Annotated in this window: 53 protein-coding genes; 29 read left to right on the top strand and 24 right to left on the bottom strand. The window is 72.3% G+C overall.

Annotated elements, in window-relative coordinates; genetic code table 11:
* Positions 1-44: 44 nt before the first annotated feature.
* Complete coding sequence (locus tag AB0B40_RS16435) at positions 45-251, bottom strand: hypothetical protein (RefSeq protein ID WP_345046953.1); 207 nt, start codon at positions 249-251, stop codon at positions 45-47.
* A 347-nt stretch (positions 252-598) separates the two neighbouring features.
* Here AB0B40_RS16435 and AB0B40_RS16430 point away from each other — a divergent pair, with 347 nt between their 5' ends.
* The 3 genes from AB0B40_RS16430 (at position 599) to AB0B40_RS16420 (ending at position 3272) form a co-directional block, all read left to right on the top strand.
* Positions 599-1855, top strand: coding sequence for a helix-turn-helix transcriptional regulator (locus AB0B40_RS16430; RefSeq protein WP_345046952.1), 1257 nt, complete (start codon positions 599-601; stop codon positions 1853-1855).
* Between the two features lie 16 nt (positions 1856-1871).
* The gene (locus AB0B40_RS16425) at positions 1872-2225 is read left to right on the top strand and encodes a hypothetical protein (RefSeq protein WP_345046950.1); all 354 of its coding nucleotides are present in this window, start codon (positions 1872-1874) and stop codon (positions 2223-2225) included.
* 489 nt (positions 2226-2714) lie between these two features.
* On the top strand, positions 2715-3272 hold the full coding sequence (locus AB0B40_RS16420) for an NADPH-dependent FMN reductase (RefSeq protein ID WP_345046948.1): 558 nt from the start codon (positions 2715-2717) through the stop codon (positions 3270-3272).
* Between the two features lie 89 nt (positions 3273-3361).
* Here AB0B40_RS16420 and AB0B40_RS16415 read toward each other — a convergent pair whose 3' ends face one another.
* Positions 3362-3907: a DoxX family membrane protein gene (locus AB0B40_RS16415; RefSeq protein ID WP_345046947.1), complete on the bottom strand. Its 546-nt coding sequence runs from the start codon at positions 3905-3907 to the stop codon at positions 3362-3364.
* A gap of 127 nt (positions 3908-4034) precedes the next feature.
* On the opposite strand from AB0B40_RS16415, the gene AB0B40_RS16410 reads away from it, so the two are divergent.
* Both AB0B40_RS16410 and AB0B40_RS16405 read left to right on the top strand, forming a co-directional pair.
* A complete protein-coding gene (locus AB0B40_RS16410; RefSeq protein ID WP_345046945.1) occupies positions 4035-4361 on the top strand; it encodes a nuclear transport factor 2 family protein in 327 nt (108 codons plus the stop codon).
* Positions 4362-4620: 259 nt separating this feature from the next.
* Positions 4621-5799, top strand: coding sequence for a serine hydrolase (locus AB0B40_RS16405; protein ID WP_345046944.1), 1179 nt, complete (start codon positions 4621-4623; stop codon positions 5797-5799).
* Positions 5800-6137: 338 nt separating this feature from the next.
* Here AB0B40_RS16405 and AB0B40_RS16400 read toward each other — a convergent pair whose 3' ends face one another.
* A complete protein-coding gene (locus tag AB0B40_RS16400; RefSeq protein ID WP_345046942.1) occupies positions 6138-6896 on the bottom strand; it encodes an SDR family oxidoreductase in 759 nt (252 codons plus the stop codon).
* A gap of 139 nt (positions 6897-7035) precedes the next feature.
* A complete protein-coding gene (locus tag AB0B40_RS16395) occupies positions 7036-8040 on the bottom strand; it encodes a Gfo/Idh/MocA family oxidoreductase (protein ID WP_345047018.1) in 1005 nt (334 codons plus the stop codon).
* A 129-nt stretch (positions 8041-8169) separates the two neighbouring features.
* Between AB0B40_RS16395 and AB0B40_RS16390 the strand changes: the two genes are divergently transcribed.
* From AB0B40_RS16390 to AB0B40_RS16370, 5 genes are all read left to right on the top strand, one after another.
* Entirely contained in the window at positions 8170-9429 is a 1260-nt protein-coding gene (locus AB0B40_RS16390; protein ID WP_345047017.1) for a multidrug effflux MFS transporter, read from the top strand.
* Positions 9369-10550, top strand: coding sequence for a serine hydrolase domain-containing protein (locus tag AB0B40_RS16385; protein ID WP_362264166.1), 1182 nt, complete (start codon positions 9369-9371; stop codon positions 10548-10550). The genes AB0B40_RS16390 and AB0B40_RS16385 overlap by 61 nt, the downstream gene beginning before the upstream one ends.
* Positions 10551-10813: 263 nt before the next feature.
* Complete coding sequence (locus tag AB0B40_RS16380; protein WP_345047016.1) at positions 10814-11731, top strand: small ribosomal subunit Rsm22 family protein; 918 nt, start codon at positions 10814-10816, stop codon at positions 11729-11731.
* A gap of 30 nt (positions 11732-11761) precedes the next feature.
* Positions 11762-12418, top strand: a complete 657-nt coding sequence (locus tag AB0B40_RS16375) for a TetR/AcrR family transcriptional regulator (protein WP_362264165.1) — start codon at positions 11762-11764, stop codon at positions 12416-12418.
* Positions 12419-12537: 119 nt separating this feature from the next.
* Complete coding sequence (locus tag AB0B40_RS16370; protein WP_345046937.1) at positions 12538-13275, top strand: bifunctional DNA primase/polymerase; 738 nt, start codon at positions 12538-12540, stop codon at positions 13273-13275.
* 16 nt (positions 13276-13291) lie between these two features.
* On the opposite strand, the gene AB0B40_RS16365 is transcribed toward AB0B40_RS16370, so the two are convergent.
* From AB0B40_RS16365 to efeO, 4 genes are read right to left on the bottom strand one after another with little or no spacing between them, the layout of a single operon-like run.
* On the bottom strand, positions 13292-14287 hold the full coding sequence (locus tag AB0B40_RS16365) for a hypothetical protein (RefSeq protein ID WP_362264164.1): 996 nt from the start codon (positions 14285-14287) through the stop codon (positions 13292-13294).
* The gene (efeU, locus tag AB0B40_RS16360) at positions 14247-15119 is read right to left on the bottom strand and encodes an iron uptake transporter permease EfeU (RefSeq protein WP_345046935.1); all 873 of its coding nucleotides are present in this window, start codon (positions 15117-15119) and stop codon (positions 14247-14249) included. Before efeU ends, AB0B40_RS16365 begins: the two co-directional genes overlap by 41 nt.
* Positions 15120-15122: 3 nt before the next feature.
* Positions 15123-16382 carry an iron uptake transporter deferrochelatase/peroxidase subunit gene (gene efeB / locus AB0B40_RS16355; RefSeq protein ID WP_345046933.1) on the bottom strand — a complete coding sequence of 420 codons (1260 nt, stop codon included), beginning with the start codon at positions 16380-16382 and terminating at the stop codon, positions 15123-15125.
* 16 nt (positions 16383-16398) lie between these two features.
* Entirely contained in the window at positions 16399-17535 is a 1137-nt protein-coding gene (efeO, locus tag AB0B40_RS16350) for an iron uptake system protein EfeO (protein ID WP_362264163.1), read from the bottom strand.
* 176 nt (positions 17536-17711) lie between these two features.
* On the opposite strand from efeO, the gene AB0B40_RS16345 reads away from it, so the two are divergent.
* Entirely contained in the window at positions 17712-18356 is a 645-nt protein-coding gene (locus tag AB0B40_RS16345) for a PhzF family phenazine biosynthesis protein (RefSeq protein ID WP_345046930.1), read from the top strand.
* 87 nt (positions 18357-18443) lie between these two features.
* Here AB0B40_RS16345 and AB0B40_RS16340 read toward each other — a convergent pair whose 3' ends face one another.
* Both AB0B40_RS16340 and map read right to left on the bottom strand, forming a co-directional pair.
* The gene (locus AB0B40_RS16340; protein ID WP_345046929.1) at positions 18444-19091 is read right to left on the bottom strand and encodes a biliverdin-producing heme oxygenase; all 648 of its coding nucleotides are present in this window, start codon (positions 19089-19091) and stop codon (positions 18444-18446) included.
* Positions 19092-19246: 155 nt separating this feature from the next.
* Positions 19247-20104, bottom strand: a complete 858-nt coding sequence (gene map / locus AB0B40_RS16335) for a type I methionyl aminopeptidase (protein WP_345046927.1) — start codon at positions 20102-20104, stop codon at positions 19247-19249.
* 58 nt (positions 20105-20162) lie between these two features.
* Here map and AB0B40_RS16330 point away from each other — a divergent pair, with 58 nt between their 5' ends.
* Positions 20163-20396, top strand: a complete 234-nt coding sequence (locus tag AB0B40_RS16330) for a hypothetical protein (RefSeq protein ID WP_345046926.1) — start codon at positions 20163-20165, stop codon at positions 20394-20396.
* Between the two features lie 84 nt (positions 20397-20480).
* Here AB0B40_RS16330 and AB0B40_RS16325 read toward each other — a convergent pair whose 3' ends face one another.
* Entirely contained in the window at positions 20481-21077 is a 597-nt protein-coding gene (locus AB0B40_RS16325; protein WP_345046925.1) for a hypothetical protein, read from the bottom strand.
* 107 nt (positions 21078-21184) lie between these two features.
* Here AB0B40_RS16325 and AB0B40_RS16320 point away from each other — a divergent pair, with 107 nt between their 5' ends.
* Genes AB0B40_RS16320 through AB0B40_RS16310 form a run of 3 tightly spaced genes read left to right on the top strand, consistent with a single transcriptional unit; the run spans position 21185 to position 23278 of the window.
* Positions 21185-22258 carry a sialidase family protein gene (locus AB0B40_RS16320; protein WP_362264162.1) on the top strand — a complete coding sequence of 358 codons (1074 nt, stop codon included), beginning with the start codon at positions 21185-21187 and terminating at the stop codon, positions 22256-22258.
* 37 nt (positions 22259-22295) lie between these two features.
* Positions 22296-23000, top strand: a complete 705-nt coding sequence (npdG, locus tag AB0B40_RS16315) for an NADPH-dependent F420 reductase (RefSeq protein ID WP_345046923.1) — start codon at positions 22296-22298, stop codon at positions 22998-23000.
* 14 nt (positions 23001-23014) lie between these two features.
* Positions 23015-23278 (top strand): hypothetical protein, encoded by a 264-nt coding sequence (locus tag AB0B40_RS16310; RefSeq protein ID WP_362264161.1) that lies wholly within the window; start codon positions 23015-23017, stop codon positions 23276-23278.
* On the opposite strand, the gene AB0B40_RS16305 is transcribed toward AB0B40_RS16310, so the two are convergent.
* Positions 23268-24068: a site-2 protease family protein gene (locus AB0B40_RS16305; protein ID WP_362264160.1), complete on the bottom strand. Its 801-nt coding sequence runs from the start codon at positions 24066-24068 to the stop codon at positions 23268-23270. The two genes, AB0B40_RS16310 and AB0B40_RS16305, sit on opposite strands and share 11 nt — an antisense overlap.
* A 117-nt stretch (positions 24069-24185) precedes the next feature.
* Here AB0B40_RS16305 and AB0B40_RS16300 point away from each other — a divergent pair, with 117 nt between their 5' ends.
* Complete coding sequence (locus tag AB0B40_RS16300) at positions 24186-24698, top strand: DUF6578 domain-containing protein (RefSeq protein WP_362264159.1); 513 nt, start codon at positions 24186-24188, stop codon at positions 24696-24698.
* A gap of 14 nt (positions 24699-24712) precedes the next feature.
* Positions 24713-27970, top strand: a complete 3258-nt coding sequence (locus AB0B40_RS16295) for a BTAD domain-containing putative transcriptional regulator (protein ID WP_362264158.1) — start codon at positions 24713-24715, stop codon at positions 27968-27970.
* Positions 27971-27981: 11 nt separating this feature from the next.
* Here AB0B40_RS16295 and AB0B40_RS16290 read toward each other — a convergent pair whose 3' ends face one another.
* The 3 genes from AB0B40_RS16290 to panB all read right to left on the bottom strand — a co-directional run bounded on the left by AB0B40_RS16290 (position 27982) and on the right by panB (position 30864).
* Positions 27982-28803 carry an ABC transporter permease gene (locus AB0B40_RS16290; RefSeq protein WP_345046916.1) on the bottom strand — a complete coding sequence of 274 codons (822 nt, stop codon included), beginning with the start codon at positions 28801-28803 and terminating at the stop codon, positions 27982-27984.
* A complete protein-coding gene (locus tag AB0B40_RS16285) occupies positions 28800-29825 on the bottom strand; it encodes an ATP-binding cassette domain-containing protein (RefSeq protein WP_345046914.1) in 1026 nt (341 codons plus the stop codon). The genes AB0B40_RS16290 and AB0B40_RS16285 overlap by 4 nt, the downstream gene beginning before the upstream one ends.
* 172 nt (positions 29826-29997) lie before the next feature.
* Positions 29998-30864: a 3-methyl-2-oxobutanoate hydroxymethyltransferase gene (gene panB, locus AB0B40_RS16280; RefSeq protein ID WP_345046913.1), complete on the bottom strand. Its 867-nt coding sequence runs from the start codon at positions 30862-30864 to the stop codon at positions 29998-30000.
* Between the two features lie 242 nt (positions 30865-31106).
* Here panB and AB0B40_RS16275 point away from each other — a divergent pair, with 242 nt between their 5' ends.
* The 5 genes from AB0B40_RS16275 (at position 31107) to AB0B40_RS16255 (ending at position 36472) form a co-directional block, all read left to right on the top strand.
* Complete coding sequence (locus AB0B40_RS16275; RefSeq protein WP_345046911.1) at positions 31107-32693, top strand: MFS transporter; 1587 nt, start codon at positions 31107-31109, stop codon at positions 32691-32693.
* Between the two features lie 77 nt (positions 32694-32770).
* Positions 32771-33406 (top strand): TetR/AcrR family transcriptional regulator, encoded by a 636-nt coding sequence (locus tag AB0B40_RS16270; protein WP_345046910.1) that lies wholly within the window; start codon positions 32771-32773, stop codon positions 33404-33406.
* Between the two features lie 182 nt (positions 33407-33588).
* Positions 33589-34635 (top strand): endonuclease/exonuclease/phosphatase family protein, encoded by a 1047-nt coding sequence (locus AB0B40_RS16265; RefSeq protein ID WP_345046908.1) that lies wholly within the window; start codon positions 33589-33591, stop codon positions 34633-34635.
* A 95-nt stretch (positions 34636-34730) separates the two neighbouring features.
* Positions 34731-35948 (top strand): MFS transporter, encoded by a 1218-nt coding sequence (locus AB0B40_RS16260; protein WP_362264157.1) that lies wholly within the window; start codon positions 34731-34733, stop codon positions 35946-35948.
* Between the two features lie 122 nt (positions 35949-36070).
* Positions 36071-36472, top strand: a complete 402-nt coding sequence (locus AB0B40_RS16255; RefSeq protein ID WP_345046906.1) for a hypothetical protein — start codon at positions 36071-36073, stop codon at positions 36470-36472.
* A gap of 60 nt (positions 36473-36532) precedes the next feature.
* Here AB0B40_RS16255 and AB0B40_RS16250 read toward each other — a convergent pair whose 3' ends face one another.
* From AB0B40_RS16250 to AB0B40_RS16230, 5 genes are all read right to left on the bottom strand, one after another.
* Positions 36533-36958 (bottom strand): hypothetical protein, encoded by a 426-nt coding sequence (locus tag AB0B40_RS16250; protein ID WP_362264156.1) that lies wholly within the window; start codon positions 36956-36958, stop codon positions 36533-36535.
* 179 nt (positions 36959-37137) lie between these two features.
* Complete coding sequence (locus AB0B40_RS16245) at positions 37138-38157, bottom strand: hypothetical protein (protein WP_362264155.1); 1020 nt, start codon at positions 38155-38157, stop codon at positions 37138-37140.
* A 307-nt stretch (positions 38158-38464) separates the two neighbouring features.
* Positions 38465-40408 carry a S53 family peptidase gene (locus tag AB0B40_RS16240; RefSeq protein ID WP_362264154.1) on the bottom strand — a complete coding sequence of 648 codons (1944 nt, stop codon included), beginning with the start codon at positions 40406-40408 and terminating at the stop codon, positions 38465-38467.
* A gap of 210 nt (positions 40409-40618) precedes the next feature.
* A complete protein-coding gene (locus AB0B40_RS16235) occupies positions 40619-41251 on the bottom strand; it encodes a DUF305 domain-containing protein (protein ID WP_345046900.1) in 633 nt (210 codons plus the stop codon).
* Positions 41248-41925: a DUF3105 domain-containing protein gene (locus AB0B40_RS16230; protein WP_345046899.1), complete on the bottom strand. Its 678-nt coding sequence runs from the start codon at positions 41923-41925 to the stop codon at positions 41248-41250. Before AB0B40_RS16230 ends, AB0B40_RS16235 begins: the two co-directional genes overlap by 4 nt.
* Positions 41926-42333: 408 nt before the next feature.
* On the opposite strand from AB0B40_RS16230, the gene AB0B40_RS16225 reads away from it, so the two are divergent.
* Both AB0B40_RS16225 and AB0B40_RS16220 read left to right on the top strand, forming a co-directional pair.
* Entirely contained in the window at positions 42334-43695 is a 1362-nt protein-coding gene (locus AB0B40_RS16225; protein ID WP_161287623.1) for a glutamine synthetase family protein, read from the top strand.
* A 205-nt stretch (positions 43696-43900) separates the two neighbouring features.
* Complete coding sequence (locus tag AB0B40_RS16220; RefSeq protein ID WP_362264153.1) at positions 43901-45277, top strand: MFS transporter; 1377 nt, start codon at positions 43901-43903, stop codon at positions 45275-45277.
* Positions 45278-45717: 440 nt separating this feature from the next.
* On the opposite strand, the gene AB0B40_RS16215 is transcribed toward AB0B40_RS16220, so the two are convergent.
* The 4 genes from AB0B40_RS16215 to AB0B40_RS16200 all read right to left on the bottom strand — a co-directional run bounded on the left by AB0B40_RS16215 (position 45718) and on the right by AB0B40_RS16200 (position 51379).
* A complete protein-coding gene (locus AB0B40_RS16215) occupies positions 45718-48078 on the bottom strand; it encodes an Orn/Lys/Arg decarboxylase N-terminal domain-containing protein (RefSeq protein WP_362264152.1) in 2361 nt (786 codons plus the stop codon).
* 142 nt (positions 48079-48220) lie between these two features.
* Positions 48221-49240 carry a TolB-like translocation protein gene (locus AB0B40_RS16210; protein WP_345046894.1) on the bottom strand — a complete coding sequence of 340 codons (1020 nt, stop codon included), beginning with the start codon at positions 49238-49240 and terminating at the stop codon, positions 48221-48223.
* Entirely contained in the window at positions 49237-50490 is a 1254-nt protein-coding gene (locus tag AB0B40_RS16205; protein ID WP_362264151.1) for an MFS transporter, read from the bottom strand. Before AB0B40_RS16205 ends, AB0B40_RS16210 begins: the two co-directional genes overlap by 4 nt.
* Before the next feature lies 1 nt (position 50491).
* On the bottom strand, positions 50492-51379 hold the full coding sequence (locus AB0B40_RS16200) for an alkaline phosphatase family protein (RefSeq protein WP_345046891.1): 888 nt from the start codon (positions 51377-51379) through the stop codon (positions 50492-50494).
* 128 nt (positions 51380-51507) lie between these two features.
* Between AB0B40_RS16200 and AB0B40_RS16195 the strand changes: the two genes are divergently transcribed.
* The 5 genes from AB0B40_RS16195 to AB0B40_RS16175 all read left to right on the top strand — a co-directional run bounded on the left by AB0B40_RS16195 (position 51508) and on the right by AB0B40_RS16175 (position 55699).
* Positions 51508-52338: a DUF72 domain-containing protein gene (locus AB0B40_RS16195; RefSeq protein WP_362264150.1), complete on the top strand. Its 831-nt coding sequence runs from the start codon at positions 51508-51510 to the stop codon at positions 52336-52338.
* Between the two features lie 123 nt (positions 52339-52461).
* Positions 52462-52884 (top strand): hypothetical protein, encoded by a 423-nt coding sequence (locus AB0B40_RS16190; protein WP_345046889.1) that lies wholly within the window; start codon positions 52462-52464, stop codon positions 52882-52884.
* A gap of 18 nt (positions 52885-52902) precedes the next feature.
* A complete protein-coding gene (locus tag AB0B40_RS16185; protein WP_362264149.1) occupies positions 52903-53724 on the top strand; it encodes an ATP-binding cassette domain-containing protein in 822 nt (273 codons plus the stop codon).
* Positions 53724-55025, top strand: coding sequence for a hypothetical protein (locus AB0B40_RS16180; RefSeq protein WP_362264148.1), 1302 nt, complete (start codon positions 53724-53726; stop codon positions 55023-55025). Before AB0B40_RS16185 ends, AB0B40_RS16180 begins: the two co-directional genes overlap by 1 nt.
* Before the next feature lie 32 nt (positions 55026-55057).
* Positions 55058-55699, top strand: coding sequence for a hypothetical protein (locus tag AB0B40_RS16175; RefSeq protein WP_362264147.1), 642 nt, complete (start codon positions 55058-55060; stop codon positions 55697-55699).
* Positions 55700-55753: the final 54 nt, after the last annotated feature.

Raw genomic sequence — 55753 nt, 5'->3', positions numbered from 1 at the left:
GCCGCCTGCGTCAGGGAGCGCGGCAGCGATCTGCAGGCATCGGCTCAGGGGCGAGCGGCCTGGATGTTGTCGGCCGCGGTCGTCCACTCGACTCCGGACGCGGGCCGGATGTGCGCGATGCGGACCGTGCCGTGGCTGTGGAGCTCGTGTGTGACGGCGACGAGCACACCCTCCCCGCGCGAGGCGATGTCACGGACATGCGTGTCCAGGAGCGGGTGGTGCTCGTAGCCGTCGGAACCGACCGGGTTCACTCCTCCGGCTCCTGCCGGACCTCGGTGCGGCGCATGAACCTCTCCCAGCCGCCGGCCGCTCGCACCCGCAGAGCCCGGCTCGGTGCACCCGGCCGGGGCTCCGGCGGCGTGTACGTACGGCCACTGGCGCCAGGGTTCCTGCGGGGCGGTCCGGAGGTTGTCACTCGGTCGCTCCTCTCCGTGGGAAGCCGCCCGGAGGGCCCTTCGGCCTCCGAGCGGTGTGTGACCAGTGAACGACGATCCGTTACCTTCTCCCGGAGCGGACCTCGCGCAATACCCGGGCGTTCTCCAGGCGTTGGCGCGTGGCGGGTATGAGTGCGTGAAAGGGTTCTCGTGAGGGGAGACCTATGACGTCGAGGCGCAAGCACTTTGCGGAACGGCGCGCGGCCCGGGGTTACTCTCAGGAGGAATTCGCAGAAGCGCTCTCGGTGGCCGCGTCCACCGTGGTCCGTTGGGAAAATGGTCGCGCCACCCCGCGTCCCCACCAACGGCCGGCGATCGCTGAGCTGTTGGGAGTGACCCTCTCCGAGCTGGAATCCCTTCTCTGCGACGAACAGCCGGCCGAGACAGCCGGGCTCTCCGCTGCTCCACCTCTTCTCCATGGTGATGATGACGACATGAAGCGCCGCGAAGTCCTGGGTCTGCTCGCCGTTACGGGTGCGCTGGTTGCTCTTCCCGATCCCGGTGAGGCGGCCGGAGGGCGGGCGGTATCGACGTTCTTGGAGACAGGGGACGCTCTACACCGCAGCCTCTGGCAGGTCTACGCTCTATCAGACTCCAAGCAGGTCGTCTTCCCTGCGGTGCGCGCGCAGCTCGATGTGATGGCGAAGGCGCTGACTGAGACCCGTACTGCTGTGGATCGGTCCCGATTGTGTCGGATGACGGCCGACGTCTACCAGCTCGTCGGTGAGTTGTTCTTCGATGCCAACCGGTACACCGACGCCGCGCAGTGCTACACACTGGCCGCCAACGCGGCCTACGCCGGTGGCGACCACGACCTGTGGGCCTGTGCCATGACCCGCCACGCGTACGTCGAGCTGTACGCGCGCCGCGCGCACGCTGCCCAGCCCCTGCTCGCGGCCGCTTTCCGCATCGCCCGGCGGGGCGACGACGCTCTCTCCACCCGTCACTGGGTCGCGGCCGTCCAGGCGCAGGCGTACGCGGCCGTGGGTGATCTCCACGCGTGCAACCGGGCTCTTGACGAAGCTGAGAAAGTGCACGCCCTCGACGGCGCTCACTCCCACAACGGCGGCTGGCTCCGCTTCGACGGCTCCCGCCTGGCAGAGGAGAGAGGGGCCTGCTATCTCCAACTGGGCCGCCCTGACCTCGCTGAGGAAGCGCTCACCGCAGCCCTTGCCCAGCCTCTGTCCCTGCGTCGCCGCGCTGCTGTTCTGAGCGACCTCGCCGTGCTCGGGGTGCACAGGCGGGACATCGACCAGGTCGTGCACTACGCGGAGCAAGCACTCGGACTGGCCGACCGGTCGAATTCGGGGTTCATCGGCAAGAAGCTGGACGGGCTTCGGGGGCGTCTTGCCTCGCTCATGTCCGATGACCGAGTCTCGACTCTCGATCACCGAATCGCGGCGCTTCCGCGCATCGCATGATGAGAGGGACACGCGCATGAACGACGGCCGGATCTTCCGCGAGGCGTGGATCGACGGTGTGAACAAGCACTATCCCGGCGAGCCCAAGCCTGGCTACGTCACGCCGTGGGACGAGACGCCCGCGTGGGAGCGCGAAGCCGCCACCGCCGTGTACGGGCAGGTGCGCGACTTCATCGAGGTCAGCGGCGGGCATGCGGCGAGGCTCACCCGCGACCAGAAGGGCCGATTCGTCGCGATCTGCTGGACCGCCCAGATGTTCATGCACTTCGAAGACCCGAAGCCCGGGTATGTCGCCGACTGGTCCGACCTGCCGGTCTGGCAGCGGGCGACCGACGCGGACATCTTCGAACGCATCGAAAGGACCGTCTGATCTCAGGAGCGACGACGTCCCCGTCCGGGTCGATCTGGGCGGGGATGTCTTGTTACGTACCCATCAAAGTAGCCACGGAAGTACCATTCCTGCACGTTTGTGCAGGTCATAGCGTCGCGTTGGGCAGGACGGACCGCCGCCTGTATCTGCCGGCCCCCTGCTGATGAGTTCGCCCTCCGTCGGCAGACGCCGTCGCGCCGGTCCGTCAGCCGGCGCCACCCCACAGGAAGGGCCAACCGCAAGTCGCTGCGCGGGCTCGGGTTCCACCTGTTCTGCTGGGCCAGTGACGGAATGGGCCCGGTCCATCGCCTCACGACGTCGACCGGGCGGCGGCGCCGTTCACGCGGACGTCGCTGCCGACCGGGTTCCCGTCGCCCGCCAGCGCCTGCGCGGGCTGAGATCCGCACTTGTCGCCCTCTTCGACCGACTCAGCGTCCAGGACTGCCGTGGGCCGACCCGGTCTCCCCTCCAAGACATAGGCTCATCGGCATGAAATTCCTTGGTCTGTGCGGAAGTCTGCGGTCCGGGTCGCTGAACGCGGCCGTGTTGCGTACGGCGGCGGAGCTGACCCTGCCCCCGCGCGAACTGGACCTCGACCCGGGCCTGGGCCGGCTGCCCTACTTCAACGCCGACGTCGAGGAGACCGCGCTGCCCGAGGTCGTGGCGGAGCTGCGGGCGACGGTCGGTGCGGCGGACGGCCTGCTGATCGTGACCCCCGAGTACGCCCACGGCACCTCGGGCGTGCTGAAGAACGCCCTGGAGTGGCTGGTCGGCGGCGGCGAGATCGGCGGCAAGCCGGTGGCCCTCGCGAGCGCGTCCCCCACGGTGACCGGTGGCGACCGGGCCCGCGCCTGGCTGGCCGAGACGCTCGCCGTGATGGGGGCCCAGGTCATCCCCCAGGACCTGCGCATCCCGCAAGCGCTGGTGAAGATCGCCGACGGCCGGGTCACCGACGAGCCGACCCGGGCAGCCCTGGCCGCACTCCTGGACGACCTCGCCCAGGCCGCCGACAGGGCCCGCGAGGCCGACGGCACCTTCGCGTCCTGATCGTCGCCGGGGGACGGGGGACGGGTCCGGGGGCGGGTAGGTGAGGGGCCGGCCCCTGTTCCGCTCCCGGGTCCGCCTCGACCCGGCGCTCACTCCTCGAACAGTGCCTCCTGCTCGCCGGCCGCCATCCGCCGTACCCGCCGGTTGCGCGTCCCCACCACCACGGCCGTCGCCGCCACCGTCACGCCGAGTGCGGCCGGGACCATCCAGCCGCGGTCGAGAACATGTCCCATGGCGTGGTCGAGGGAGAGCCGGCCGGGGCCGGTGACGGCGAGGCCGGCCGCCGCCAGGCCCAGGCTCGCCGGGTGCTCGTAGCCGCCCTCCTGGGCGAAGAAGCCGTTGGGCGCGTGCACCGCCGCCGCACCCGCCATCGCACCGGCCGCCGCCGCGCCCGCCGCCGGGGTCGCGAGCCCCAGGGCCAGCAGCGTGCCGCCGCCCGCCTCCGCCAGACCCGCCGCCATGGCGTTCGCCCTGCCGGGCGCGTAGCCGACGGACTCCATGAACTGGCCGGTGCCCGCCAGCCCGTGGCCGCCGAACCAGCCGAACAGCTTCTGCGCGCCGTGGGCCGCCAGTATTCCGCCGGTGCTCAGCCGGAGCAGCAGCAGGCCCAGATCGCGTCGGTCGTAACAGCTCACGGTGACTCCCGGCAGGCAGGTGGACAGGCCCCTCCCGTGGCTCCACCCTCGCACCGACGGCGCCGCCCGGCCCGTCCTGGCTGCCGTTCGGGTGGCGGGGCGGGGGAGAGGGTGTGAGCCTGGCGCCATGACGATTCAGCCGGCCAAACTCAGCGATCCGGTCGTCCGGGCCTTCGTCACCGCCGTCAACTCCCACGACCGGGCGGGCTTCATGGAACTGCTCGCGCCGGGTGCGACCATGGCCGACGACGGTTCCGACCGTGACCTCCCCGAGTGGACCGACCGGGAGATCTTCTCCTCCCGCGGGCACATGGACGTCGACAGCGAGTCCGACGGCGGCCGTACCCTGCTGGCCCGCTTCCGCAACGACACCTGGGGCGAGATGCGTACCAGGTGGTCCTTCACCGTCGAGGACGACGGGAGGATCTCGCGCTTCGAGACCGGGCAGGCGTGATCCCGGCAGGCGTGATTCCGGCAGGCGGGAAACGGCAGGTGTGAAAGGGCCGCTCATCCCGGTGCGGGCGGCCGATGGCGCTGGTGGCCTCGGAGACAGGCGCCTGACTGCCTTCCGGAGAGGGCTTCCGGCGCTCGACGGGCTGGGCACGGGCTGAGCACGGCCGGGGAATCATCGGATTTTCATGAGGCGGCAAATTCCCGGCCGTTCCGTGCCTCCGGTCGCGAAACCCCTGCTCGGCGCGGTGTACGGTCCCCGGGTGCGTGAATGTTCCCGGCTCAGCCGGCGTGCCGCCCTCGGGCTGGCGGCCGCCGCGCTTCCCCTGTCCACGGCCACCGAGGCCGCTGCGACGACGGTCATCGGCGGCGAGCGTCTGGCCCGCGGCGGTGTCCAGGTGCGTGGTGCCTCCGGACTGCCCGACAAGCTGACCGCCCGCTCATGGCTGGTCGCCGACTGCGCGAGCGGGGAGGTGCTCGCCTCCTTCGCCGCGCACCGGCGGCTCCCGCCCGCGTCCACGCTGAAGATGCTGTTCGCGGACACAGTCCTGAAGAAGTTCGACCGCGCCGAACGGTACCGGGTCACCGACGCCGACCTCGCCGACGTCCCGGCCGGCTCCAGCCTCGTCGGCATCAAGCCCGGTATCACCTACACCGTCGAGCAGTTGTGGCAGGGCGTGTTCCTGCGCTCCGGCAACGACGCCGTGCACGTGCTGTCCCGGATGAACGGCGGCATCGCGAAGACGGTCGCCGAGATGCAGGCCGAGGCCGAGGACCTGAGGGCCCTGGACACCCAGGTGGTCAGCCCCGACGGCTTCGATCACAAGGGGCAGATCTCCTCGGCGTACGACCTCACGCTCTTCGCCCGCCACGGCCTGAAGGACGCCGACTTCCGCGGTTACTGCGGCATGAGGACCGCCGACTTCCCGGCGGGCGGCGCGAAGACCTTCCAGATCCAGAACACCGACCGGCTGCTGACCGGGGCGTGGGGCCTGAAGACGTACGACGGCCTCATCGGGGTGAAGAACGGCTACACCAGCCACGCCGGCAACACCTTCACCGGCGCGGCCACCCGCGGCGGGCGCACCCTCCTGGTCACCGTGATGCACCCCGACGCCGGCGGCAACGCCGTCTACGAGCAGACCGCCGCGCTGCTCGACTGGGGCTTCACCCACGGGCGTTCGGCCCAGGCGGTGGGCACACTGGTCGAACCGCTCAGCGAGGGCGGGGCGGGCGCGGGCACGGTGCCCGTGCGGAAGGGCGTGCGGGCGGCGGCCGGCTCGCCCGGCTCCGCGGCCGGGGACGGATCGGCATGGCACCTGGCGGAGGGCACGGCCGGGGCGGTCGCCCTGCTGGGCGCCGGAGTCTGGGCCCTGCGGCGGCGCAAGGCGCGGACCCCGGCCGGCGGCGAGGGAGACGGCGGGGGTGGCGGCCGGGGCTGAGCGGACCGGGTGGCGGGGGTGGCGGCCGGAGTTGAGCGGCCCGGGTGGCGGGGGTGGCGGCCGGGGCTGAGCGGACCGGGTGGCGGCCGGAGTTGAGTGGACCGGGCGGTGTGTGCGGCGGCCGTTCCACCCACCGGCGTGCGGCCCGCGGTCGTCGCCGCGGGGTCCGCCCCCGACCCCGGTCCGGTGGAACGGCCGCCGCCTCCCCCTCGGAGTGGCAGCGGGACTTCCGTGGTCCAACTGTGAAGCTCTGGTGGAGGAGAGTTGAGCATATGTGCCCGACCGGCCGCAATGCCACGGATGTTGGAGTTCCGCTTGTGTTCGCGGAGGGGTGCGGCTCAGCCCCGCCCGATGTAGGGCATCGTCGTCGCCAGTACCGTCGCGAACTGCACGTTCGCCTCCAGCGGCAGCTCGGCCATGTGCCGTACCGTGCGCGCCACGTCGGCCACGTCCATCACCGGTTCCGGGGTTACCTCCCCGTTCGCCTGGAGCGCGCCGGTCTGCATGCGCGTCGTCATGTCGGTCGCCGCGTTGCCGATGTCGAGCTGGCCCACCGCGATGCGGTACGGCCGCCCGTCCAGGGACAGGGACTTGGTCAGACCGGTCAGCGCGTGCTTGGTCGCGGTGTAGGCGACCGAGTGCGGGCGGGGCGCGTGGGCCGAGATGGAGCCGTTGTTGATGATCCGCCCGCCCTGCGGGTCCTGCTCCTTCATCCTCCGGTAGGCCGCCTGGGCGCACAGGAACGCCCCGTTGAGGTTGGTGTCCACCACGTGCCGCCAGGCGTCGTAGGACAGCTCCTCCACGGGCACCCCGCCCGGACCGAACGTCCCCGCGTTGTTGAACAGGAGGTCCACCCGGCCGAACCGTTCCACGGTCGCCGCGAACAGCGCGTCCACGTCCTCGGGCCGGGACACGTCGGTGCGCACGGCGAGCGAGGCGGCCTGCGGGGCCAGGGCCGCCGTCTCCGTCAGCGTCTCGGTGCGCCGGCCCGCCAGCGCCACCGACCAGCCGTGGCGCAGCAGCTCCACGGCGACGGCCCGCCCGATGCCGGAGCCGGCGCCGGTGACCACCGCGATCTTCGATTGCCTGTCAGTCATGGTTCCGCAGCCTAGGCGCGCAGTCCGTCATGCGGAATCGGATGTCCGCCATACGGTTATCCGGCGCGGGTGACCCTCTTGGCCCCCTGGGTCCCCTTGGCCCCCTGGGTCCCCTTGGCCCCCTGGCCTCCTGGGTCCCCTAGGCCTGCTCGTCCCCCGGATAGCGCACCCCGACCCGCTCCCGCACCGCGTCCAGCGTGCGCAGCACCGCGAGCGTGCCCTCCAGCGGCACCAGCGGCGACTCCTTCTCGCCCGCCCGCACCGCCCGCATCACCTCCCGAGCCTCGTGCCGGAGGCTGGTCCGCGGCCCGTCGGCCGGGTCGGCGGTGAACTCCTGCGGATCGCGGCCGTCCCGGTGCAGCACGAACCGCTCGGGGTGGAAGAAGCCGGCCGGGACGTCGATCCGGCCGCGCGAGCCGGTGACCGACGCGGTGACCGCCGTACCGCCGACGATCGAACAGTGCACCGAGGCCAGCGCGCCGCTCTCCCACGACAGCACGGCACCGGTCTGCAGGTCCACGCCCTCCGGCGACAGCACCGCGCTCGCCGCGACCCCGTCCGGCTCGCCCAGCAGCAGCTGCGCGAACGACACCGGGTACACGCCCAGGTCCAGCAGCGCCCCGCCGCCCAGCGCCGGGTCCCGCAGCCGGTGCGACGGCGGAAAAGGACCGGCGAGGCCGAAGTCGGCCTGCACCGTGCGCACCTCACCGATCGCCCCGTCGTCCACCAGCGCCTTCAGCCGGCGGACGAGCGGATTGCAGTACATCCACATCGCCTCCATCAGGAAGCGGCCGTGCTCCCGGGCCAGCGCGACCAGCTCCTCCGCCTGACGCAGGTTCAGCGTGAACGGCTTCTCGCACAGCACGCTCCGCCCCGCCTCCAGGCACAGCCCGGCCGCCGCCCGGTGCGCGACGTGCGGAGTGGCGACGTACACGACGTCGACGTCCTCGTCCGCGGCCAGCGACTCCCAGTCGCCGTAGGCCCGCTCCACCCCGAACCGGTCCGCGAACGCCTCCGCCGACTCCCGCCGGCGCGAGGCCACCGCCACGATCTCCGCGTCCGGCAGATCCACCAGGTCCGCCGCGAACGCCGCCGCGATCCCGCCCGTCGCCAGGATCCCCCACCGCACGCTCTGCTCCGCCATCGCCGCCCCGCCCTCGCTCATGTGTGCCTCGGCAGTGTGTACGAGCTGAGAGCATAGGTGCCTGTTCAGAACGAGAGGGAGGGACACATGCCCGAGCACGCGGCGGCGCCGACACCGGAGACGGACCACATGTCCACCGCCCGGCACCCGGCCGCCACCCGCCGTACCGGCCTGCTCGTCACCGTCGTCCTCGGCGGCCTCACCGCCACACCCCCGCTCGCCATGGACATGTACCTCCCGTCCCTGCCGGAGGTCACCCGCACCCTGCACGCCCCCGCCGCCACCGTCCAGCTCACCCTCACCTCCTGCCTGGCCGGCATGGCGCTCGGGCAGCTCGTCGTGGGCCCGATGAGCGACCGCTGGGGCCGCCGCCGCCCGCTCCTGGCCGGCCTCGCCGTCTACCTCCTCGCCACCGCCCTGTGCGCCTTCGCGCCCGACATCGGGACGCTGGTCGCCTTCCGGCTGGTCCAGGGCCTCGCGGGGGCGGCCGGCATCGTCATCGCCCGGGCCGTCGTACGCGACCTGTACGACGGCATGGCCATGGCCCGCTTCTTCTCCACCCTCATGCTGATCTCCGGAGTCGCCCCCATCGTGGCCCCGCTGATCGGCGGACAGATCCTGCGGGTGACCGACTGGCGGGGCGTGTTCGTGGTCCTCACGGTCGTCGGAGCCCTGCTCGCCGCCGTCGTCTGGCGGCGGCTGCCCGAGACACTGGCGCCCGCCGACCGGCACGGCGGCGGAGTCGGCCAGGCTCTGCGCGCGATGCGCGGCCTCCTCACCGACCTGCCCTTCACCGGCTACACACTCGCCGGCGGCTTCGCCTTCGCCGCGCTCTTCGCCTACATATCCGCCTCCCCGTTCGTGATCCAGGAGATCTACGGCGCCTCCCCGCAGACCTTCAGCCTGCTGTTCGGCGTCAACTCCGTGGGCCTGATGATCGCGGGCCAGGTCAACGGCAAGGTCCTCGTCGGCCGGGTCAGCCTGGACAAGGTCCTCGCGACCGGCCTGGCGGTGATCGTGCTCGCGTCGGCCGCCCTGCTGCTGATGACCTCCGGGGCCCTCGGCGAGGTCGGCCTCGTCCCGGTCGCCGCCGCCCTGTTCGTCCTGATGTCCGCGATGGGCATCACCCTGCCCAACGCCCAGTCCCTCGCCCTGCTGCGCACCCGGCACGCCGCCGGCTCCGCCTCCGCGCTGCTCGGCACCTCCTCCTTCCTCGTCGGCGCGGTCGCCTCCCCGCTCGTCGGGATCGCCGGAGAGCACACCGCCGTCCCCATGGCCGTCGTCCAACTGGCGGGAGCACTGGTCGCGGCGGCCTGCTTCGTGGGAATGTGCCGTCCCTGGACGGCACGGGAGAGATCCCGTGCCGGGTCGGAGGGAGACGAGAGCTGAGCGCACCGAGACTGCGCGCCGGCACCCCGGAACGGGCCGGGCTCGACGCCGTCGAGCTCGGACACCTGGTCGCCGAGGCGCGCGCCCTGACCGCCGGTGACCGCCCCTGGGCGGCCGGCGCCGTCGTGCTGGCCGGCCGCGGACCCGTGATCGCCGTGGCCGAGGCCGCGGGCTGGGCGGTGCGCTACGCCTCCTACGACCCCGAGACCGGCACCGGCGTCGAGCTGCCGCCCGCCGCCCGGGTCCCGGCCACCGTCGCCACCCCCTTCGACCTGGCCTCCCTCACCAAGCTGTTCACGTCCGTCGCCGCCGTGCAGCAGATCGAGCGCGGCACCCTCGGCATCGACGCCCGCGTCGGCGACTACCTGCCCGACTTCCACGCGGCCGCCGTGTACGGCGTCACGGTACGGCAGCTGCTCACCCACACCTCCGGGCTGCGCCCCGAACTGCCCCTGTACGACTGCCCCGACGACGCCGGCCGGCTGGCCCTGCTGCGCGCCGAGGCACCGGTGACCGAGCCGGGCCGGTACGTGTACTCGGACCTGAACCTGCTCCTGCTCCAGTTCGTGCTGGAACGCAGCACCGGCCGCTCCCTCGACGTCCTCGTCCAGGACGGCATCACCCGGCCGCTCGGCATGACCGCCACCGCTTTCGGGCCCTGCCCGGGCGCGGCGGCCACCGAGGACCAGCGGCGGCCGTGGGCCAGGGCCGACCGGGGCATGCTGCGGGGCGTGGTGCACGACGAGAACGCCTGGGCGCTCGGGGGGGTCGCCGGCCACGCGGGCCTGTTCTCCACCGCGCCCGACCTCGCCGTCTTCTGCCGCGCCCTGCTCTGCGGCGGCTCCTACGGCCCCGCGCGCATCCTCGGCCCGGACTTCGTGGAGCTGCTGTTCACCCCGCCCGGGCTGGGCTTCGCCCTGGACCAGCCGTGGTTCATGGGCGAGCTGGCGGGCGGCGGCGCGGCGGGCCACACCGGCTTCACCGGCACCTCCCTGGTACTGGACCCGGCGACGGACACCTTCCTGGTCCTGCTGGCCAACACGGTCCACCCAAGACGCCGACCGCCGGACAGCGGGCCCCGAGCGCGGCTGGCGACAAGGCTGGCCCGAGCGGTGATCTGACCCCGCCCCCGGCCAGCCCACCTCCCGGCAGCTCACCTCCCGGCAGCCCACCTCCCGGCAGCCCACCTCCCGGGCAGCCCGCCACCGGGCAGCCCGCCACCGGGCAGCCCGCCCCCCGGCAGGCCGCCCCCCGGCAGCCCGCCCCCCGGCAGGCCGCCCCCCGGGCGGGTCTTCGTCGGTGTGCGGCGCCGTAGAATCGCCGGGTGAACGACCCCCTCCGCACCGCACTGGCCGAACTGCTCGACGGTCTGCCGCCCACGGAGATGACCGCCGCCGTGGACCGGCTCATCGCCAACTACCGCGGAGCCACCCCCACCCACGCGCCGATCCTCCGCGACCGCGCCGACGTCGCCGCGTACGCCGCCTACCGCATGCCCGCCACCTTCGAGGCGGTCCGCCGTGCGCTGGAGGCGTTCGCCGAGGCCGTCCCCGGCTGGACGCCCGGCAGCCATGTCGACGTCGGCGGCGGCACCGGCGCCGCCACCTGGGCCGTCTCGGCCACCTGGCCCGGCGGGCGCGAGGTGACGGTGCTGGACTGGGCCGAGCCCGCCCTCGCCCTCGGCCGGGAGATCGCCGCCGCCAACCCGGACCTGCGAGGCGCCCGCTGGCAGCGCGCCCGGATCGGGGCGGACCTCGCCCTGGACGCCACCGACCTGGTCACGGTGTCCTACGTCCTCAACGAACTCTCCCCGGCCGACCGGTCCGCCCTCGTCGACGCCGCGGCCGGCGCCGCGCGGGCCGTCGTGATCGTCGAGGCCGGCACCCCGGCCGGCTACGACCGCGTCATCGAGGCCCGCGACCGGCTGATCCGGGCCGGATTCCGGATCGCCGCCCCCTGCCCGCACAGCGCCGGCTGCCCCATCGTGCCCGGCACGGACTGGTGCCACTTCTCCGCCCGGGTCGGCCGCTCCTCCCTGCACCGCCAGGTCAAGGGCGGCTCCCTGGCCTACGAGGACGAGAAGTTCTCCTACGTCGCCGCCACCCGGCTGCCCGCCGAGCCGGCCCCCGCCCGGGTGGTCCGGCGCCCGCAGATCCGCAAGGGCCAGGTGCTGCTCGACCTGTGCGAGGCCGAGGAGCGACTGCGCCGCACGACGGTCACCAAACGCCACGGCGACCTGTACAAGGCGGCCCGGGACGCCGACTGGGGCGACGCCTGGCCGCCGCCCGACTCCGTGTCGTAACCGCTCCCGCCGCTTGTTACTTTCGACCCCATGGTCGACAAGCCCGCCCCCGACGCCACCCGCCGCAGCGAGAAGTCCCGCCGGGCGATCTACGACGCGGCCCTCGCCCTGGTCGGCGAGGTCGGCTACCCCAGGACCACCGTCGAGGGCATCGCCGCCCGCGCGGGGGTCGGCAAGCAGACCATCTACCGGTGGTGGTCGTCCAAGGCGGACGTACTGCTGGAGGCGTTCCTGGACCTCGGCGAGCAGGTGGCCCGGACGGCGGGGCAGGAGCCGTACGCCATCCCGGACACCGGAGACCTGGCCGCCGACCTCAAGGCGGTGCTGCGGGCCACGGTGGACGAGCTGCTCGACCCGCGCTTCGAGGTGCCGTCACGGGCGCTGGCCGCGGAGGGACTGGTCAACGAGCAGGTCGGCCGTGAGTTCGTGAGCAAGCTCCTGGAACCGCAGCTCCAGCTGTACGTCGCACGGCTGCGCGCCGCGCAGGGCACCGGGGAGGTGCGCGGGGACGTGGACCCCCGGATCGCCCTGGAGCTGTTCGTCTCGCCGCTCGCGCAGCGGTGGCTGCAACGGACCGGGCCGATCTCGTACGACTACACGGACACCCTCGTCGAGTACGCGCTGCACGGAATCGCCCCACGCCGCCCCGCCGCGCGCCCCGCGGCCGGCCCCGCCCGGCGGGTGTGAGGAGCGTCTCGTCCGGTTCCGCCCGAACCGTCCCGCGGCCCCCCGGAGCACGCGAGGATGGGACGATGAGGCATGCTGTCCGGACAGCAGCGAGGCGACCACCCGGACCGAGGGGATAGATGAGCGCGACGTTCGGCGGCCGGAGCGGCCGGCAGGGCAAACTCTCCCAGTGGCTGCGCGGACGCCGCCCGAAGGAGGCCGGCGCCGGCGAGGGCGACCGTGAGGCCCTGCTGCTCGCCGCCGCCGGCGCGGGCCTGCCGCTCGCCCCGGCCGCGCACCCCGCGCCGGGCTACCGCTGCTCGTGCGACCGCGTCGGCTGCCCCACCCCGGCCCGGCACCCGGTGTCGTTCGCCTGGCAGACGCAGTCCACCACCGACCGCGCCCAGATCGAGCGCTGGGCCCGGCACCAGCCCGAGGCCAACTTCATCACCGCCACCGGCATGGTGCACGACGTCCTCGACGTGCCCCTCCAGGCCGGCCGCGAGGCCCTGGACCGGCTGCTCGGCTCCGGCGTCGAGGTCGGACCGGTCGCCGAGAGCGACGACGGCCGCATGCTGTTCTTCACCCTCACCCGGGGCACCCCCGAGGACGAGGACGAGTGGTGGCCCTGCGAGCTGGACTGCCACCCGGAGACGATGGACGAGCACCCCGGCCTGCGCTGGCACTGCCGGGGCTCCTACGTCCTCGTACCGCCCGCCCGGCTCCCCGGCGACGACCAGCGGGTGCGCTGGGTGCGGGGCTCCGAGCACCCGCTGCCCGACCCGCTGACCCTGCTGGAGGCGCTCACCGACGCCTGCGCCCGGTACGCGGGCACCGACGCCGGGCACCAGGGCGCGACCTGGCCCCCGCGGCACTGAGGCCCGGCCCGGGCGGTCACCCGCCCTGGGCGGCCGTGAGTCCCTGGAGCCGGGCCAGCACCTGCACCGGACCGCGGCCCGCCGGCGGGTCCAGGGCCGCCTGGTCGGCGATCGACTCCAGCATCAGCGACTGCTTCACCTCACCCTTGGTCAGGGCCAGCACGTCCTTGTCCGGAACCGGTACCGAGGTGCCCGCCGCGGCGGTCTGCTTCTGGTAGTGGTGCGTGGTGAAGAACACCAGCGCCCCGCCGTCCTTGGTGCGCAGCGCGAGCGGGGCGTAGTCGCCGTGGCCGAGCGGCTCGTCGATGAACTGCCGCACCAGGCCGGGCCGTTCGGCCGCCTTCCTGCGCTCCGCGCGCAAGCCGCTGGTGTTGGGGCTGTCCGCGAAGTCCTTCCCGCCGCTCTTCAGGTAGGCCGTGTACCGCCGGCTCAACTCATCGGGCCGGACGGCCAGCTGTGCGGAATCGGCCGGCACGGCCTCGGCCCAGCCGTCCTTGTCCGTCGTGAACTCCGGCACGGTCCCGGGCGCCATGAGCGTCAGATGGGCCACCTGCCACCGCTCGCCGAGGTCGCCGCGGGTGAACACCAGCACCCAGCGGAAGTCGCCGCCCTTGTTGCCCTTGGCGTCGGCGACGAACCAGCGCGGCCAGCCGGCCTTCTTCGGGATCGTGAGGTGTACGTCCGTCAGCGTCAGCGGGGTGTGGTGCGTGTTCCCGGATGGGCTGTTGACGTGCCCGGCCGTCAGCCGGGCGGAGTCGATGTCGGCGAGGGCGCCGGTGACGTAGGGCGCGTCCACGGAGCTGTCGTAGGTCTTGTCGGCCTTGTTGTACGCGTCCGTGAACGCGGTGAGCGCCGTGGCGGCCTCGGCACGGGTGGCGGCGGGCAGCACCGCGCGCTCCCCGTGCACCACCACGCATCCGCTCGCCGTCAGCGACAAAGCGGTCAGTGAGGCCGCTATGAGTGCGTTCCGGTCACGCCTGCGAGGCAGTCGACGGCCGCGTTCCCTGGTCATCGGGCTCCTTCACCTTCCCCTTCCCGGAGGCGAACCCTACCGGGGAGAGGAACAGCGCGAGCACCGGGACCAGGTACAGCGCCCACACCGTGATCTGCAGGACCGTCGGGTCCGGCTGGAAGTTGAAGACGCCCTTCAGCAGGGTGCCGTACCAGCTGGTCGGCGGGATCGTGCCGCTGATGTCGAAGGCCAGGTCGGTCAGGCCGGGGATCCAGTCGGCCTCCTGCAGGTCGTGGACGCCGTACGCGAGCACGCCCGCAGCGACCACGACCAGCATGCCGCCGGTCCAGGTGAAGAACTTGGCCAGGTTGATCTTCAACGCGCCCCGGTAGAACAGCCAGCCGAGGAGGACGGCCGTGGCGAGACCGAGGGCCACCCCGACCAGGGGGCGCGGGGTGCCGTCGGAGGCGGCGTGCACCGACGCCCAGACGAACAGCGCGGTCTCCAGGCCCTCGCGGCCCACGGCGAGGAACGCGGTGGCGACCAGCGCGCCCGTGCCCAGGGCGAGGGCCGCGTCCAGCTTGCCGTGCAGCTCCGCCTTCAGGTGCCGGGCGGTGCGCCGCATCCAGAACACCATCCAGGTCACCAGGCCCACGGCGAGGATGGACAGGGAGCCGCCGAGCGCCTCCTGCGCCTCGAACGTCATCTCCTGGGAGCCGAACTCCAGGGCGCAGCCGAAGCCCATGGCGATGGCGACGGCGATGCCGATACCGGTCCAGATCGGCCGCAGGGCGTCCCGGCGGCCGGTCTTGACCAGGTAGGCGATCAGGATGCAGACGACGAGCGACGCCTCGAGCCCCTCGCGCAGGCCGATCAGGTAGTTGGAGAACACGGGCTACGCCTCCTTCGAGAACAGCGTGCGGCCCCACCAGTCGCCGGAGTCCCGGACGCCAGGGGGTACCGCGAAGACCGCCGAACCCACGTGCTGGATGTACTCGTTGAGCGCGTCCTGCGCCGACAGCCTGCGCTGGAGCGGGATGAAGCCCTTGCGCACGTCCCGCTGGTAGGCGAGGAAGAACAGGCCCGCGTCGAGCCGGCCGAGGCCGTCGGTGCCGTCCGTGAAGGAGTAGCCGCGGCGCAGGATGGTGACCCCGCCGTTGGAGTCGGGGTGGGCGAGCCGCACGTGCGCGTCCGGCTTCATCGCCTTCAGGAACGGCTCGTCGCGCTCCCGGGCCTTGCCGACCGGGGCGCCCTCGCGCTTGTCCCGGCCGAACACGTCCTCCTGCTCCTGCAGCGAGGCGCGGTCCCAGGTCTCGATGTTCATCCGGATGCGCCGGGCGACCAGGTACGACCCCCCGGTCATCCAGGACGTCCGCTCGTCGCCGTCCCCCTCGCCGACCCACACGAACTTCTTCAGCCGGTCGGTCTCGGTGCCCGCGATGTTGCGGGTGCCGTCCTTGAAGCCCATGAGGTTGCGCGGGGTCTGCTCGTCCGGGGTGGTCGACGAGGTCTTGCCGAAGCCCAGCTGCGACCAGCGGATGGCGACCTTGCCGAAGCCGATCCGGGCCAGGTTGCGGATGGCGTGCACGGCCACCTGCGGGTCGTCGGCGCACGCCTGGACGCACAGGTCGCCGCCGGTGCGGGACCGGTCCAGGTTGTCGCCGGGGAACTGCGGCAGGTCGGCGAGGGCCGCCGGGCGCCGGTCGTGCAGGCCGAACCTCTCGAAGAACGAGGGCCCGAACCCGATGGTGAGGGTCAGCCGCGAGGGCTTGAGGCCCAGGGCCTCGCCGGTGTCGTCCGGGGGCGCCTCGGCGAGTCCGCCGTAGGCGCCGTCACCGACCGCCTGCCCGGCGGTCATCCGCCGGGCCGCCGCCGTCCAGTCCTTCAGCAGCTGCACGAACTCGGCCCGGTCGTCGGTCTTCACGTCGAACGCGGCGAAGTGCAGCCGGTCCTGCACGGGCGTGGCGATGCCCGCCTGGTGCGCGCCGTGGAACTCGACGGCACCGCCCGTCTCGGCGGCGGCCGGGTTCATGTCGTCGCCCGCCTTGGCCATCGCCACCGCGCCACCGGCCGCGGCGGCGCCGAGCGCGAGCCCGGCCCCGCCCCAGCCGATCAGCGCCCGGCGGGACGGAGCGGTCCCCTGGGTCTCGGTCATCGCCCTTCCCTCCGTGTTACTTCGCGACCGCGGCGGCCAGCTTGGACAGCGGCTCGGCGAGGGCGTTCACCGCGTCCGACAGCTCCTTGCGCTGTTCCTTGCCGACCTTGTCGTAGGAGACGAAGTCGTACGACGTCTTGTCCTTGCGGTACGTGTCCAGCAGCGTTTCCAGCGCCGCGAACTGCTTGTCCAGTTCCCTGGCCAGCGCCGGGTCGTTCTTCGCGGCGACCGGCTTCAGCAGCTCGTAGGCCTTCTGGGCGCCCTCGACGTTGCCCTTGAAGTCGACCAGGTCGGTGTGCGCGTACCGGTCCTCCTCACCGGTGACCTTGCCGGTGGCGACCTCGTCGAGCAGCTCCTTGGCGCCGTTGGCCATGGAGGTCGGGGTGATCGAGGCCGTGCCGACCCGCTTCTGCCAGTCCTTCAGGTCGGTGACGAGCTGACCGGCGAGGCTCTTCTCCTCGGCGCCGATCCTCTTGTCCTGCCAGAGGGCCTTCTCCAGCCGGTGCCAGCCGGTCCACTTCTGGCCCTTCTCCAGGCCGTCGGCGCGGGTGTCGGTCTTGGGGTCGATGTCACCGAAGGACTCGGCGACCGGCTCGGTGCGCTCCCAGCCGAGGCGGGAGGGGGCGTACGCCTTCTTGGCGGCGTCGAGGTCACCGTCCTTGATCGCCTTGGCGAACGCCTCGGCGAGCGGCACGGTGGCGTCGGCCTGGTCCTGGGCGTACTGGCGGTAGTCCGCGACCGCCTGGTCCAGCTTCGGGTTCCGCTGGGCGGCGGTGCCCGAGCCGCTCACGGTGAGCTTCTGCCGCACGCCGTGGCCCTTCATACCGGGGCGGCAGGCGATCTCGTACGAACCGGCCTTCACCTCGGCGGTGAGCGTGTACTTGGTGCCCGGGCCGATGTTCTCCTTCTCGGAGACGATCCGGTCGTCCGGGAAGAGGATCTCGACCTCGGTGGCTTGCGAGCCCGTGTTCTCGATCTTGAGCGTGACGTGCCCGGCCGGCACGGACTCGGCCGAGGTCTCGCACTTCGAGTCGGCGGCCGTGACGTGGATGGCATTGCCGTCCTCGGCATCGCTCTTGGCGGTGCAGGCCGAAAGGGCGGTCAGAGCCGCCGCGGTCGCGGCGGCGGTGACGGTCAGTCGGACGGCTCGCATGCGGGCTCCAAGCGAATCTGGTGTGGTGAGGCTGCCCTAACTTACATGAGCCTTACCTCAGCCATACCCCTCGGGGTCGTGATTCAGCTCTCAGGGAGGGGCCCGCGCGCGGCTCGACCGCGATGCCCGGAACGCCGGGCAGGCGCGCACGAGGGCGGCGGTGTTTCAATGCCCCGGTGACTGACTACGACGTACTCCGCGTCTTCTGCGGACCGGACGGCGGCTACGGCAACGAGCTGGGTGTCGTCCGCGACGGCTCGGTGCTGCCCGGGCGGAGCGACCGGCAGGAGCTGGCGGCCAAACTCGGCTTCAGCGAGACCGTCTTCGTGGACGACCCCGAGCGCGGCGTGATCGACATCTACACCCCCGCCCTGCGCCTGCCCTTCGCCGGCCACCCCTGCGTGGGCACGGCCTGGCTGCTCGACGTGCCCGAACTCGTCACCCCCGCCGGGGTCGTCGGAGCCCGGCTGGACGGCGAGTTCACCTGGATCGAGGCCCGCCCCGAGTGGGCGCCGCCGCGCACCCTGCGCCGGTACGCGAGCGCCGCCGAGGTGGACGCGCTGGACGTGCCGCCGCTCGGGGAGTGGCTGTACGCCTGGGCCTGGGAGGACGAGGCGGCCGGGCGCGTCCGTGCCCGCGCCTTCCCCGGCCGCGGCGACGGCATCGAGGAGGACGAGGCGACGGGCGCGGCGGCGCTGCTGCTCACCGACCGGCTGGGCCGGGCCCTGAACATCACCCAGGGCCGCGGCTCCCAGATCCTCACCGCCCCGCAGCCGCACGGCTGGGTGGAGGTCGGCGGCCGGGTCTTCCTCGACTCCTAGGGCGCCGCACCGCGCGCAAGCCCGAGTACGTCCAGTACGAGGACTTCAGCTACCGGCGCGAGTCACCGACCTGTGGGCCGAGTGCACCTAGGCGCTCAGCGGGAACTCCTCGCCCAGGGCCCGCAAGACGTCCGTGTTCAGTGCGAACGCCCGCCTGCACTCGCCGACGATGCGCTGCCGCTCCAGCTCGTCGGCGCCGATGCCGTCCAGCAGCTGCCGGTAACCCCGCTTGAACGCGGCGGGGTTGGCGATCCGCTCGAAGACGTAGAAGCGGACCCCGTCGCCCTTCCTGGCGAAGCCCCACGTCTTCTCCGCCCTGTCCCGGATGATCTGGCCGCCGGAGAGGTCGCCGAGGTAGCGGGTGTAGTGGTGGGCGACGTAACCGCCGGGCCAGTGTTCGGCGCACTCCCGCACCCGGTCCGCGTACGCCCGGGTCGCCGGCAGGGCGCTCAGGCCCGTCCGCCAGTCCGGGCCCCGCAGATGTGCCAGATCCCGCTCCAGCGCGGGTAGCCGGAACAGCTCCGGCCGGACGAAGGGGCCGGCCAGCGGATCCGCGGCCGGCCGTGCGGCCGTGCTCTCCAGGGCCTCGTAGACGAACCACAGCTGCTCGGTGTAGCGCGCGTAGGCCGTGACGCCGAGCCGGCCGCCGAGCAGGTCGCTCATGAACGTCGAGGTCTCCGCCTCCCTGTGCTGCTCGTGCGACGCGGTCCGGATGAGGGACGAGAAGGAGTCCATGCGGCCCCGTTCCGAGGTGAGGGTTGCCGAGTACACGCTCTTGCCGACCTCATGCCGGTAAGTTTCCCGACAGTCTGTCGGTAAAAGGCTACAAGAGAAAGCCCGCCCCCGGCAGGGGGACGGGCTTCGCAGCGGCGGCCGGGGAGCGGGCCGGCTCAGGGCAGGGTCAGGATCTCCGCGCCGGAGTCCGTCACGACCAGGGTGTGCTCGAACTGCGCGGTCCGCCTGCGGTCCTTCGTCACGACCGTCCAGCCGTCGTCCCACATGTCGTACTCGTGGCTGCCCAGCGTCAGCATCGGCTCGATCGTGAACGTCATGCCCGGCTGCATCACGGTCGTCGCGTGCGGGCTGTCGTAGTGCGGGACGATCAGCCCGGAGTGGAACGACGAGTTGATGCCGTGACCGGTGAAGTCACGGACGACGCCGTAGCCGAAGCGCTTGGCGTACGACTCGATGACCCGGCCGATGACGTTGATCTGCCGGCCGGGCTTCACGGCCTTGATCGCGCGGTCCAGGGACTCGCGGGTGCGCTCCACCAGCAGCCGCGACTCCTCGTCCACGTCACCCACCAGGTAGGTGGCGTTGTTGTCGCCGTGCACCCCGCCGATGTACGCCGTCACGTCCAGGTTGACGATGTCGCCGTCCCTGAGGACCGTCGAGTCCGGGATGCCGTGGCAGATGACCTCGTTGACCGAGGTGCACAGCGACTTGGGGAAGCCGCGGTAACCGAGCGTGGACGGGTAGGCACCGTGGTCGCACATGTAGTCGTGGGCGACCTTGTCGAGCTGGTCCGTGGTGACCCCGGGCGCGATGATCTTCGCGGCCTCCGCCATCGCCCGCGCGGCGATACGGCCGGCGGTCCGCATCGCCTCGATGGTCTCGGGGGTCTGCACCTCCGGCCCGGTGTACGGCGCCGGTGCAGGCTTGCCGACGTACTCGGGGCGGCGGATGTTTCCGGGAACCGAACGGATGGGGGACTGTTCCCCTGGTACGAGCAGCGACTGGCCAGACATGCCAGCGAGTCTAACCAGCGGACATGGGGGAACATGTCGGTGGCGAGAGGAGCTGGTCATGACCCTGTTCAAGAAGCGCACCGCCGGCAAGCCCGGCGAGTGGTACTACTGCCTGGAGCACAAGACGGTCGAGGAGGGTCCGGACTGCCCGGGCAAGGACCGCTTCGGTCCGTACGCCTCCCCGGAGGAGGCCCGGCACGCCATGGAGATCGCCGCCGAGCGCAACCTCCAGTGGGAGAACGACCCGCGCTGGCACGACGCGCAGGCGGACGAGGACACCGAAGAGAGCTGACCGGCACCCTTGCCGCCGGCCGGGTCGGACGGTCCGGCCGGGAGCGTCAGCAAGGGGACTCGGGGCCACCAGGGGGCCGCCGCGTCACCAAGGGGACCGCGGCGGTGCCATCAGTGCTTCGGCCAGCTGGGACAACCGGTCCCGGAAACCCCGCCGCGCCCTCGGAGGGCCCGCGTTCTCGCCCGCCGCCGCGCTCACCAGGTGCTGCACGGTGTCCAGGTCCAGCTCCGCCCCCTCCGGCACGACCAGCGTGTCGTGCGCCATGGCGGCCAGCTCGCCCCCGCCGGCGCCCAGGGCCAGCACCGTCACCCCGGCCCGCCGCGCCGAGTGGACCCGCTCCAGCAGCGGCGCGGGCTCCTCGGGCGCCACGACCAGCAGGGTCTCCCCGCGCCGCGCCGCCGCGATCCGGCCCGGCCCGACCGCCAGATGCGCGGGATCGGAGGGACGCGCGTGATGCCGTACCAGCGTCGGCGCCAGCTCGGGCGTACCCGACCAGGCCGCCTCGTCCACCAGGTGCGCCGCCAGGTGCCAGGGCTCGTACTCCGGCGTGCCCACCAGCAGCAGGCCGCCTCCGTGCGCCACCACCGAGCCGCGCAGCACCCCCGCGAACCGCCGGGTGGCCCCCAGCCACTCCGTCCCGGCGAGCACTTCCCTCAGCCACGCGACCCGTACGGCGTCCATGCGACCGCATCCTGCCGCAACCGGCCACTCGTGACCCGGAGTTCACCGCGAATTCGCCCGGAGTGGGGATGGTCACGGCCCAGCCCCAGGTCGTGAGGAGCCGCCCGATGACCGACGTGACCGTCCCCTTCCGCGCGGGCCACGAGGGATACGCCAGCTTCCGCATCCCCGCCGTCGTCGCCACCAGGTCCGGCACACTGCTCGCCTTCTGCGAGGGCCGGGTCGCCTCCGCGGCCGACAACGGACACATCGACGTCGTGCAGAAGCGGTCCACCGACGGCGGCCGTACCTGGGGCCCGCTCCAGGTCGCCGCGAGCAACGGGACGGACCTGGCGGGCAACCCCGCCCCCGTCGTCCTCGACACCGGCCGGATCCTGCTCGTGCACATGCGTGCCGCCGCCTCCGCCACCGAGGCCGCCATCCTGCGCGGCCAGGTCAAGGACGCCGACGGCCGGCGGGTGTGGGCGCAGCACAGCGACGACGACGGGGTCAGCTGGTCCGCGCCGAAGGAGATCACCGCCCAGGTGAAGAAGCCCGGCTGGCGCTGGTACGCCACCACACCCGGACACGCCCTCCAGCTCACCTCCGGCCGCGTCCTCGTCCCGGCCAACCACACCGTCCCGCCCACCGGCACCGACACCGGCGCCGAGGCCAGGTACAACAGCGGGCACTGCCTGCTCAGTGACGACCACGGCGAGACCTGGTACCTCGGCTACCTGGACGAGAACACCGACGGCTACGTCAACGTCAACGAGACCACCGCCGCCGAACTCCCCGACGGCCGCGTCTATCTGAACACCCGCAACGACTCGCCGTCCCCCGGCAACCGCGCCGACGCCCACTCCACCGACGGCGGGAAGACACTCGTGAAGCCCTTCCGGCCACAGGCCGGGCTGACCGCGCCGGTCTGCGAGGCCGCCGTGCTCCAGCTCCGCGACCCCGACGTGCTCCTCTTCTCCGCCCCGGCCGACCCCGCCGCCCGCGCCCTGATGACGATCCGCGCCTCCCGCGACGGCGGCACCACCTGGCGCACGGCGTTCACCGTCGACGGGCTGCCCGCCGCCTACTCCGACCTCGTCCGCGTCGACCCGCACACGGCCGGACTGCTCTACGAGACGGGCGACTTCGGCACCTACGAGACGATCACCTTCCGCCGGGTGCCCGTGCACCGGCTGATCTGAGCCGGGGCCCGGGCGGTCACGGACGTAGAGTCGGGCCATGACCTCTACCGACAGCGCACAGAAGGCCCCCGCCAAGGACCCCTGGGACCTGCCCGACGTCTCCGGGTACGTCGTCGGCGTGCTCGGCGGCACCGGACCGCAGGGCAAGGGCCTCGCCTACCGGCTCGCCCGGGCCGGCCAGAAGGTGATCATCGGCTCCCGGGCCGCCGAGCGGGCCCGGGCCGCCGCGGACGAACTCGGCCACGGCATCGAGGGCGCCGACAACGCCGAGACCGCGCGCCGCAGCGACATCGTGATCGTCGCCGTGCCGTGGGAGGGCCACGGCGACACGCTGAAGTCCCTGCGCGGGGAACTGGCCGGCAAGCTCGTCGTGGACTGCGTCAACCCGCTCGGCTTCGACAAGAAGGGCGCCTACGCCCTCAAGCCGGAGGAGGGCAGCGCCGCCGAGCAGGCCGCCGCCCTGCTGCCGGACTCCCGGGTCGCCGCCGCCTTCCACCACCTGTCGGCCGTCCTGCTCCAGGACCCGGAGATCGAGCAGATCGACACCGACGTGATGGTGCTCGGCGAGGAGCGTGCCGACGTGGAGACCGTGCAGGCGCTGGCCGGGCGCATCCCCGGTATGCGGGGCGTCTTCGCGGGCCGCCTGCGCAACGCCCACCAGGTCGAGTCGCTGGTCGCGAACCTGATCTCCGTCAACCGCCGGTACAAGGCACACGCCGGGCTCCGCGTCACCGACGTGTGAGCCGGGCCGGAGGCATGGGGGACACTGGTCGCCGTAGCAGTGTCCCCCGCAAGGAGCCGTACCCCATGTCCCTTCTGCCCCCGCCCAGCCCGGACCGGCGACTCGCCCTGTACGCCCTCGCCGTCTGCCTCCTCGCCGTCGCCGCGGCGGTCGTCTCCTTCGTCCAGGGCAGCTGGCTGGGCATCGTCTGGGTGCTGCTGGCGGGCCTGTCGTCCAACATGACCTGGTACTACATGAAGCGGGCCAAGGTCACCCGGAGCGGATCCGTCACGGGCTGACCGCGCAGTACTCGTTGGCGCCCTGCCAGAACCGGTACAGGTCCTGTCCGCAGTACTGCGAGAAGTAGTCCACGTTCAGCGCGCGCAGGATCGCGTCGATCACGTCGAAGAACGCGCCGTTGACCGCCGGCAGCCACAGCAGGGCGAACACGAAGAGCAGGCCGAACGGCGCGTACGGCTCCACCTGCCGCTTCACCTTGTACGACAGCCACGGCTCGATCACGCCGTAGCCGTCCAGGCCCGGCACCGGCAGGAAGTTCAGGATCGCCGCCGTCACCTGGAGCAGCGCCAGGAACGCCAGCGCGAACCGGAAGTCCGCGGGCACGCCGTCCAGGGCGTGCAGCCAGAACGGGGCCGTGCACACCGCAGCGAACAGCACGTTCGTCAGCGGGCCCGCCGCCGAGATCAGGCTGTGCCGCCAGCGGCCGCGGATCCGGTTCCGCTCGATGAACACCGCGCCGCCGGGCAGACCGATCCCGCCCATGATCACGAAGAGCACCGGCAGCACGATGCTCAGCAGCGCGTGCGTGTACTTCAGCGGGTTCAGCGTTAGATAGCCCTTCGCGCCGACCGTGATGTCCCCGCCGTGCAGGGCGGTGCGCGCGTGGGCGTACTCGTGCAGGCACAGGGAGACGATCCAGGCCGCCGTCACGAACAGGAACACCGCGATGCCCGGCTGCGCGGCGAACCCCGTCCAGGTGGCCCAGCCGGTCACCGCCGACACGGCGAGGATGCCGACGAACACAGGACTGACCTGGCGGTCGCCGTGACGGGTGGTGGCGGTGGTCATGGTCGGACTCCTGTACGGCCGGGATGGTCGAAGACTGCGACCGTACCGGCCGCCGACGCGAGGGGAAAACGTCTCGCGGTGGCCGTCCGGTTCCAGCAGGGTGGGGGAGTGGCACGGATGAGGGTGTTCTACGAGTACTGGCAGATGGAGTGCTGCGGCACGCCGTTCGCCGTCGGGGACGAGGTCGGCTGGCGGCTGGTGGCCGTCGACGCCCGGGCCCCGCAGGGCGAGTACTACGGCGCCGGGACGTGGGTGGAGAACCACGGCGGACCCGACCACGAGACCACCGGGCGGGTCCGCGGCATCCACCTGGTGCACCAGGAGTACCTGGCCCACCACGATCCGCGCGCCGTCGAGCCGCCTCCCGCGCGGCCCGGCGAGGTGGTCTTCATGGCCACCGGGCGCCGTTTGGAGGCGGTGCCCGGCGCGCATACCCTGGAGCCCGTCGACGGCTGCCCGAAGTGGTTCGACCCGTTCGAGGACGAGGAGCAGCCGCCGCGGCAGGTGCCCTTCCGGGTCCGCCGTGCCGTCGGCGTCCTCGTCACCCTGGACGTCCCGGACGATCCGGATGTCCCGGACGTCCCGGATGTTCCCGACGGCACACCGCGGCAGCCCCGCGACCCCCGCTGACCGCTCCGGAGACAATGACCCCCGTGCGATACCGGCTGCTCGGCACCACCCAGGCCATCCGCCCCGACGGCACGCCCGTCCCCGTCGGCGGGGCGCGGCTGCGTGCCCTGCTGACCGTTCTCGCCCTCCGGGCCGGCCGCACCGTGCCGGCGGGTGTGCTGGTGGACGAGGTGTGGGGCGCCGACCCGCCCGCCGACGCCACCGGCGCGCTCCAGGCACTCGTCGGCCGGCTCCGGCGGGTCCTCGGCGCCGCCGCCGTCGCCTCCGCCGACGGCGGCTACCGGCTCACCGCCGCACCCGACGACATCGACCTCACCCGTTTCGACCGGCTGACCGGCGACGGCCTCGCCGCCCTCGCCGACGGCGACCCGGCCAAGGCCGCCGCCGTCCTCGACGACGCCCTCGCCCTGTGGCACGGCCCCGCCCTCGCCGACCTGCCCGACCGCACCGCCGAGGCGGCCCGCTGGGGGACCCGCCGCCTCGACGCCCTGCGCGCCCGGCACACCGCCGCCCTCGCCCTCGGCCAGGCCGAGCAGGCGCTGCCCGAGCTGACCGCCCTGTGCGACGACCACCCGCTGGACGAACCCCTCCAGGCGCTGCGGCTGCGCGCCCTGCGCGACACCGGCCGCCCGGCCCAGGCGCTCGCCGCCTACGAGGACGTACGGCGCCTGCTCGCGGACCGGCTCGGCGCCGACCCCGGGCCCGAACTGCGCGCCCTGCACACCGAGCTGCTGCGGGAGGAACCGCCGGCCCCCCGGCCCGCGGCGGCCCCGGGCAACCTGCCCGCCCGGCTCACCTCCTTCGTCGGCCGGGAAGCCGACATCCGGGCCATCGGCGCCGACCTCACCGGCGCCCGGCTGGTCACCCTGCTCGGGCCCGGCGGAGCGGGGAAGACCCGCCTGTCGCAGGAGGCCGCCGAGGCGGTACGGCACACCGTCCGGGACGGGGTGTGGCTCGCCGAGCTGGCCCCCGTGGACGACCCGGACGCCGTACCGCAGGCCGTGCTCACCGCGATCGGCGCCCGCGAGACCGTGCTGCACGGCGCCGGAGTGGAGAGCATGCGCGCGGTCGCCGACCGGCACGGCGAGCCCCTCGAACGGCTCGTGGAACACTGTGCCCGGCGCCGGATGCTGATCATCCTGGACAACTGCGAGCACGTCATCGACGCCGCCGCCCGGCTCGCCGAGAGCCTGCTGGCCCGCTGCCCGGAGCTGACCGTCCTCGCCACCAGCCGCGAACCCCTCGGGGTGCCGGGGGAACTGGTGCGGCCGGTGGAGCCGCTGCCCGAGCCGGTCGCGCTGCGGCTGCTGGCCGAGCGGGGTGCGGCGGCCCGGCCCGGATTCCGCGTCGAGGACGATCCCGGGGCCTGTGCCGAGATCTGCCGGCGGCTCGACGGCCTGCCCCTCGCCATCGAGCTGGCGGCCGCCCGGCTGCGCATGCTCACCCCCCGGCAGATAGCCGACCGGCTGGACGACCGCTTCCGGCTGCTCACCTCCGGCAGCCGGACCGTGCTGCCCCGCCAGCAGACCCTCCGAGCCGTCGTGGACTGGTCCTGGGACCTGCTGGACGCCGACGAGCGGGACGTCCTCGCCCGGCTGTCGGTCTTCGCCGGCGGCTGCGACCTGGCCGCCGCCGAGGCCGTGTGCGGCCCGGCCGCGCTGGACGCGCTCGGCTCCCTGGTCGACAAGTCCCTCGTGGTGGCCGCCCCGTCGGCCGACGGGGCGATGCGCTACCGGCTGCTGGAGACCGTCGCCGAGTACGCCGCCGAACGGCTCGACGAGACCGGTGGCCGCGCCGGGGCCGAACGCACCCATCTGACGTACTACCGCGAACTCGCCCGCACCACCGACCCGTTGCTGCGCGGCTTCGAGCAGCGCGCCGCCATCGAACGCTTCCAGCTGGAGTACGAGAACCTGCGTACCGCACTGCGGCACGCCGTCGCCCTGGGCGACGAGCAGGAGGGGCTGTCCCTGGTGCTGTCCCTGGTCTGGTACTGGCAGATGCGCGATCTGCGCATCGAGTGCCGCGGCTGGTCCGAGGAGGTGATGGCGCTCGGCCCCGACCCGTTCACCGAACCGGTCCGCACGGCCCGGCCGGTCTGGCAGCGGTGCACCGACAGCCCGCCCCCGCTCACCGGCGAGCTCCTCGCCGAGGCCCGGCGCGGTCTCCACCTGGCTCATCTCGCCTGCATGGACACCCAGTTGCAGGCATGGCAGACCCCCGAGGCACAGGCCAAGCTGCGCGTCATCACCGAGGTCTACGAGCCCGGCCTGCCACAGGGCTGCCGCACCCCCGGCATGGCGTGGTTCTTCGCGGAGATGCTCACCAGGGGCGCGGAACGGCTGAACACGATCATCGACGCCGCCGTGCGGACCTGCCGGGACACCCCCGGCTTCGAGTGGGAACTGGCCGGTTGCCTGCAGATGCGCGCCAACCTGCTCGCCAACCGCTCCGACTCGGCGGAGGCGGCCTTGCGGGACGCCGACGAGGCCCTGCGGATCTACCGGCGCCTCGGCGACGAGTGGGGCACCGCCGAGGCGCTGTCCGCCCGGGGCGAGGCCCATGAACGCAAGGGCGCCCACCACAGCGCGGCCGCCGACTACCAGGCGGCCATCGACCACGCCGCGCGCCTCGGTGCCCGCGCCCAGATCGCCGTGCTCCGCGCCCGCCTCGGCGGCGCCTGCCTGGAGTCGGGCGAGACCGAGCGCGGCGAACGGCTGCTCCGCGAGGTCATCGCGAGCCAGGAGGGCACCCACAACGAGGGGATGCCGGCCGCCCGGCTCTTCCTCGCCGGCTGGCTGGGCCTGAGCGGCCGCGTCCCCGAGGCCCGCGAGCAACTCCAGCTGCTGCGCGACGACTTCAAGATCGCCCACTTCGTCGTCTTCGACGCCCTGATCCTGCGCCAGGAGGCCATACTGGACGCCGTCGAGGGCGAAGGCGAGAAGTCCCTGGAGCGGATCAAACGAGCCCTGGCGCTCGCCACCGACCCCCTCTCCCAGGCCATCACCCCGCACCTGCACTCCCTCTGCCTCGGTGTCGGGGCGATGGCCCTCACCGCCCTCGGCGACGGCGACCGCGCCGGTGACGCCGCCCGCTGCCTGTCCGCCGCCGTCGCCCTGCTGCCGGCCGGCCACACCCTGACCCGCATGGAGCGCCTGGGGCACGAGCTGACCGAGGCCCGGATCCGGCAGACGCTCGACGAGGCCGCGTACGAGGCCGCATACGCCGAGGGCGGTGGCCTCTCCCTCGCGGAGGCCACCGCCCTGCTCTGAACCGGAGCGGGTCAGCTCTTCGTACGGAACTTGTGGATCGCGACCGGCGCCATGACCGCGGTGAGCCCCACCGACCAGATCAGCGTCACCCACAGCGGGCGGCCGACCGCGCCGCCCTCCATCAGTCCGCGCGCGGCGTCGGCCAGCGTGGAGAGCGGGTTGTAGTCGGTGAACGCCTGCAGCCAGCCCGGCATCGACGCCGTCGGCGCGAAGATCGACGAGCCGAACTGCAGCGGCATCAGCACCAGGAAGCCCATCGCCTGCACGGACTGGGCGCTCTTCATGATGACGCCGAGGGTCAGGAACACCCACATCAGCGCCGAGCCGAACACCGCGGACAGCGCCACGGAGGCCACCAGACCGCTCCAGCTGTGCACGTCGTAGCCGACCAGCAGGGCGACCACCAGCAGCACCACGGTCGCGAACAGCATCCGCAGCAGCTCCACCGAGATCTTCGCGAAGAGCACGGAGCCGCGCCCGATGGGCAGCGAGCGGAAACGGTCCATCACACCGGAGTTGAAGTCCGTGTTGAACCCGGTGCCCACGCCCTGGGCCATGTTCATGCCCATCATGGCGAGCAGGCCGGGGATCACGTACTGGACGTAACGGTCCTGCCCGCCGCCCAGCGACTGCCCGATGGAGCCGCCGAAGACGTACACGAACAGCAGGGTGAAGATGACCGGGAACAGGATGGCGTCGAACATCGACTCCGGGTCCTGCCGGATCCACAGCAGGTTGCGGCGGATCAGCGCACCGGTGTGCCGCAGATGGGCCCGGAGCGGGATCGGCGCGTCGGTCTTCGCGGCGGCCGGGGAGAGGGTGGCGGAACTCATACGGCGACCTCCTGGCGGTCGTCGGCGGGCACGGCGTCCTGCGGGGCACTGGCACGGTGACCGGTGAGCGACAGGAACACCTCGTCCAGGCTGGGCAGTTCGGTGGTGATGGAGGAGATGGTGATACCGCGCGCGGTGACCGCGCCGACCACGGCGGTCAGCTGTTCGTCGCTCAGGATCGGCACCAGCAGGGCCCCGGCCTCGGTGTCCACGGTGGTGGTCGCGAGCCCGGTGATGCCCAGCTCGTCCAGCATCCCGGCGAGCGGGCGCAGCTCCAGCGGGTCGACCGGCCGCACCCGCAGCGTGCGCCCGCCGACGCGGGCCTTCAGCTCCTCGATGCCGCCGCGCGCGATGACCTTGCCCCGGTCCACCACGGTCAGTTCGGAGGCGAGCTGTTCGGCCTCCTCCATGTACTGGGTGGTGAGCAGCACGGTGACGCCCTCGCCGACCATCGCCTTCACCTCGTCCCACACCTCGTTGCGGGTGCGGGGGTCGAGGCCGGTGGTCGGCTCGTCCAGGTACAGCACGGCCGGCCGGCCGATCATGGAAGCGGCCAGGTCCAGCCGGCGTCGCATACCGCCGGAGTAGGTGCTCGCCGGTCGCCGGGCGGCCTCCGTCAGCGAGAACCGCTCCAGCAGCTCGTCGGCGCGGGCCCGGGCGTCCTTGCGGGACAGGTCCAGCAGCCGGCCGATCAGGTACAGGTTCTCCCAGCCCGGGAGCTTCTCGTCCACCGAGGCGTACTGGCCGGTGAGGCCGATGACCCGGCGCAGCTGCCGGGGCTGGCGCACGACGTCGTAGCCGGCGACGGTGGCCCGGCCCGCGTCGGGGGTGATCAGGGTGGACAGGATGCGTACGAGGGTGGTCTTGCCGGCGCCGTTCGGCCCGAGCACACCCATTACGGTGCCCTCGCGCACGTCCAGGTCGACGCCGTCCAGCGCCTTGGTCCCGCCGTAGTGCTTGACCAGCCCCCGTACGGTCACGGCGGAGCGTCCGCCGGCGGGGTTGTCGTCGATGCTTGTCATGGAGAAGACAGTGCCAGGCCCCACCGACAAACGGCCGACAGGTCGCCGACATCCGCCGACAGCCCCTGACGGCACCGCCGTCCGCACTGCCGTCCGCACCGCCGCCCGGAACGGGGGCAGCCCCGCTGACGGGGGACGATCAGCGGGGCTGCCGGGTGTTGCCGGGGGTGGCTCAGTGGACGGAGTGCTCCTCCAGCGGGAAGGTCCCGCCGACGACGTCCTGCGCGAACTCCTTCACCGCGGCGCCCATGACGGCACGCAGGTCGGCGTACTTCCTGACGAATTTCGGCACCCGGCCCGACGTCAGCCCGAGCATGTCGGTCCACACCAGGACCTGCGCGTCCGTCTCCGGTCCGGCGCCGATGCCGACGGTCGGGATGTGCAGCACCCGGGTCACCTCGGCCGCCAGCTCCGCCGGTACCAGCTCCAGCACCACCGCGAACGCGCCCGCGTCCTGCACGGCCTTGGCGTCCCGCAGCATCTGCTGCGCTGCCTCCTCGCCGCGGCCCTGCACGCGGTAGCCCATGGCGTTGACGGACTGCGGGGTCAGGCCGATGTGGGCCATGACCGGGATGCCGGACTCCACCAGCAGGCGGATCTGCTCGTGCGAGCGCTCGCCGCCCTCCAGCTTGACGGCGCCGACCCCGGCCTCCTTGACCAGCCGGGTCGCCGAGCGCAGCGCCTGCACCGGGCCCTCCTGGTAGGAGCCGAAGGGGAGGTCGCCGACGACGAGGGCGCGTTGCGTGCCCCGTACGACGGCGGCCGAGAGCATGGACATCTCGTCGAGGGTGACGGGCACGGTGGTCTCGTACCCGAGGTGACAGTTGCCCGCCGAGTCGCCGACCAGGATCACCGGGATCCCGGCCTCGTCGAAGACGGACGCGGTCATCGCGTCGTAGGCGGTGAGCATGGGCCACTTCTCGCCCCGCTCCTTGGCGAGGGCGATGTCGCGGACGGTGATGCGACGGGTGCCCTTCCCTCCGTACAGCGCCTTGCTGCCGTCGGAAGGCGTGTTCTGGGCAGCCGAAAGCTGCGTCATGGCAACGGCTCCTTCAGTCATCTCGAGGCGCCCTGACGGCGTCCCCGGATCGCCTCCATGGTGGCACCTCGTGCCGGGCAGGGCCAGAGGGCCCCCCGTGATCCCCGTCGGCGGCCCGTCACCGTCCCCGTGAGCCGTCCCCGTCCCGGCTCCGGGCCCCGTCCGGGCCGTCGTGTAAGGCCTTGGTAAAAAAATTAAGATACGATACGGGGCCGTATCGAAATGATCGTAGGCTCGGGTGCATGACAAGCCCCACCCCTGCCTCCCGAATACCCGAAGCGGTGCACCGGCGCCGTTGGGCGATCCTCGGCGTCCTGATGCTGAGCCTGCTCATCGTCGTGCTCGACAACTCGATCCTGAACGTCGCCATCAAGACCATCGCGACCCCGGCGCCGACCGGTCTGGGCGCCACCCAGGGGCAGATCGAGTGGGCGATCAACGCCTACACCCTGGTCTTCGCCGGCCTGCTGTTCACCGCCGGACTCGTCGGTGACCGGCTCGGCCGCAAGAAGGTGCTGCTCGCCGGTATCGCCGTGTTCGGCATCGGCTCGGCGCTCGCCGCCGAGTCCGGCTCGCCGGGCCAGCTGATCGCCTACCGCGGGCTGATGGCCCTCGGTGCCGCCTTCGTGATGCCCGCCACCCTCGCCGTCCTCATGAACGTCTTCGAACGCGAGGAGCAGCCCAAGGCCATCGGTATCTGGGCCGGCGGCGTCGGCCTCGCCATCGCCATCGGCCCGATCACCGGCGGCGCGCTCCTCGACCACTTCTGGTGGGGTTCCGTCTTCTTCGTCAACGTGCCGATCGTCATCGTCGCGCTCGCGCTGATGGCCTGGCTGGTGCCCGACTCCCGCGACCCGCGGCCCGGCCGCCTCGACCCCATCGGCGTGGTCCTGTCCGTCGTCGGCCTCGTCCTGCTGGTCTACGGCATCATCAAGGGCGGCGAGCTGGCCGACTTCACCGACGCCAAGGTGCTGGGGACGATCGTCGCCGGTCTCGTCGTCCTGGCCGGCTTCGTCGTCTTCGAAAAGCGCAGCGACCATCCGTCGCTCGACGTCAGCTACTTCAGGAACAAGGTCTTCTCGGCCGCCATGAGCGCCATCGCGCTGGTCTTCTTCGCGCTGATGGGCGTCACGTTCTTCGGCGTCTTCTACACCCAGAGCGTGCGCGGCTACTCGCCGCTGGAGTCCGGCGTGCTGATGCTGCCGCTCGCCGCCGCCCAGCTGATCTTCGCGCCGCGCGCCCGGCTGCTGGTCGACCGGTTCGGCAACAGGGCCACCACCACCGCCGGCCTGCTGCTGATCGCCGCCACGCTGGCCGTGTTCGCCACCTTCGAGGCCGACACGCCGATCTGGCTGCTGGAGGTCGTCTTCTTCCTCATGGGCACCGGAATGGCGCACATCATGACGCCGACCTCCGTCGTGATCATGCAGGCGCTGCCCCGCGAGAAGGCGGGCTCCGCCTCGGCGCTCAGCAACACCTTCCGCCAGGTCGGCGGCGCCCTCGGCATCGCCGTCCTCGGCTCGGTCCTCGCCGCCTCCTACCGCAACGGCATCGAGGGCAAGCTCGGCCTGCTGCCGCCCGGCCTGCGGGACACCGCCGGCGAGTCCATCGAGGCCACGCTGGGCGTCGCCGAGAAGCTCGGCCCGCGCGGCCAGGCCCTGGTCATCCCGGCCCACGACGCGTTCCTGCACGCCATGCACATCACCGCCCTGTGCGGTACGGGCGTCGCCCTGGTCGGTGCCCTGGTGACGGTCCTGTTCCTGCCGGGCCGGCCGCCGGCCGGGAAGCAGGGCGAGCGCGAACCGGAACTGGTGGCCGCGACGGACTGACATCCGCCGGCGGCTCCACGGGGGAAGGAGGCCGCTGCGGGACAATTCCCGCAGCACAGCGAGAGGACGGAAACGACGTGAGCCTTGCCGACAGCCGGCCACGCCCGGACGGACCCGTACGGGGCCGGCCGCGCAGCGAAGCCGTGGAACGCGCCATCGTGGAAGGCGTGATGAAGCTCCTGGAGGAGGGCGTGCCCCTCGCCGAGCTGTCCATCGAACGGGTCGCGCGCACGGCCGGTGTCGGCAAGGCCACCATCTACCGCCGCTGGAGCGGCAAGGAGGAACTGTTCGTCGACGTGGTGCGCGCGGCCGAACCCCCCGACCCCGAACTCCCCGGCACCTGCCTGCGCGACGACCTCGTCGTGCTGCTGGAGTCCCTGCGCCGGCGCGGACTCATGAGCCGTTCGTCGGCCATCCTGCACAACGTGTACGCCCAGATGAAGTCCGCCCCCAGGATCTGGGCGGCCTACCACGCGAGCGTCATAGCGCCCCGGCGCGCCGTCGGCCTCGAAGTGCTGCGCCGCGGGCAGGCCAACGGCGAGCTCCGGGCCGACGTCGACCTGGAGCTAGCCAACGACATGTTCGTCGGCCCCATGCTCGTCCGCTCCGTCATGCGCCCCGACGCCGACCTGCCCGAGGGCCTGGCGGAACAGATCGTCGACGCGGTCCTGGCGGGCCTACGACCCGTCAGTTCGACAGTCTCGCCGCACTAATGTGCGTGTTTCGTCACAGACCCCGTCCGCCCCGGGGGTGACCGGAACTTCCCGCCCCGGCCCGTTCGTCATCGTCTTCCGTACGGCCGTCATGGGACGGCGGGAACGGAGCCGATCATCCCCTAGGGTCGGAAGTGAACGGGGGGCGAACGGTGTGCACGGCAGGCAGTGAGGCAGACGGTATGGCGCAGCAGGCGATGACGGAGACGGCGGACGGCGGCTCGGGGCCCGAGCGACCGGGGTCCCGGCTCCGGCGTCTCGCGCACCGCGCGTTCTCCGGCTGGCGGGGCGATCCACGCGTCTGGCGCCGCGGCCTGGTCCTCGCCGTACTGGCCCTGCTGCTCGCCCTGGTGATGCTCCTCCACTCGCACATCCCGAACCGGGTGGGCAACCTCGGCAGTCTCACCGAGACGTTTCTGCCCTGGCTGGGCTTTGCCATCCCGGTACTGCTGGTGCTCGGTCTGGTCCGGAAGTCGGCGACCGCGCTCATCGCCGTGCTGCTCCCGGCGATCGTGTGGCTGAACCTCTTCGGCGGACTGCTGACCGACAAGTCGGGCAGTGGCGGCGACCTCATGGTGGCCACCCACAACGTCAACGCCGACAACCCGGACCCGGCCGCGACCGCCACGGACGTGGCCGGGTCCGGCGCCGACGTGCTGGCCCTGGAGGAGCTGCCCGCCTCCTCCGTCCCCGTCTACGAGAAGGCGCTCGGGACGACGTACAAGCACCACGCGGTGGTCGGCACGGTCGGCCTGTGGAGCAAGTACCCGATGGCCGACGTCCGCGCCGTCGACATCAAGCTGGGCTGGAAGCGGGCGATGCGCGCGACCGTGACGACCCCGCGGGGCCCGGTCGCGGTGTACGTCGCGCACATGCCCTCGGTGCGGGTGAAGATGGAGGCCGGGTTCACCGCCCGGCAGCGGGACAAGAGCGCCGACGCGCTCGGCGAGGCGATCGCCGACGAGCCGCTCGGGCGTGTCGTCCTGCTCGGCGACCTCAACGGCACGATGAACGACCGCTCTCTCAACGCCGTCACCTCGCAGCTGCGCTCCACGCAGGGCGCGGCGGGCAGCGGCTTCGGCTTCAGCTGGCCGGCGTCGTTCCCGATGGCGCGGATCGACCAGATCATGGTCAAGGGTGTCGAGCCGCAGAGTTCCTGGACGCTGCCGCGCACGGGCAGCGACCACCTCCCGGTGGCGGCCCGTGTGAAGCTGGACACGGGCTCGTAACCCGCTGGAATACCGCGCCTGAGAGCGTTTGTTCCGTAGGGGAACTTACTGCGACACTCGAACCCGTACGGCACTTCCACTCTGAAAGGTCCTTCATGCCCCTGGCCCTGCTCGCCCTCGCCGTGGGCGCCTTCGGCATCGGTACCACCGAGTTCGTGATGATGGGCCTGCTGCCCGACGTCGCGGACGACCTGCACATATCCATTCCCAGTGCCGGGCACCTGGTCTCGGCGTACGCGCTGGGCGTCGTCATCGGCGCCCCGCTGCTGGCCGCACTGACCGCGCGCATGTCCCGCCGCACGGTCCTGATGGCGCTCATGGCCCTGTTCGTGGTGGGCAACGCGCTCTCCGCGCTCGCCCCCGGGAACGGCTCCCTGCTGGCCGCCCGCTTCCTCAGCGGCCTGCCGCACGGCGCCTTCTTCGGTGTGGGGGCGGTCGTCGCCACGGCGATGGTCCCGCCGGAGCGCAAGGCCCGCTCGGTGTCCCTGATGTTCCTCGGCCTGACCGTCGCCAACATCGCCGGCGTACCCGCCGCCACCCTCATGGGCCAGCACTTCGGCTGGCGTGCCACGTTCCTCGCCGTGAGCGCGATCGGCCTGGCCGCGATCGCCTCGCTCGCCCTCCTCATCCCGCGGGACCGGCAGCACGCGGCGTCCTCGACGGGCCTGCGCGGGGAACTCGCCGCCCTGCGGTCCCTGCCGGTCTGGCTGGCCCTCGGCACGACGGTGGCGGGCTTCGGCGCGCTCTTCGCGGCCTACAGCTACGTGACGCCCATGCTCACCGACGCGGCGGGTTTCGCCGAGACGAACGTGACCCTGCTCCTCGCCCTCTTCGGCGTGGGCGCCACCGCGGGTAATCTGCTGGGCGGCCGTCTCGCGGACCACTCCCTGCGCGGCACCCTCTTCGGCGGCCTCGCCTCGCTGGCGGTGGTGCTGGTGCTGTTCCCGCTGCTGATGCGCGCGCAATGGAGCGCCTCGCTGGCGGTGGCCCTCCTCGGTATGGCGGCGTTCGTCACCGGCTCCCCGCTCCAGCTGATGGTGATGGAGAAGGCCGCGGCGGCCCCCTCCCTCGCCTCCTCGGCCAACCAGGCGGCCTTCAACCTGGCCAACGCCGGCGGCGCCTGGATCGGCGGCCTGACCCTCGCGGCGGGCTTCGGTACGACGTCCCCCGCTCTCGCGGGCGCGGTCCTGGCGGTCCTGGGCCTGGGCGTGGCGAGCGTGGCGTACGCGGTGGACCGCCGCCGGGAGACTCCGTCGGCGGGCCGCGTGATCACGTCCCATGTGCCGGAGGACTCGGGGGCGTTGCACCACTGACCCGCCCGGCGCCGGGCGCCGGAAGGCGAGGTGTACGGTGATCGGGCGGGGCCGGTACCGCGTGCCGGCTTCGCGCTCCCCACCGGTAGTTCGTGCACGTCTCACCATCCATGGGAGGCACGGTGCAAAACAGAACCGTCTCAGTCGAGGATCGGCGTGGTTCGGAATGGGGCTGGTTCCTCGCGTGGCTGGTGGTCGGGGGCTGTCTCGCCCTGGGACTGGCCGCCCTGCCGTCGGTCGGCGTGGTCCTGATCGTGCTGGCCGCGGTGGCCGCCGTGCTCCTGCTCCGTAAGGGACACCGGACCGCGGTCGTCGGGAGCCTCGCCGGACTGGCCCTGCCCCTCTTCTACCTCGCCTACCTGAACCGGGGCGGCCCCGGGACCGTCTGCCACTCGACGGTGGGCGGACAGTCCTGTACCGACGAGTACACGCCGGTGCCGTTCCTGGCCGGCGGCGCGCTGCTGTTCGCCGCCGGTTTCCTGGTCTTTCTCCTGCTCGACCGTCGGCACCGGGGCACGCACTGATCTGAGGGCGCCTTTCCGGTTTTCCGTCCGGCCGGGCCGGATAACCGGGAAAGGCGCCCCTCAGTGACTGGGCCGGGGACGGGGCGCGGCGCTGCCCGACGATGTCGCGGCGGAACCACGCCGCATGGCCTCGTCGAATTTCGGGAAACACACGAACCATTTCCCCGAACTTTTGCACACCGCCACATGGAAAGCGGGATCCGGGGAGTCGCGCCGATAGTTCGCGACGCATTTCTCGTTCTGCCGCGGCTTGACGGTGGCGCCCTTCGGAATCACACCCGAGCTGCACATTTTCCCGGTCAGCACCACGCTCCCGGAGCCGGCCTTGACGTCGACCGCGCCGACGGCGAGGTCCTGGGCCCGGACCGAGGAGTTGTTCATACCGGTGAACAGCACCTTCAGCACCCCGCGCTCACGCGGGAGGACGAAGGAGGAGGCGCGGGTGAACTGGCCGGAGAACAGCGCCGTCGAGTACTGCACGGCCACCGTGCCCGGATCCATGCCCTTGGTGTCGGCCGCGGCGCCGGGCGCCGCGCCGGTGCCGGCGGAGCCGGACGAGCATCCGGTGGCCGCCAGCACCAGGGCTGCCAGGAGAGGGGCGGCGCCCCACGCACCCGTCCGGCGAGGACGGGGCGCGTGGGACGGCGCGTGGAGCGGGCTCATTCTCAGGAGGTCCATCCGAAGCCGGTCGAGCGGCGGTGGTGCACCAGGTTGGAGCAGCCGCCGGCCTTGCTGTCGTGCCAGGTGCTGACCTCGTTGCCGTTGCGCTTGCCGTACACGTGCACGTTGTGCTTGAAGACGGCCGTGTCGGTGCTGAAGCCGCAGGCGGCCCAGCCGGACGGTCCGAGCAGCGCGATCACGATCTTCTCGAAGTCGGTGTTCTTGAAGGTCTCGGCGCCGCCGGTGCCCCAGCCGTCGCTCTGGGTGCTGAACGTGGGCTTCGGGGTGCCGGACGTCCACCAGCCGTCGTACTTGAACTTGTAGGCGTTGTTCCGGGCGCTCAGCGAGCCCCCGTGGCCGTACAGCGGCCAGCGCAGGTTGGTCGTGAGCGACGTGATGGTGACGTTCACCGGGTCGATCCACGCCGTCTTGGTGTGCGCGTTGCTGTAGGGCGTGCTGCTCGCCGCGTCCGCCGCGCCCGTGTCGCTGAACGGCCCCGAGGCCGGGGTGACGGTGGCGCCGGTGTCACCGGCCGTGGAGTCGGCCTGCGGTGTCTCGGGCGTGACGTTGGTGTCCGCGGGCGAGACCAGGCTTGCTTCCTGGCTCGCGGAGATGGTGCCGGTGAGGACGCGCTCCTGACAGGTGGTCGGGTTGTACCCGACCTCCTGCTCGTACGCCGTGCCGGACGCCGTGCTGGTGCTGGAGCCGTCGAACTGGCAGGTGCCGTCGGTCTGCACCGTGCCGTCGATGGTCTTCACGGTGCCCGTCACACCGAACGTGCCGGTCGCGGCGTCGTCGGCGTAGGTGATCCACCCGTCGCTGCCGATCTCCACACCCGGAACGCCCGTGCTGGTCGGGGTCGGAGTGGGCGACGGCGTGTCGCCACAGCCGGGGGTCACCGTGCCCGCGGCCAGCCCCGTGCAGCCGGCCGGCGCGGCGTGGGCCATGCCCACGGGACCGCCGATGGCGAGCAGAGAGGCGGACAGGACGAGCGTGACCACGGGGCGCGGTCTGAATCGGGACATGAGGTTCCTTCTCTGGTGATAAAGCATTCATTGCGGAACCGTGCATGATTCAGAGCGGACTTCAGCGCCCCGCTGTGCGGCGTCGACTCCCCCCTGAGTCGCCATAACCGTACGAGTGATCGAATGCGAAGATCAACTGCGGATTCCCTCATTCCTGCAAAGGTATCTTTCCCGTTTGCCGGTGATGTTTTTACCTTTCGGTATCGGCAGATGACGAGACCGTGAACGGAGAACAAAAAAGGAGAACAAAAAAAGAGGGCGTGGGGTATTGGGACCCCACGCCCTCTTCCGCTCAGCGGATCAGGTGTCAGTGCCGGCGGTACGACCGCACATACCTGTACCCGGGCGAGCCCAGGCCGGTCACGTCGTCATAGCCGCGCACGGCCGACAGGGAGCTGTCCTTGCCGAGGCTGCGGACGGAGTACAGCAGGCCGCCGGAGGCGTCGAGGCCGTTGGCGTAGTCCACCCGGGCCACCGCCAGGTCGGCGCCGGTCGGGTGGTCCGTGATGTCGTGGAAGACGCCGCGCTTGCCGTACTTCGAGTAGATCACCGGGTTGGCGAAGCCGAGGGACCGGCCACCGCGGGCCTCCTGGGCCAGCGCCTGGACCGCGGCGATCACCGGGGCGGCCAGCGACGTGCCGCCGATGCGGTACTCGCTGTACTGCTGGGAGCCGTCCGGGAAGGTCTGGGTCTGGCCGACCAGGAAGCCCGTGTTCGGGTCGGCGATGGCCGCGATGTCCGGGACGACGCGGTTGCCGGCGGCGTTGTTGGCGGTGGCCAGCGCCTTCGGCACGACGCCCTTCTGGTAGTACGGCTGCGGCACCGTCTTGCTCGTGCCACCGCCCGCACCCGAGGTGAACGCGCCGGGGAAGCCTTCCCAGCTCTTGCCGTCGGCCGACAGCGTGGCCTTCTCGGTGCCCCAGCCGGTCTCCCACTGGTACGCGTCACCCTTGCCGACGGCCAGCGAGGTACCGCCCACAGCGGTCGCCCACGCGGAGTTGGCCGGCGAGTCCACCTGCTTCGTACCGGAGTTGGCGAGTTCGTCGCCGTCGTCACCGGAGGAGAAGTAGAAGCCGATCCCCTCGACCGCCCCCAGCTGGAAGACCTGGTCGTAGGCGGCCGCGCGGTCCGGCGTCTGGCTGGCCTCGGTGTCGCCCCAGGAGTTGGAGACGATGTCGGCCAGGTGATGGTCGACGACCTTGTGGAGGGAGTCCAGAAGGTCGTCGTCGTAGCAGGACGCCGCGCCCACGTAGGTGACGTCGGCCTTCGGCGCCACCGCGTGCACGGCCTCGACGTCGAGGGTCTCCTCGCCGTACCACCCGGCGGCCCCGCACTCCTCGGTCCTGGTGTAGGTGTCCGGCAGCGCCTGGTGCAGCTGGCCGTTGCTCCAGGACGCGTCACCGTTCGTCTGCGCGTACTGGCTCGCGTCGGCGGCGATGGTCGGTGAGGCGTAGGCGTCCGTGATGGCGACGCGGACCCCCTGGCCGGTGTAGCGACCGGCGCCGTAGACGGAACGCAACTGCCGGCCGGTGTAGCCCTTGACCGCGTACGGCACCTTGTGGCCGTAGGCGTCCGGCAGCGTGCTCGCGACGTTGGAGCCGAAGTACGAGGAGAACGGCCCGGAGTTCTTGTACACCGCGTCGGGGGGCGGCAGTTCGTCGTCGTGACGCGCCTTGTGCGGGGCGTTGTCCAGGCCGGTGACGGTCAGGACGGCGCCCTTCAGGCCGGCCGGGACGGATACGGTCCGCGCGGGGGCGCGGTACGTCTTCGAGCCCTTGGCGAAGTTGTGCAGCTGGGTGCCGAACGCCTTCTCGGCGGCGGCCACGTCACCGGAGACGGCGACGTAGTGCGGGGTGACCGCGGTGACGGTCAGACCGGCCGACGTCAGCCAGGACTTGACGGCGGCCACCTGGGCCCGGGTGGCCCCGAAGCGGGCCTGCGCCTGTCCGGCGCTCAGGTACTTGCCGTACAGCGGCGACTCGGGGTCGGACACCGCCCTGGCGTAGGCGGCGAGCCCGGCCCGGTCCCGTCCGGCCAGATAGACGCGGGCGCTGACCCGGGTGCTGTCGGAGGTGGCGCCCTTGTCCGCCGTGGCCGTGGCCCAGAGCGGCTTGCTGCCCTTCAGTACGTCACGGGCGGGGCTGTCCGCAGCGTGTGCCGCGGGTATGCCCAGCGCCAGCGCGCCGGCGATCATGGGCAGTGTCGCTGCCATGCTCACACCGGCGCGCACGGTGGCGCGGTTGGATCTCATAGAACCCCCTGCGATGCGGTTCGCATGCATGTAGTGGCTGGTATGCCATGCGATCTGCGCGCAGGCCCGCGGCGGTTCGGCCGACGAATGGATCACACGACGGAGGCCACTCTGTCGATGAACCGTTCATGCCAGGGGAACGCGGAAGTCAAGAGAAGCTCAAGGAGCCGTCACTTGAGGGTGTTCGGGGCCTTTGTGCTGGTGGTGCCGTTACGAACCGGGTTGCGCTCCCCGCTCCTTGAGCATCCCGGCCATCAGCTCGATCTCCGACCGCTGCGAGTCCACCATCCCCTGCGCGAGCCGCTTCTCCACGTCGACGATGCACTTGGCGACGCACCCCTCGGCCATGTGGACACCGCCCTGGTGATGAGCCGTCATCAACCGCAGATAGAGGATCTCCGCCGGTTTGCCGCTCAGCGACCGGAGCCTGTTCAGCTGGGTGTCGGTCGCCATGCCCGGCATCAGCGCGCCGTCCTCGCCGGAGGCCATGTCACCCATGCCCATCCAGGTCATCGGCGGGTCGGCGGACACCTTCGGCAGGTCCCACAGGTCCAGCCAGCCCAGCATCATGCCGCGCTGGTTGGCCTGCGTCTGCGCGATGTCGTACGCGAGCCGCCGCACCTCCTCATTCTTCGTGCGGTCCCGCACGATGTACGACATCTCGACGGCCTGTTGGTGGTGGACGGACATGTCCCGCGCGAAGCCGGCGTCGGCCGACTCCGCGCTCGGCGCCTGCGTGTCCGGTCCGCCGGACTCCTCGGCGACCGCGTAGGTGATCGCGCCGGCGGCGACCAGCACCGCCGCCGCCGTACCGGCGACCCAGCCGACGTACCCCCGGCTCACTTCATGACCCCGCCGGTGCACGAGGCGCCCGGCTCGGGCGTCTGCCGGCCCTGCACGTAGGTGGCGAAGAACTTGTCCACCTCCGGGTCCTTCGCGCTCTTCACCGCCACCTGGTGGCCCCAGGCCGACAGGATCAGCGGGGCGTCCTGGTTCTCGTACGGGCTCATCAGCGAGTACGGCGTCTTCTTCACCTTCGCCGCGAGCGCGTCGACGTCGGCCTTCTGCGCCTTGCCGGTGTACGTCACCCAGACCGCGCCGTGCTCCAGCGAGTGCACGGCGTTCTCCTCCGGCACCGGCTCGGTGTAGACGTCGCCGTTGCAGTTGAGCCAGACCGGATTGTGGTTGCCGCCGACCGGCGGGTGCATCGGGTACGACACCTTGGTCGTCACGTGCGTCCGGGACAGCTTGCCCGACCAGGTCTTCACCCCGTCCTTGCCGGTGGTGAAACCGCCGGAGTCCCCGGAGCCCTTGCCGTCGCCGCTCGCGGTCGTGTCCTTCGTGTCCGACTGGGAGTTCACCAGGACCACGCCGCCGACGGCGAGACCGGCGACGGCCACCACGGCGGCGGCGATGACGAGGATCCGGTTACGGCGTTCCTTGGCGCGCTCGGCGCGCCGCATCTCCTCTATGCGCGCCTTGCGCGCCGCGGTGCTGCTGTTGTTGCCGGAACCCATGAGGTGTCCTTCTGGGGAAAGGGACGTGGACGTGGTAGGTGGGGCCAGCTGATCGTAGTGGGGGAGGGCGGCGCTTCCGTAGGCAGGCGCGGGAACCGGTGGGATTCCGCCCGGGGCGACCCCGGCCGGAACGACCGGCTCCGGCGCGCCACGACGGGAACGCACGTTCGAACGTCTGGGGCTGTGGACGCGATCGCGCCCGCCCATGACGGATGCCAGTGCGAGCAGGCAAGATGGGCGAGAGCGCGGTACATCTGCCGTACGAGAGGCGTTCAGCACCAGGACGCTCGGGCGATCAAGGTCCGCAACGCGCGTGAAATGGTGTTGTGGTGGGATGCTCAGGTGCCCGACCGCCTCCCGTGGTGCGGGGGACAGGCGGCCTGACCAGCAAGGATGGGGAAGCGGAAGATGGACAAGCAGCAGGAGTTCGTGCTCCGGACCTTGGAGGAGCGTGACATCCGGTTCGTACGCCTGTGGTTCACGGACGTGCTGGGCTTCCTGAAGTCCGTCGCCGTGGCCCCCGCCGAACTGGAGCAGGCCTTCGACGAGGGCATCGGCTTCGACGGTTCGGCCATCGAGGGTTTCGCCCGGGTCTACGAGTCCGACATGATCGCGAAGCCGGACCCGTCCACCTTCCAGGTCCTGCCGTGGCGCGCGGAGACCCCCGGCACCGCCCGCATGTTCTGCGACATCCTCATGCCGGACGGCTCCCCCTCCTTCGCCGACCCGCGCTATGTCCTCAAGCGTGCCCTCGCCCGCACCTCCGACCTGGGCTTCACCTTCTACACCCACCCGGAGATCGAGTTCTTCCTGCTGAAGGACCGCCCGCTGGACGGCACCCGCCCCACCCCCGCCGACAACTCGGGCTACTTCGACCACACCCCCACCAACGTCGGCATGGACTTCCGCCGCCAGGCGATCACCATGCTGGAGTCGATGGGCATCTCGGTGGAGTTCTCCCACCACGAGGGCGCCCCCGGCCAGCAGGAGATCGACCTGCGGTACGCCGACGCGCTCTCCACGGCCGACAACATCATGACCTTCCGCCTGGTCATGAAGCAGGTGGCGCTGGAGCAGGGCGTCCAGGCGACGTTCATGCCGAAGCCCTTCTCCGAGCACCCCGGCTCCGGCATGCACACCCACCTGTCCCTCTTCGAGGGCGACCGCAACGCCTTCTACGAGTCCGGCGCCGAGTACCAGCTCTCCAAGGTCGGCCGCTCCTTCATCGCCGGCCTGCTCAAGCACGCCGCCGAGATCTCCGCGGTCACCAACCAGTGGGTGAACTCCTACAAGCGCATCTGGGGCGGCTCCGAGCGCACGGCGGGCGCGGGCGGTGAGGCCCCCTCGTACATCTGCTGGGGTCACAACAACCGCAGCGCCCTGGTCCGCGTCCCGATGTACAAGCCCGGCAAGACGGGCTCCGCGCGCGTGGAGGTCCGCTCCCTGGACTCCGGCGCCAACCCGTACCTCGCCTACGCCCTGCTGCTGGCGGCCGGCCTCAAGGGCATCGAGGAGGGTTACGAACTCCCGCCGGGCGCCGAGGACGACGTCTGGGCCCTCTCCGACGCCGAGCGCCGCGCGATGGGCATCGAGCCCCTCCCGCAGAACCTCGGCGAGGCCCTGTCCCTCATGGAACGCAGCGACCTGGTCGCCGAAACCCTCGGCGAGCACGTCTTCGACTTCTTCCTGCGCAACAAGCGCGCCGAATGGCACGAGTACCGCTCGGAGGTCACGGCGTTCGAACTGCGGAAGAACCTGCCGGTGCTGTAGGGGCAGGTCAGGGCTGGTTTCCACCTGACCCGACGGATGGGGGCGACGGTCGCGGACCGTCGCCCCCACTGCTCTCGCCATCGCGCTGGGGGTGGCCGACTGGCACGACGGAGGACCGGCCGCGGAAGCGGCTGCGCGGGCCGACATGCGGGTGCTGCGGGTGGCAGATCGCCGATTCGCCGTTCGCCGCCCGTAGCATGCGCTCGTGGCACCGCTGCTGGCCGTGTGCGCCGGATACTTCATGGTCATCCTGGACGTCACGATCATCAATGTCGCCGTGCCCGTGGTGGGCCGGGAGCTGGCGGCCTCGCTCACCGGCATCCAGTGGATCACCGACGGCTACACCCTGGTCCTCGCCGGGTTCCTGATGACGGGCGGCGCGCTGGGCGACCGGCTGGGCAACCGGCGCGTCTTCTGCTCCGGCGTGGTCGTGTTCACGCTCTCCTCGGCCGCCTGCGCGCTCGCGCCGAGCGCCGTCTTCCTCGTCGTGGCCCGGCTGGTGGAAGGACTCGGCGCGGCGCTGATCGTGCCCGGCTCGCTCGCCCTGCTCCAGGAGTCGTACCCGGAGCGGTCGGCACGCTCGCGCGCCTTCGGGTTGTGGGGGGCGATGGCGGGCGTCGCGGCATCCGCCGGGCCGCTGCTGGGCGGGCTGCTGGTGTCCACGGTGGGCTGGCGGTGGGTCTTCCTCATCAACGTGCCCGTCGGCGTGGCCTGCCTGCTCCTGACGACGCGGTATGTCGCTCCCTCACCGCGGCACGCCGACCGGGCCCTGGACCGGCCGGCGCAGTGTGCCGTGGTGGCGGCGGTGACCCTGCAGACCGCCGCGCTGAACGAGGCCGGCCGGCGCGGCTGGTCCGATCCGGCCGTGCTCGGCGGACTGGGGCTGGCCGCGCTCGCCGTGGTGGCGTTCCTGGTGCGCGAGCGGCTCGCCCGGTCGCCCGCCCTGCCCCTGCGGCTGCTGCGCTCGCGCACGCTGGGCGGAGCGGCCCTCGTCGGCCTGCTGTTCAACTTCGGCTTCTACGGCATGGTGTTCACGGCCAGCCTCGACTTCCAGCACCAGCGCGGCTTCAGCGCCCTGCGGACGGGGCTGGCGCTGTTCCCGGCGGTGGCGATGACCATGTTCGCCTCCGTGCTGTCCGGCCGGCTCGCCCGCCGCACCGGTGACCGTCCGCTGGTGATCTCCGGCATGCTCCTGGGCGCCCTCGGCCTCGGCGGCTGGGCCGCGGCGGGAACCGATCCGGCCTACCCGCTGCTGGTGGCCCCGATGATGGCCGCCGGGTTCGGCACGTCCTTCGCCCTGACCGGCTCGACCGCCACCGTGATGGGCGCCGTACCCCCGGCGTACGCGGGGCGGGCCTCGGCGCTGTTCAACACCACCCGCCAGATCGGCAGCGCCACCGGCGTGGCACTCGGCGGCAGCCTGCTGGCCACCAGCTCCGGCTACGGGGCCGGAGTCCGCACCAGCATGGCCGTAGGCGCCCTCGCCTACCTGACCGCGGCGGCCCTCGCGTGGCTGTGCGTCCCGCCCGGGCCGGGGCGGGGGCGGGGGGTGCCGAGCGCCGATGACGCCGACCACCGATGACGCCGACCCCGGCCCCGGTCCTCGGGGGGCCTGGCCCCGGTCCTTGGCGGTTTGCGGCTCCGGTCCTCGGGGGGCCCGGCTCCGGTCCTTGGCGGTTTGCGGCTCCGGGCCTCGGCGGCCTGCGGCTCGGGTCCTTGGCGGGCCCCGCTCCGGGCCTCGGCGGTTTGCGGCTCCGGTCCTCGGCGGGCCCGGCCCCGGTCCTTGGCGGCCTGCGGCTCCGGTCCTCGGGGGCCCGGTCCCGGTCCTCGGCGGCCTGCGGCTCCGGTCCTCGGGGGCCCGGTCCCGGTCCTCGGGGGCCCGGCCCCGGTCCTTGGCGGCCTGCGGCCCCGGGCCTCGGCAGGCCCCCGCCCCGGCCCTCGGCGGCCTGCGGCCCCGGTCCTCGGCAGGCCCCGCCCCGGGCCCCCGCGGCCCACGCCCAGACCCCCCGGGCGCCCGGCAGGTCAGCCGTTCAGGCACTCGATCTCGTAGTCCCCGGTGTCCTCGTCGATCGTGACGCCGTGGGTCTCGCTGCGGAAGCCGGGGAAGCGGCGGTCGAACGTCTCCAGGGCGGTCAGGTAGCGCAGGAGGGGGCCGTCGGGGGTGCCGGTGGACTCGCCCGGCATCAGGACCGGGATGCCGGGCGGGGTGACCGTCACCATCGCCGCCGCCACCCGGTCCGCCGCGTCGGCGATGCGGACCCGTTCCGTGCCGCCCCGCACCAGCCGCTGGTAGCAGTGCTGCGGCGGGAAGACCGGTTCCGGAAGCTGCTGGAAGGCCGTGTCCAGCAGCTCCACCAGACGCGCCGAACGCAGCTGGTCGTGCATCTGCCGGCACAGTTCGCGCAGGGTCAGGCCGGCGTAGCGGCGCGGGTGCGCGGCCACCGCCCCGGGCAGGACCCGTGCGAGCGGGGCGTCCCCGTCGTACAGGGCCTTGAAGTCCATCAGGGCGTCCAGCAGCGTGCCCCACTTGCCCTTGGTGATGCCCATGGAGAACAGGATCAGCGTGGTGTAGCTGTCCGTCTTCTCGACGACGATGTCGCGGGTGGCCAGGTACGCCGCCAGCACGCGTGCCGGGATGCCCTCCTCGGCCATCTCCCCGGTGGCGGTGATGCCGGGGCAGGTCAGCGTGACCTTGACCGGGTCCAGCATGCAGTGGCCCTCGGTCAGCCCGGGGAAGCCGTGCCAGGCCGCGTCCGGCTCCAGCAGCCAGCAGGACTGCTCCGTGCCGAGCAGCCGTGCCGGGGCCTCCTCGAAGGGCAGGCGCTCGCCCGTGGCCGGGTCGGTGACCTCCGGCGGCTGCCAGACGCCGAAGAACCACGGCGGCCGGTCCCCGGCGCTCGCCACCCGCCGCCCCAGCCGCACCATCTCCTGGCGGAAGCGGATCGCCTCGGTCACCGCCTCGTCCAGCAGCCACTCGCCCTGCGGCCCGTCCATCATCGCCGTCGCCACGTCCAGCGAGGCGATCATCGGGTACAGAGGGGAGGTGGTGCCGTGCATCATCAGGGCCTCGTTGAACCGGTCGTGCTCGACCGGCGCCCGCGGCGCGGGCCGCACGTGCACCATCGCCGACTGCGACAGCGCGGCCAGCAGCTTGTGCGTGGACTGGGTCGCGAACACCGTCGGCCGGTCCGGGCCGGGGAAGGCCGCCGCGTCCACGGACATGCCGTACCGGCCCGCGTAGAGCGGATGGAAGCGGGCGTAGGCGAACCACGCCTCGTCGAAGTGCACCCTCGGTGTGCTGGCCGCGAGCGCACGCGCGGTCGGTACGGCGTCGTAACTGAGGCCGTCGTAGGTGGAGTTGGTGAACACCGCGTACTGGGGGCCGGGCGCCACGGCGTCCTCGGCGAGCGGGTGCGCGGCGATCCGGGCCGCGATCGACTCCGCCGCCAGCTCCGCCGCGGGCAGCGGCCCGGCGAGACCGTAGCCGTTACGGGTGGGGATGAGGTAGACGGGCCGGGCACCGGAGACCACCAGCCCGTGCAGCACCGACTTGTGGCAGTTGCGGTCCACCAGCGCCAGTTCGTCACGGGTGACGCTGAAGTGGCCCACCAGGCGGTTGCAGGTGGAGTCGCCGTGCAGCACGAAGTAGGTGAGGTCGGCGCCGAAGACCCGGGCCGCGTTGCGCTCAGCCTCGCCGATGGGACCGGTGTGCTCGAACAGCGAGCCCAGTTCCTCCACCGAGATCGACAGGTCGGAGCGCAGCAGCCGCTCACCGAAGTAGTCGTGGAAGGCCCGTCCGGCGGGCGACTTGAGGAAGGCGACACCGCCGGAGTGGGCGGGGGTGTGCCAGGAGTACTCGTGGGTGTCGTCGAAGCGGCGCAGCGCGCGGAAGAACGGCGGCAGCACGTCCTCCCGGTAGCCGCGGGCGGCGCTGGTGATCCGGCCCGCGATGAACCCCGGGGTGTCCTCCAGCGGCCACACGTATCCGACGACCGTCTCCGACACCCACAGCGGCAGCTCCCGTACGCCCTCCTCGGGCATGATCAGGAACACCGGCAGGTCCCGGAAGCGCCGGCCGATCCGGCGCAGTACGGCGGCCCCGCCCGGGGTCTGCCCGACGGTGCCCGATGGCGGGGCGAGCGCGGCCCCGGGGCCGTCACCGCCGCGCCGCGCGGCGCCTCCGGGCAGGTCCCAGGCGACCAGGGCCGCCGTCAGGCCCGCCTCGGTCCGCAGCACGGCGTCGGCGTCCTCGGCGGTGACCGCCCAGCGCACCTCGAAGCCGTCCGCCTCCACCGCGTCCCGGATCTTGCGCAGCTGCTCCGCCCCGGCGCCCTCGGCGCGCGGATGCTGCGGTACCGCGACCAGGATCCTGCTGTCGGCCATCCTCGCCCGTCCCTCTCCCGGCAACCCCCCGGCCGCCGCCCCGAAAAAGTCTCCGGGGCGGCCGCCGGGCCGCCGGGCGGGGCGTGCCGCAAACCACCGTGACGACGGAAATCCCCGGCCGCCGGGTTGACGCGGGAGGCGGTCAGCCGAGGTACGCCGGCGACACGGCGGCCGGGCTGATGCGCCGCGGCCCGCCCGAGCCGTCCGCCGGGACCTCGTACAGGTCGGCGCCGTAGTCGCCGGGCAGCGCGTAGACGACCGTACGCGCGTCCCGCCACACCGCCTGGTCGTCCACGCTGCGCGGCTCGGCCAGCGGGGTCTCCCGCATCGTCCGCAGGTCCAGCACGTACAGGTGCCAGGGAGCGTCCTTCGGCAGGCCCTCGACCCGCTTCTTGTACGCGATCCGGGTGCCGTCGGGAGACAGGGACGGGCACTCGACGTTCTCGTGGACGGTGGTGACGGTACGGGTCCGCAGGTCACCGCGGACCAGATAGGTGTGCCCCTCGGTCGCCAGGGTCGCGTAGAAGGTGCGGTCGTCCGCCGCGAACGTCACGCCCCAGAAGTTGACGTCCGCCGCCCGGTACGGGTGTCCGTCCCTGACGATGTGGAAGGTCTCCAGGGAAGGGATCAGTTTTCCGCTGCGGGTGTCCACGACGGTCGCGCGCGTGGAGAAGTTCGTACCGGCGTACGAGTCACCGCCGACGAACGCCGTCCAGGCGGCGAGGTGTCCGGTGGGGGAGACCCGCGCCCGGGACGGGATGCCCGGCACGTCGTAACGGTCCACGGTGTGCAGGCGCGCGTCCAGGATCAGCGCGCGGTAGGTGTCCGAGACCGGCCCGTGCACGGCCTGCAGGCACACCCCGGTGCCGGAAGCGGCGTAGAACCGCAGGCACTTGACGCCGGAGGCGGTGCGCGGCGCGGCCGGGTCGCCGGCCGGGACGCTCGTCAGCTCGTCGCGGTGCGGTCCCCAGGCCATGTTCCGGAACACCAGGCGTCCGGGCCTGTCCAGCGTCACCGCGCCGGGGGTGACCCGGGGGCCGCCCGCCTGCGCGTGGTCGCGGCGGTCCGCCCGCGCGGAGGCGTGCAGCACCGACGCCAGTCCGACCGCCGCCAGCACGGCGACGGCCGCGACCAGGATCAGGATCCGGTTGCGTACGGTCATGCGGGCACCGTCCCCTTCGGCCGCAGGGTGAGGGAGAAGGCGGCGCACGCGGCCAGTGCCGCCACCGCCCCCGCCAGGGCCGCCCGGTCGCCCCACACCGCCCAGGCCGCCCCGAACAGCAGCGAGCAGGCGAACCGGGTCAGCGCCTGCCCGGTCTGTACGACGGCCAGCCCGGACGAGCGCAGCGCCTCCGGCACGCTGTCCGAGGCCGCCGCCATCAGCACCCCGTCGGTCGCCGCGTAGAAGGTGCCGTGCAGGGCGAGCACCAGGTACGGCAGCCCCGCGCCGTGCCAGGAGGTCAGCAGCGCGAGGTAGGCGAGGAGCAGGGCGCCGTGGCCGGCCAGGAACACCGTCCACCGGCCCACCCGGTCCGCGAGCCGGCCGAGCGGCACCGCCAGCAGCAGGAAGGCGGCGGCCGTACCCAGGGGCAGCAGCGCGAACCAGCGGTCGGGGACGCCGAGGCGGCGCTGGAGCAGCAGGTAGACGAAGGAGTCGCTGACCGTGGCGAGGCCCAGCAGCAGCGCGCAGACGGTGATCCGGCGCAGGTCGCGGCCGCGCAGCAGCCCCACCGCGGCCCGCAGGGTCGGCCGCGTCGTCACCGCCGCCGTACCGCGCCCGCCCGGCACGAAGAGCACGAGCACCAGCACGCCCAGCACGGCCACGCAGAAGCTCACGGTGAACACCGCGTCGTACCCGTCCACGGTGGCCCGCAGGATCAGGAACGCCGCCAGCGGCCCGAGCAGGGCCCCGGCCGTGTCCATCGCCCGGTGCACCCCGAAGGCGCGACCGCGTGTCTCCGGCGTGCTGGACAGGGAGATCAGCGCGTCGCGTGGTGCCGTCCGCAGCCCCTTGCCGGTGCGGTCGGCGGCGAGCACGAACCCGATCGGGGTGAGCGAATGCGCCATCAGCAGCAGCGGCTTGCACACGGCCGAGATGCCGTACCCCAGGCCGGCGACCCACTTGTGCCGCCCGCCGCCCCGGTCGGCGAGGTGCCCGCCGGCGAGGCGTACGACGGCCGAGAACCCGTTGTAGATGCCGTCCAGCAGTCCGAAGCCCAGCGGGGACAGGCCGAGCCCGGTCACCAGGTACAGCGGCAGCACCGCCGTCACCATCTCCGACGACACGTCGGTGACCAGGCTCACCGTCCCCAGCGCGAGCACGGTCGGCGCGACCGCGGCACGGCGCCGCCCGGCGTGCGGCCGGGCGGCGCCATGAGCGGACGTACTGGAGCGGCTGTCCGCTACGTACACGTCAGGACGCCCAGATGCCGGTGATGTCCTTGGCGGAGGCCGCGTTGCCCGCGTGCGCGGTCAGGCCCTGGGTGTCCTCCAGGGTGCGCAGCAGGTCGTAGTGGTTGTACGTGGTGGAGGAGCTGGCACCGGCGGTCACGGGCTGCCCGTAGAACACGGTGGGGATCTTGTTCCCGCTCAGCCGGTTGTCCTCGTCGAAGGTGACGACGAGCAGGCTGTTGTGGGTCTTGGCCCAGGTCGCGTAGGCGCCCAGGTTGTTCTTCAGCCAGGTGTCACCGCTGGACACCGAGCAGTCGTGCATGTCGCTGCACAGGTTCGGCACGACGAACGACAGCTGGGGCAGGGCCGAGTAGTCGGCCGGGAACTGCGCGAAGGTCTTGGCGCTCGACGTCGGCACGTTGCTGAACCCGAACCAGGGGTTGTGCTTGCGCGCGTAGTTGCCGCTGCTGCACGTCGTCGAGCCCTGGCTCGGCAGGGTCTCGTTGTAGCTGGCCCAGCTGCGGCCCGCGGCGATCTGCTCGGACGCGAGGTTGGGCGCCGAGGAGAAGCCCGGGGTGTAGCAGCTGTCGTCGGTGATGCCCTGCGTCGAACCGGAGAACATCGCGAAGTAGTTGGGCTGGCTCGGGTGGGTCTCGGCGTACGACTGGGTCAGATTGGCGCCCCCGGTCTTCAGCGAGTTGATGTACGGCGCGCTGGAGGACCCGATGACCTGGCTGTACGCATGGTTCTCGAAGACCACGACGACCACGTGGTCCGGGCTGGGGACGGCGCCCGCGGCGTGCGCGGACTGCTCGCCGAGCCCGGTCCACAGCCCGACCGCGGCCGCGGCGAGGGCCGCCGCGGACGCCACGACGGTACGGGCACGGCGGTACACGGAACTGCCGGACACATCAACCTCCGGGGTAAGGATGGACGGCTGGCGGTGCGGACAGAGCATGCACACGCCAATATTCCCTCCGCCCAAGCCGGCCAACCTCACAGGTGAAGACCGGATGAACGACGGGTACCCCCACTGCCATGGCGGACATCCTCATCGGCACCTGCGGTTGGACCGACCCGGCACTGCTGCGCAGCGGCTGGTACCCACCCGGCAACCGGGACCCCGAGAAACGCCTGCGCCACTACGCGACCAGGTTCTCCCTGGCGGAAGCCGACTCCCCGTACTACGCCCTCCCGAGCAGCCGCACCACCACCCTCTGGGCGGAGCGCACACCCCCCGGCTTCCGCTTCGACGTCAAGGCGTTCTCCCTCCTCACCGGCCATCCCACCCGCCCCACCGCACTCCCCCCGGACCTCCGCGACCACCCCCGGGACGAGGCCCTGCGCAGCGAGATCTGGACCCGCTACGCCGAAGCGCTGACCCCCCTGCGCGACACCGGCCGCCTGGGCACCCTCCTCTTCCAGTACCCGCCCTCCCTCACCCCCGGCCCGCAAGCCGAGTCCTTCATCCGCACCGCCCGCGAACGCGCCCGCGACTGGCCCTTCGCCGTGGAGTTCCGCAATCCCGCCTGGTGGGAGAGCGACCGTACGGCGTCCTTCCTCAGGGACCTGGACGCCACGGCCGTCGCCACGGACACCTGCGAGGGCCCGCAGCAGACCCCCGTCACCACCCCTCACCTGGCCATGGTCCGCTTCCACGGCCGCAGCCCGCACTGGCTGACGGGGACCAAGGAGGACCGCTTCCGGCACACCTACACCGAGCGGGAACTCACCGAGTGGCTGCCCCGCGTCCGGCCCCTGGCCGAGCGGGCCAAGGAAGTCCACCTGCTCTTCAACAACTGCTGCGGAGACGCGGCGGTCAGGGCGGCGGAGACGATGACCGACCTGCTGGCTCAGGCGCATCTTTAGCGCATCTGCAACCATCACGCAGTAAAGGTGATCATTGACATACTCGAACTAATTGGCGAGCGATCCCACAGGTCTTCCCCTACGGTGTTCATCGACCAAGTAAGCCTGTTCTCAGGGGGATTCATGCGTAAGAGCCTTACGGGGAAGCGCAAGCTCGCGGTCGTGGGGACGCTGACCGCCGTCGCCATCGGCGTGCCCGCGGTGACCGCGGTCGCGGCCGAGATCAACACCAGTAGGCTTCCGTTCTCGATCGCCACCGCGGGCAGCGCGGAGGACGGCGACCGCTGGAAGGGCAGCGGCAGCGGTCACGCCAAGCCGTGCGGCGATGTCCCGGTGAACGACACCAGGACCTTCAGCGTCTACATCTACCAGGACAAGAGCCTGCGTCCCGACCCGCAGATCGCCAGCACGTCCCGCAGCTACAAGCAGGCATACGGCTGCGGCTCGTACAAGGGCACGAGCACCGGCGGCAAGTACTACACCAAGGCCAGCTGGGCCGGTATTCCCGGCAGCCGGGCCTATGGTTACGCCAGCGCCGAAAACTGATCCGGACTCAGGAACCACGTGACCACTCACCACAGCACCGCCGCGACCGGCTCCCAGCCGGTCGCGGCGGTCGCGGGCGTCACCGTGCGGTACGGAACGACGATCGCCCTCGACGATGTCTCCCTCGCCTTCCCCCCAGGGGTCACCGGTCTGCTCGGCCCCAACGGAGCGGGGAAGAGCACGTTGCTGTCGCTGCTGAGCACGGCTCGCACACCCAGGTCCGGGACCGTCACTGTCCTGGGGGAGCAGGCGACGGGACGGGCCCGCGTGCAACGGCTCAGGCAGCGGACCGGAGTGCTCCCGCAGTCCTTCGGCTTCTACCCGCGCTTCACCGTCCTCGAGTTCACCGAGTACGCGGCATGGCTGCGCAAGGTCCCGGCCGCCCGGCGACGGCAACGGGCCGTCGAGGCCCTCCGCCTGGTGCAGATGGACCAGCACGCCGGCCGCAGGATGGGTGCGCTGTCCGGCGGCATGCTGCGCCGCGTCGGCATCGCCCAGGCCATGGTGAACGAACCCTCCCTGGTCCTCCTCGACGAGCCGACGGTCGGACTCGACCCGGCCCAGCGGGTCGGCTTCCGCAGCCTGATCAGGGAGTTGGGCGACCGCTGCGCCGTCGTCATGAGCACCCACCTCGCCGAGGACGTCGCGCACGTGTGCGACCGGGTCGCCGTCCTGCTCGACGGCACGGTCCGCTTCACCGGTACGGTCGCCGAACTGTGCGCCCTGCCGGCCCGCGACGCGTCCCCCGAGGACCCCGGCGCCGGGGACACGGAAGTCGACGGTACGGCCGTGGAAGCCGGCTACCTGCACCTGGCCGGCACGGAAGCGGCGGCGATCTGATGCGCATCCTGCTGACCGAGATGCGGCGGGGCGAGGCCAAGTGGGCCGGCGCCCTCATGGGAGCCGTCGGCGTCTACTACTTCACGAACGAGAGCCCCGGCGACAGCGACTGGATCGGCTGGTGGACCCAGACCAGCCTCCAGGTCCAGCTCTTCTCGGTGATCGTCATGGGCTCGGTGATGAGCTCGGCGGGCGCCTGGGGAGCGGGCCGCGCCTTCCGCCACCGCACCCGCTCCTGGGCCGACACCGCCGCCCGGGGCGGATGGTCACAGGCGCTGCTGCTGTGGCTCGCGGCATGGCTGTGGGCCCTGATCGCCTATGTCCTGTTCATCGTCATCGCCTTCTCGCGCACGGCGGCGGTCAGCGACGTCACCGAACCCGCGTGGACACCGCTGCTGCTCGGCGCGAGCATGATGGGCCTGCAGATCGCCCTCGGGGTCGCCATCGGCTCGGCGCTCCCGTCGCGGGTGATCGCGCCCTTCGCCGGAATCCTCTGGTACGGCCTCTTCGTCGTCGTCGCGTTCGTGCCCGGCACCGCCCTCGACAAGCTGTTCCCGGCCATCGACGAGTTCTGGAGCTCGGAGTTCGAGCCGAACACCACCCGCATGCTCACCGCGGTCGCCTGGTGCCTCCCCCTCGGCCTGCTGCTGCTCGCGCTGCCCGCGCTGCGACGCCGCGCGGCCCTCACACCGCGGCCCGTGGCCCTGGGGGCGCTCACCCTCGTCGCCTTGGTCGCCGGCGGCACCCTCGTGGCGTTCCGCACCCCCGTACCCGACTCGTACTGGGCGGTCCGCAAGGCGCAGCCCGCGCACCCGCTGTGCGCCGGCAGCGGTGGCACCACGTTGTGCCTGTGGCCCGAGGACCGCCACCTCCTGCCGCAGGCGCGCGCCGCGGTGCGGACCGTGGACTCCCGGCTCGGCTCGCTGGGCGGGTTCAACCGCCGCTTCTACGCCGACGGCCTGAAGCGTCCGGCGGGCGACACCGCCGCACTGTCCGTGATGTCACCGGCCGAGAGCCAGGCCGACCTGACCGCCGCCATGTTCGCCGCGGCGCTGCCCCAGCCCACGTCGCCGGACTGCTCGCCCCACATCCTCCAGGAGACCGGCGGCTACCCCGACACCTTCCTCTTCGAGGCCGTCGTACGCGACCGCGTCGGTGCGCCCGGCGACTACTTCGGCGAGAAGTTCGGCCGCGCCCTCACCCGGGTCACCAGCGCCCCGCGTGCCGCGCAGGACGCCTGGATCGAGCAGGCGGCCCAGCGGATCCGCTCCTGCGAGCCCGTCCCCCCGCTTCCGCGGTGAACCCCGCGGCCGATCCTGTGGAGTCACCTCGCATGAGCGCGGTACGCAGTCCCCGGTACAGCGCCGTCGTCGCCTTCCTGCGCTGCCGCGGCCTGCCCAGGGCCGCCGGGCCGGCCCTGCTCGTCGCCCTGGCGGCCACCGCGTTCGCCGGGCAGCGCGTGGCCCTGCCGCAGTTCCGGTACCTGGTCGACTTCAGCGTCCCGGTGGCCGAGGTCGTCCCGCTCGCCTACGCCGTGATCCTGGCCACCACACTCTTCTCACCCATGGCCGACCTGGAGCGGACGTCCGCCCAGCCGATGCGGCGCCACCGGGCCGTGTACCTGGGGGGACTGCTCGTCCTGGCGCTGGCCCTGAGCGCGCTTCCGCTGCTCGCCGGCGCCACGCGGGAGGTGACCGTCGCGGCCGCCCGCAACGTCGTCGGCTACCTCGGCCTCGCCATGATCAGCGCCCGCCTGTTCGGCAGCGGCCTCGCCTGGCTGCTGCCACTGGGCATGTTCGGGCCGACGCTGCTCATCGGCGTGCGCAGCGACAACACCCCGCAGCCCTGGGCCTGGTCCCTGCACCCCGCTTCCGCCACCTCGGCCGCCGTCCTGGCCGTGGCACTCTGGCTGGCCGGCGCGTGCGCGGCAGCGACCGGCCACCCTCGCCAGACGGAACGGGCCGAGCAGAACTAGGGCCTGTCTGACAATTCCCGTCTGCCTCGCGACGCCATGCACGCACTCTCGCCG

The sequence above is a fragment of the Streptomyces sp. NPDC042638 genome, assembly GCF_040647235.1.
Taxonomy (GTDB): Bacteria; Actinomycetota; Actinomycetes; order Streptomycetales; family Streptomycetaceae; genus Streptomyces; species Streptomyces rameus.
The sequence above is the reverse complement of the archived record's forward strand: the minus strand, read 5'-3'. Positions and strand labels throughout refer to the sequence as shown.

Excerpts from the sequence above, each read along its gene's own strand:
- AB0B40_RS16215 (WP_362264152.1), bottom strand. The coding sequence starts at position 48,078 with ATGGCCGACAGCAGGATCCTGGTCGCGGTACCGCAGCATCCGCGCGCC.
- AB0B40_RS16195 (WP_362264150.1), top strand. The coding sequence starts at position 51,508 with ATGGCGGACATCCTCATCGGCACCTGCGGTTGGACCGACCCGGCACTG.
- AB0B40_RS16305 (WP_362264160.1), bottom strand. The coding sequence starts at position 24,068 with ATGACCACCGCCACCACCCGTCACGGCGACCGCCAGGTCAGTCCTGTG.
- AB0B40_RS16225 (WP_161287623.1), top strand. The coding sequence starts at position 42,334 with ATGGACAAGCAGCAGGAGTTCGTGCTCCGGACCTTGGAGGAGCGTGAC.
- AB0B40_RS16180 (WP_362264148.1), top strand. The coding sequence starts at position 53,724 with ATGCGCATCCTGCTGACCGAGATGCGGCGGGGCGAGGCCAAGTGGGCC.
- AB0B40_RS16275 (WP_345046911.1), top strand. The coding sequence starts at position 31,107 with ATGACAAGCCCCACCCCTGCCTCCCGAATACCCGAAGCGGTGCACCGG.
- AB0B40_RS16285 (WP_345046914.1), bottom strand. The coding sequence starts at position 29,825 with ATGACAAGCATCGACGACAACCCCGCCGGCGGACGCTCCGCCGTGACC.
- AB0B40_RS16375 (WP_362264165.1), top strand. The coding sequence starts at position 11,762 with ATGGTCGACAAGCCCGCCCCCGACGCCACCCGCCGCAGCGAGAAGTCC.
- AB0B40_RS16420 (WP_345046948.1), top strand. The coding sequence starts at position 2,715 with ATGAAATTCCTTGGTCTGTGCGGAAGTCTGCGGTCCGGGTCGCTGAAC.
- AB0B40_RS16300 (WP_362264159.1), top strand. The coding sequence starts at position 24,186 with ATGAGGGTGTTCTACGAGTACTGGCAGATGGAGTGCTGCGGCACGCCG.
- AB0B40_RS16290 (WP_345046916.1), bottom strand. The coding sequence starts at position 28,803 with ATGAGTTCCGCCACCCTCTCCCCGGCCGCCGCGAAGACCGACGCGCCG.
- AB0B40_RS16340 (WP_345046929.1), bottom strand. The coding sequence starts at position 19,091 with ATGGACTCCTTCTCGTCCCTCATCCGGACCGCGTCGCACGAGCAGCAC.
- AB0B40_RS16230 (WP_345046899.1), bottom strand. The coding sequence starts at position 41,925 with ATGGGTTCCGGCAACAACAGCAGCACCGCGGCGCGCAAGGCGCGCATA.
- AB0B40_RS16240 (WP_362264154.1), bottom strand. The coding sequence starts at position 40,408 with ATGAGATCCAACCGCGCCACCGTGCGCGCCGGTGTGAGCATGGCAGCG.
- AB0B40_RS16175 (WP_362264147.1), top strand. The coding sequence starts at position 55,058 with ATGAGCGCGGTACGCAGTCCCCGGTACAGCGCCGTCGTCGCCTTCCTG.
- AB0B40_RS16390 (WP_345047017.1), top strand. The coding sequence starts at position 8,170 with ATGTCCACCGCCCGGCACCCGGCCGCCACCCGCCGTACCGGCCTGCTC.
- AB0B40_RS16400 (WP_345046942.1), bottom strand. The coding sequence starts at position 6,896 with ATGACTGACAGGCAATCGAAGATCGCGGTGGTCACCGGCGCCGGCTCC.
- AB0B40_RS16310 (WP_362264161.1), top strand. The coding sequence starts at position 23,015 with ATGGGGGACACTGGTCGCCGTAGCAGTGTCCCCCGCAAGGAGCCGTAC.
- AB0B40_RS16245 (WP_362264155.1), bottom strand. The coding sequence starts at position 38,157 with ATGTCCCGATTCAGACCGCGCCCCGTGGTCACGCTCGTCCTGTCCGCC.
- npdG (WP_345046923.1), top strand. The coding sequence starts at position 22,296 with ATGACCTCTACCGACAGCGCACAGAAGGCCCCCGCCAAGGACCCCTGG.
- AB0B40_RS16370 (WP_345046937.1), top strand. The coding sequence starts at position 12,538 with ATGAGCGCGACGTTCGGCGGCCGGAGCGGCCGGCAGGGCAAACTCTCC.
- AB0B40_RS16330 (WP_345046926.1), top strand. The coding sequence starts at position 20,163 with ATGACCCTGTTCAAGAAGCGCACCGCCGGCAAGCCCGGCGAGTGGTAC.
- AB0B40_RS16295 (WP_362264158.1), top strand. The coding sequence starts at position 24,713 with ATGACCCCCGTGCGATACCGGCTGCTCGGCACCACCCAGGCCATCCGC.
- AB0B40_RS16425 (WP_345046950.1), top strand. The coding sequence starts at position 1,872 with ATGAACGACGGCCGGATCTTCCGCGAGGCGTGGATCGACGGTGTGAAC.
- AB0B40_RS16380 (WP_345047016.1), top strand. The coding sequence starts at position 10,814 with ATGACCGCCGCCGTGGACCGGCTCATCGCCAACTACCGCGGAGCCACC.
- AB0B40_RS16260 (WP_362264157.1), top strand. The coding sequence starts at position 34,731 with ATGCCCCTGGCCCTGCTCGCCCTCGCCGTGGGCGCCTTCGGCATCGGT.
- panB (WP_345046913.1), bottom strand. The coding sequence starts at position 30,864 with ATGACGCAGCTTTCGGCTGCCCAGAACACGCCTTCCGACGGCAGCAAG.
- AB0B40_RS16190 (WP_345046889.1), top strand. The coding sequence starts at position 52,462 with ATGCGTAAGAGCCTTACGGGGAAGCGCAAGCTCGCGGTCGTGGGGACG.
- efeO (WP_362264163.1), bottom strand. The coding sequence starts at position 17,535 with ATGCGAGCCGTCCGACTGACCGTCACCGCCGCCGCGACCGCGGCGGCT.
- AB0B40_RS16325 (WP_345046925.1), bottom strand. The coding sequence starts at position 21,077 with ATGGACGCCGTACGGGTCGCGTGGCTGAGGGAAGTGCTCGCCGGGACG.
- AB0B40_RS16320 (WP_362264162.1), top strand. The coding sequence starts at position 21,185 with ATGACCGACGTGACCGTCCCCTTCCGCGCGGGCCACGAGGGATACGCC.
- AB0B40_RS16365 (WP_362264164.1), bottom strand. The coding sequence starts at position 14,287 with ATGACCAGGGAACGCGGCCGTCGACTGCCTCGCAGGCGTGACCGGAAC.
- map (WP_345046927.1), bottom strand. The coding sequence starts at position 20,104 with ATGTCTGGCCAGTCGCTGCTCGTACCAGGGGAACAGTCCCCCATCCGT.
- AB0B40_RS16395 (WP_345047018.1), bottom strand. The coding sequence starts at position 8,040 with ATGGCGGAGCAGAGCGTGCGGTGGGGGATCCTGGCGACGGGCGGGATC.
- AB0B40_RS16265 (WP_345046908.1), top strand. The coding sequence starts at position 33,589 with ATGGCGCAGCAGGCGATGACGGAGACGGCGGACGGCGGCTCGGGGCCC.
- AB0B40_RS16210 (WP_345046894.1), bottom strand. The coding sequence starts at position 49,240 with ATGACCGTACGCAACCGGATCCTGATCCTGGTCGCGGCCGTCGCCGTG.
- efeB (WP_345046933.1), bottom strand. The coding sequence starts at position 16,382 with ATGACCGAGACCCAGGGGACCGCTCCGTCCCGCCGGGCGCTGATCGGC.
- AB0B40_RS16410 (WP_345046945.1), top strand. The coding sequence starts at position 4,035 with ATGACGATTCAGCCGGCCAAACTCAGCGATCCGGTCGTCCGGGCCTTC.
- AB0B40_RS16430 (WP_345046952.1), top strand. The coding sequence starts at position 599 with ATGACGTCGAGGCGCAAGCACTTTGCGGAACGGCGCGCGGCCCGGGGT.